This window comes from Novosphingobium sp. GW821-FHT09E05, from assembly GCF_059416165.1.
Window position 1 is genome coordinate 345,660 of record NZ_JBWKOQ010000003.1, and the last position, 52,129, is coordinate 397,788.

General features: G+C 68.9%; 46 protein-coding genes and 1 riboswitch (1 of these 47 running past the window's edge). Of the genes, 15 read left to right on the forward strand and 31 right to left on the reverse strand.

The features are described from left to right. The 4 genes from AC07M9_RS15935 to AC07M9_RS15950 all read right to left on the reverse strand — a co-directional run. A protein-coding gene (locus AC07M9_RS15935; protein ID WP_494884969.1) for an efflux RND transporter permease subunit crosses the window boundary here: on the reverse strand, positions 1-88 show its start. The gene continues 3,098 nt to the left of window position 1, outside the view; only the first 88 of its 3,186 coding nucleotides appear in the window; the start codon lies at positions 86-88; its stop codon lies off the left edge, out of view. 182 nt (positions 89-270) lie between these two features. Next, complete coding sequence (locus tag AC07M9_RS15940; protein ID WP_494884971.1) at positions 271-1,545, reverse strand: efflux RND transporter periplasmic adaptor subunit; 1,275 nt, start codon at positions 1,543-1,545, stop codon at positions 271-273. Further along, positions 1,542-1,946, reverse strand: coding sequence for a hypothetical protein (locus AC07M9_RS15945; RefSeq protein ID WP_494884973.1), 405 nt, complete (start codon positions 1,944-1,946; stop codon positions 1,542-1,544). Before AC07M9_RS15945 ends, AC07M9_RS15940 begins: the two co-directional genes overlap by 4 nt. Positions 1,947-2,380: 434 nt before the next feature. Beyond that, positions 2,381-3,004 (reverse strand): TetR/AcrR family transcriptional regulator, encoded by a 624-nt coding sequence (locus AC07M9_RS15950; protein WP_494884975.1) that lies wholly within the window; start codon positions 3,002-3,004, stop codon positions 2,381-2,383. Positions 3,005-3,172: 168 nt separating this feature from the next. Between AC07M9_RS15950 and AC07M9_RS15955 the strand changes: the two genes are divergently transcribed. The 4 genes from AC07M9_RS15955 (at position 3,173) to AC07M9_RS15970 (ending at position 6,529) form a co-directional block, all read left to right on the forward strand. After that, positions 3,173-3,286 carry a helix-turn-helix domain-containing protein gene (locus AC07M9_RS15955; RefSeq protein WP_494885057.1) on the forward strand — a complete coding sequence of 38 codons (114 nt, stop codon included), beginning with the start codon at positions 3,173-3,175 and terminating at the stop codon, positions 3,284-3,286. Positions 3,287-3,417: 131 nt separating this feature from the next. Continuing rightward, positions 3,418-4,854 carry a 3-isopropylmalate dehydratase large subunit gene (gene leuC / locus AC07M9_RS15960; RefSeq protein ID WP_494884977.1) on the forward strand — a complete coding sequence of 479 codons (1,437 nt, stop codon included), beginning with the start codon at positions 3,418-3,420 and terminating at the stop codon, positions 4,852-4,854. Then, positions 4,851-5,438, forward strand: a complete 588-nt coding sequence (gene leuD / locus AC07M9_RS15965; protein ID WP_494884979.1) for a 3-isopropylmalate dehydratase small subunit — start codon at positions 4,851-4,853, stop codon at positions 5,436-5,438. Before leuC ends, leuD begins: the two co-directional genes overlap by 4 nt. A gap of 92 nt (positions 5,439-5,530) precedes the next feature. Further along, a complete protein-coding gene (locus AC07M9_RS15970) occupies positions 5,531-6,529 on the forward strand; it encodes an alpha-ketoacid dehydrogenase subunit beta (RefSeq protein ID WP_494884980.1) in 999 nt (332 codons plus the stop codon). A gap of 1 nt (position 6,530) precedes the next feature. Here the strand turns inward: AC07M9_RS15970 and AC07M9_RS15975 are convergent, their stop codons facing one another. After that, positions 6,531-7,232 (reverse strand): TetR/AcrR family transcriptional regulator, encoded by a 702-nt coding sequence (locus AC07M9_RS15975; protein WP_494884982.1) that lies wholly within the window; start codon positions 7,230-7,232, stop codon positions 6,531-6,533. A gap of 215 nt (positions 7,233-7,447) precedes the next feature. Here AC07M9_RS15975 and AC07M9_RS15980 point away from each other — a divergent pair, with 215 nt between their 5' ends. The 3 genes from AC07M9_RS15980 (at position 7,448) to AC07M9_RS15990 (ending at position 10,455) form a co-directional block, all read left to right on the forward strand. After that, positions 7,448-8,557 carry a CaiB/BaiF CoA transferase family protein gene (locus tag AC07M9_RS15980; protein WP_494884984.1) on the forward strand — a complete coding sequence of 370 codons (1,110 nt, stop codon included), beginning with the start codon at positions 7,448-7,450 and terminating at the stop codon, positions 8,555-8,557. Next, positions 8,554-9,354 (forward strand): HpcH/HpaI aldolase/citrate lyase family protein, encoded by an 801-nt coding sequence (locus AC07M9_RS15985; protein ID WP_494884986.1) that lies wholly within the window; start codon positions 8,554-8,556, stop codon positions 9,352-9,354. Before AC07M9_RS15980 ends, AC07M9_RS15985 begins: the two co-directional genes overlap by 4 nt. 264 nt (positions 9,355-9,618) lie before the next feature. After that, positions 9,619-10,455, forward strand: a complete 837-nt coding sequence (locus tag AC07M9_RS15990) for an IclR family transcriptional regulator (protein ID WP_494884987.1) — start codon at positions 9,619-9,621, stop codon at positions 10,453-10,455. Positions 10,456-10,656: 201 nt separating this feature from the next. Here AC07M9_RS15990 and AC07M9_RS15995 read toward each other — a convergent pair whose 3' ends face one another. The 8 genes from AC07M9_RS15995 to AC07M9_RS16030 are packed head-to-tail and all read right to left on the reverse strand — an operon-like array spanning position 10,657 to position 18,284. Then, positions 10,657-12,090, reverse strand: coding sequence for an aldehyde dehydrogenase family protein (locus AC07M9_RS15995; protein ID WP_494884989.1), 1,434 nt, complete (start codon positions 12,088-12,090; stop codon positions 10,657-10,659). 16 nt (positions 12,091-12,106) lie between these two features. Next, the gene (locus AC07M9_RS16000; RefSeq protein WP_494884990.1) at positions 12,107-13,309 is read right to left on the reverse strand and encodes an LLM class flavin-dependent oxidoreductase; all 1,203 of its coding nucleotides are present in this window, start codon (positions 13,307-13,309) and stop codon (positions 12,107-12,109) included. Beyond that, positions 13,309-13,977, reverse strand: coding sequence for an LLM class flavin-dependent oxidoreductase (locus tag AC07M9_RS16005; RefSeq protein ID WP_494884991.1), 669 nt, complete (start codon positions 13,975-13,977; stop codon positions 13,309-13,311). The genes AC07M9_RS16000 and AC07M9_RS16005 overlap by 1 nt, the downstream gene beginning before the upstream one ends. 5 nt (positions 13,978-13,982) lie before the next feature. Continuing rightward, entirely contained in the window at positions 13,983-14,831 is an 849-nt protein-coding gene (locus AC07M9_RS16010; protein WP_494884993.1) for a phytanoyl-CoA dioxygenase family protein, read from the reverse strand. After that, a complete protein-coding gene (locus AC07M9_RS16015; protein WP_494884995.1) occupies positions 14,828-16,051 on the reverse strand; it encodes an FAD-dependent oxidoreductase in 1,224 nt (407 codons plus the stop codon). The genes AC07M9_RS16010 and AC07M9_RS16015 overlap by 4 nt, the downstream gene beginning before the upstream one ends. A 1-nt stretch (position 16,052) precedes the next feature. After that, a complete protein-coding gene (locus AC07M9_RS16020) occupies positions 16,053-16,796 on the reverse strand; it encodes a maleate cis-trans isomerase family protein (RefSeq protein WP_494884996.1) in 744 nt (247 codons plus the stop codon). 55 nt (positions 16,797-16,851) lie between these two features. Then, positions 16,852-17,418 (reverse strand): carboxymuconolactone decarboxylase family protein, encoded by a 567-nt coding sequence (locus AC07M9_RS16025; RefSeq protein WP_494884998.1) that lies wholly within the window; start codon positions 17,416-17,418, stop codon positions 16,852-16,854. Continuing rightward, complete coding sequence (locus AC07M9_RS16030; RefSeq protein ID WP_494885000.1) at positions 17,415-18,284, reverse strand: alpha/beta fold hydrolase; 870 nt, start codon at positions 18,282-18,284, stop codon at positions 17,415-17,417. Before AC07M9_RS16030 ends, AC07M9_RS16025 begins: the two co-directional genes overlap by 4 nt. A gap of 241 nt (positions 18,285-18,525) precedes the next feature. Between AC07M9_RS16030 and AC07M9_RS16035 the strand changes: the two genes are divergently transcribed. Then, positions 18,526-21,045 (forward strand): TonB-dependent receptor, encoded by a 2,520-nt coding sequence (locus AC07M9_RS16035; RefSeq protein ID WP_494885002.1) that lies wholly within the window; start codon positions 18,526-18,528, stop codon positions 21,043-21,045. A 201-nt stretch (positions 21,046-21,246) separates the two neighbouring features. Beyond that, a complete protein-coding gene (locus AC07M9_RS16040; RefSeq protein WP_494885003.1) occupies positions 21,247-22,206 on the forward strand; it encodes an alpha/beta hydrolase in 960 nt (319 codons plus the stop codon). A gap of 91 nt (positions 22,207-22,297) precedes the next feature. Here AC07M9_RS16040 and AC07M9_RS16045 read toward each other — a convergent pair whose 3' ends face one another. Beyond that, positions 22,298-24,025, reverse strand: a complete 1,728-nt coding sequence (locus AC07M9_RS16045; protein WP_494885005.1) for a thiamine pyrophosphate-binding protein — start codon at positions 24,023-24,025, stop codon at positions 22,298-22,300. A 35-nt stretch (positions 24,026-24,060) separates the two neighbouring features. Beyond that, positions 24,061-24,918, reverse strand: a complete 858-nt coding sequence (locus AC07M9_RS16050; protein ID WP_494885007.1) for a phytanoyl-CoA dioxygenase family protein — start codon at positions 24,916-24,918, stop codon at positions 24,061-24,063. A gap of 178 nt (positions 24,919-25,096) precedes the next feature. Here AC07M9_RS16050 and AC07M9_RS16055 point away from each other — a divergent pair, with 178 nt between their 5' ends. Then, positions 25,097-26,437 (forward strand): LLM class flavin-dependent oxidoreductase, encoded by a 1,341-nt coding sequence (locus tag AC07M9_RS16055; RefSeq protein ID WP_494885009.1) that lies wholly within the window; start codon positions 25,097-25,099, stop codon positions 26,435-26,437. A gap of 136 nt (positions 26,438-26,573) precedes the next feature. On the opposite strand, the gene AC07M9_RS16060 is transcribed toward AC07M9_RS16055, so the two are convergent. From AC07M9_RS16060 to AC07M9_RS16075, 4 genes are read right to left on the reverse strand one after another with little or no spacing between them, the layout of a single operon-like run. Further along, a complete protein-coding gene (locus AC07M9_RS16060) occupies positions 26,574-27,485 on the reverse strand; it encodes a polysaccharide deacetylase family protein (protein ID WP_494885011.1) in 912 nt (303 codons plus the stop codon). 1 nt (position 27,486) lies between these two features. Continuing rightward, entirely contained in the window at positions 27,487-28,260 is a 774-nt protein-coding gene (locus tag AC07M9_RS16065; RefSeq protein WP_494885013.1) for an SDR family oxidoreductase, read from the reverse strand. Then, on the reverse strand, positions 28,257-29,696 hold the full coding sequence (locus AC07M9_RS16070) for an MmgE/PrpD family protein (protein ID WP_494885015.1): 1,440 nt from the start codon (positions 29,694-29,696) through the stop codon (positions 28,257-28,259). The genes AC07M9_RS16065 and AC07M9_RS16070 overlap by 4 nt, the downstream gene beginning before the upstream one ends. Positions 29,697-29,701: 5 nt before the next feature. After that, entirely contained in the window at positions 29,702-30,340 is a 639-nt protein-coding gene (locus tag AC07M9_RS16075) for a cysteine hydrolase family protein (protein ID WP_494885017.1), read from the reverse strand. A 206-nt stretch (positions 30,341-30,546) separates the two neighbouring features. On the opposite strand from AC07M9_RS16075, the gene AC07M9_RS16080 reads away from it, so the two are divergent. The 4 genes from AC07M9_RS16080 (at position 30,547) to AC07M9_RS16095 (ending at position 35,075) form a co-directional block, all read left to right on the forward strand. Continuing rightward, a complete protein-coding gene (locus tag AC07M9_RS16080) occupies positions 30,547-31,371 on the forward strand; it encodes an alpha/beta fold hydrolase (RefSeq protein WP_494885019.1) in 825 nt (274 codons plus the stop codon). Further along, positions 31,368-32,750: an MFS transporter gene (locus AC07M9_RS16085; RefSeq protein ID WP_494885021.1), complete on the forward strand. Its 1,383-nt coding sequence runs from the start codon at positions 31,368-31,370 to the stop codon at positions 32,748-32,750. Before AC07M9_RS16080 ends, AC07M9_RS16085 begins: the two co-directional genes overlap by 4 nt. Positions 32,751-33,039: 289 nt before the next feature. After that, the gene (locus tag AC07M9_RS16090; protein ID WP_494885022.1) at positions 33,040-34,374 is read left to right on the forward strand and encodes an MFS transporter; all 1,335 of its coding nucleotides are present in this window, start codon (positions 33,040-33,042) and stop codon (positions 34,372-34,374) included. Between the two features lie 20 nt (positions 34,375-34,394). Continuing rightward, positions 34,395-35,075 (forward strand): hypothetical protein, encoded by a 681-nt coding sequence (locus AC07M9_RS16095; protein ID WP_494885023.1) that lies wholly within the window; start codon positions 34,395-34,397, stop codon positions 35,073-35,075. Positions 35,076-35,163: 88 nt separating this feature from the next. On the opposite strand, the gene AC07M9_RS16100 is transcribed toward AC07M9_RS16095, so the two are convergent. Together AC07M9_RS16100 and AC07M9_RS16105 are read right to left on the reverse strand one after the other, a co-directional pair. Further along, positions 35,164-35,967, reverse strand: a complete 804-nt coding sequence (locus tag AC07M9_RS16100; RefSeq protein WP_494885025.1) for an ABC transporter ATP-binding protein — start codon at positions 35,965-35,967, stop codon at positions 35,164-35,166. Further along, positions 35,961-36,929: a FecCD family ABC transporter permease gene (locus tag AC07M9_RS16105; protein ID WP_494885058.1), complete on the reverse strand. Its 969-nt coding sequence runs from the start codon at positions 36,927-36,929 to the stop codon at positions 35,961-35,963. Before AC07M9_RS16105 ends, AC07M9_RS16100 begins: the two co-directional genes overlap by 7 nt. Positions 36,930-37,042: 113 nt before the next feature. On the opposite strand from AC07M9_RS16105, the gene AC07M9_RS16110 reads away from it, so the two are divergent. After that, positions 37,043-37,903, forward strand: a complete 861-nt coding sequence (locus AC07M9_RS16110; protein WP_494885027.1) for an ABC transporter substrate-binding protein — start codon at positions 37,043-37,045, stop codon at positions 37,901-37,903. Here AC07M9_RS16110 and bluB read toward each other — a convergent pair. The 10 genes from bluB to AC07M9_RS16160 all read right to left on the reverse strand — a co-directional run bounded on the left by bluB (position 37,890) and on the right by AC07M9_RS16160 (position 51,829). Further along, entirely contained in the window at positions 37,890-38,639 is a 750-nt protein-coding gene (gene bluB, locus AC07M9_RS16115; protein WP_494885029.1) for a 5,6-dimethylbenzimidazole synthase, read from the reverse strand. The genes AC07M9_RS16110 and bluB overlap by 14 nt on opposite strands. 11 nt (positions 38,640-38,650) lie before the next feature. Then, positions 38,651-39,259 carry a cob(I)yrinic acid a,c-diamide adenosyltransferase gene (cobO, locus tag AC07M9_RS16120; RefSeq protein WP_494885031.1) on the reverse strand — a complete coding sequence of 203 codons (609 nt, stop codon included), beginning with the start codon at positions 39,257-39,259 and terminating at the stop codon, positions 38,651-38,653. A 1-nt stretch (position 39,260) separates the two neighbouring features. Beyond that, a complete protein-coding gene (gene cobN / locus AC07M9_RS16125) occupies positions 39,261-42,989 on the reverse strand; it encodes a cobaltochelatase subunit CobN (RefSeq protein ID WP_494885032.1) in 3,729 nt (1,242 codons plus the stop codon). Positions 42,990-43,233: 244 nt separating this feature from the next. Beyond that, a complete protein-coding gene (cobW, locus tag AC07M9_RS16130) occupies positions 43,234-44,283 on the reverse strand; it encodes a cobalamin biosynthesis protein CobW (protein ID WP_494885033.1) in 1,050 nt (349 codons plus the stop codon). A 189-nt stretch (positions 44,284-44,472) separates the two neighbouring features. After that, positions 44,473-44,711: riboswitch (cobalamin riboswitch) on the reverse strand. A gap of 190 nt (positions 44,712-44,901) precedes the next feature. Next, the gene (locus AC07M9_RS16135; protein ID WP_494885034.1) at positions 44,902-46,722 is read right to left on the reverse strand and encodes an ABCB family ABC transporter ATP-binding protein/permease; all 1,821 of its coding nucleotides are present in this window, start codon (positions 46,720-46,722) and stop codon (positions 44,902-44,904) included. Between the two features lie 80 nt (positions 46,723-46,802). After that, entirely contained in the window at positions 46,803-47,501 is a 699-nt protein-coding gene (locus tag AC07M9_RS16140) for an SDR family NAD(P)-dependent oxidoreductase (protein ID WP_494885035.1), read from the reverse strand. After that, positions 47,498-48,250: a peroxide stress protein YaaA gene (gene yaaA, locus AC07M9_RS16145; RefSeq protein WP_494885036.1), complete on the reverse strand. Its 753-nt coding sequence runs from the start codon at positions 48,248-48,250 to the stop codon at positions 47,498-47,500. Before yaaA ends, AC07M9_RS16140 begins: the two co-directional genes overlap by 4 nt. A 52-nt stretch (positions 48,251-48,302) precedes the next feature. Further along, positions 48,303-49,190 (reverse strand): aspartyl protease family protein, encoded by an 888-nt coding sequence (locus AC07M9_RS16150; protein WP_494885060.1) that lies wholly within the window; start codon positions 49,188-49,190, stop codon positions 48,303-48,305. Between the two features lie 123 nt (positions 49,191-49,313). Further along, a complete protein-coding gene (locus AC07M9_RS16155) occupies positions 49,314-50,813 on the reverse strand; it encodes an oligosaccharide flippase family protein (protein ID WP_494885038.1) in 1,500 nt (499 codons plus the stop codon). A gap of 20 nt (positions 50,814-50,833) precedes the next feature. Next, entirely contained in the window at positions 50,834-51,829 is a 996-nt protein-coding gene (locus AC07M9_RS16160) for a glycosyltransferase (protein ID WP_494885039.1), read from the reverse strand. Positions 51,830-52,129 lie beyond the last annotated feature (300 nt).

Consider the following 52,129-nt stretch of genomic DNA (forward strand, 5'->3'; position numbering starts at 1 on the left):
TGAAGGCCAGCGCGCCGATCACGGTGATGATCACCGCGATGACGCCGGCGAAGATCGGTCGGTCGATGAAGAAGCGGGAAAGTCGCATGGCAGGTGCCTTGTCTGTGCAGACGGTGTCTGGGCGCGCGTCGGGCCTTCGCGCAGAAGGGTCTGCGCGCGGCGGGTTGGGCACGCCGATCGGCGCGATCAAAAATGTAGTACTTGAAACCCAGCCCTCCCGTTCGTGTCGATCGAAGTCGAAACAGGAACGGGAGGGCTGTTTGGCGGCGGTTAGTTCAGCGTTGCCTGGGCAGCGGACTGCTCCGAGGGCGCCGGGGCCGCGCCGACCTTTTCGGGGGCAATCCTGCCCACCTTGGTCTGGACGTGGGCGCCCGCGATCGCGGCCTGGTAGTTCGAGATCACCACTGCGTCGTCGGGCTTGAGGCCGTTGCGGACGACGCGCAGGTTGCCCACGAGCGGGCCGGTCTCGACCGGGCGGCTCGCCACGGTGCCGTCCTTGGCGACGACCATCACGACCTTGCGGGTCTGGTCCGAGCGCACGGCCGCGTCGGGCACCAGCATGGCCTTGACCTTGCCGCCGCTGGCGAGGCGCATGTTGCCGAACATGCCGGGGGTCAGGAACCCGTCGGGATTGTTCAGGCTGGCGCGCACGCGGATGGTGCCGGAGCGCGGGTCGAGGCCGTTGTCGGTGAAGTCGAGCTTGCCCTTCCACCGGTAATCGGTTTCGTCCTGCAGCCGTACTTCGACGGCGGCGGCGCCGGTGTCGTCCGCCCGGTCGCGCTGGGTCTTGAGGAACAGCGATTCCGATGCGTCGAAAGTGAAGTAGATCGGATCGACCGCGTTGATCGTGGTCAGCAGCGTCGCATTGGCGCCGTTGTCGCCCGAGACGAGGTTGCCCGAATCCACGCGGCGGTCGGACACGCGGCCCGAGATCGGCGCGCGCACGGTGGCGAACTCCATGTCGAGCGCGCGGGTGCGCACGCGGGCCTGGGCCGCGGCAAGCGCGGCTTCGGCGGCGCGGACGCGCGAGCGCCGCTGATCGACTTCGCTGGCGGCCATCGCCTCGTCACCGGAAAGTCCGGCGACGCGGCTGTAGTCGGACCGCGCGAGCGACAGTGCGGCGCTGGCCGAGGCGGCGTCGGCTTGGGCCTCTGCCAGCGCGGCGCGGTAGGGGCGCTGGTCGACCACGAACAGGGCCTGTCCGGCCTGCACGTAGTCGCCGTCCTTGAACAGGATCTGCGTGATCGCGCCCGAGACGCGGGGGCGCACCTCGACCGTCTTGCTGGGGGCGAAGCGGCCGACGTAGTCGTCCCACTGGGTGACTTCGCGTAGCAGCGGCTGGGCGGTCGTAATCAGGGCCGGCGGCGGCAGTGCAGAGGCCGCCTCGGGCTGGGCGAGGAACTTCCAGCTCAGGCCAGCCACCGCGATCAGCGCCAGCGCGCCGATGGCGAGGGGCATCCGGCGCCGCGACCCCGAGCGTTCGGTACGGACGTCTGCGTCGCGAGAGTACTCGGACGGGATATGCAGGGATGTTGCGAGATTCATGCGGCAAGCCTTCGGAACGGCGCGCGGCTGCGGCCGATGATGTCGATGACGGCCCCGATCTTGGCCTCGCTGTGGCCGGCTGCGCGGGCCTCCTTCAGCGCCGAGACGGGGAGAGTGTAGCCGTGATGCCAGCCGCGCACCGCAAGGCGGCGCAGCGCCTCGAGCTGCTCGTTGGCAAGCATGGCGGAAGGCGGCGTCGGGCCGAGGATGAGGCGGGCAAGCCAGCCGCGCTTGCGCTGGGGGCGCAGCGTGTCGAGGCCGTCGGCGCGGGCCAGCGCGACAATGCGCTGTTCGAGCGTGGACAGGGCCTCCACAGCTTCGGCGATTACCGATGCCGGCTTGGCGGAAATGGCGGCCGGCAGCGGGTGGTGGGCTGCTTCGGTGAAGTCGATGAAGGCCATGTCTCGTGCTCCTTCCTGGAGTGCCCCGGCGCACGCCCCGGGACGGGGGGAGGGCGCGCACCGGGGCGACTTCCGGCACGGGGCTGCCGGAAGGATTTCGGATGCACTCGTCCGGTGCCGGACACGGGGGTCCGAACGGGCGAGCGCCTGTTGCTATCTGTCAGCCGCCGTCCGTGAGGCATGCGGCACTGGTCGCCGGCCCAGGGGTCGACGGATCGAAAGGAACCACACGATACCGTTATCGGCGGCGAGTCGGTGTGGATGCCTTCTGTACCAAGCGGTATATATTCAGGTGAGGTTTAGGTCAAGCGGCTTTCTGTACCGACCGGTAAATTAGGTCTGGCAGGCGCTTTTCAAGAGCTGAACAGTCGTTGAACGAAAATTTTTTCGCAAGTGCGAAGGGTTTCGTCCGCGCGCTGGCAGAGCGAAGGAATTTACCGGCTGGGCCACATGGACAGGAAGGTATCGACCGTACCCTGCAGTTCGCTGGGGCAGGCGCAGCCCTGCGCCTTGACCGACAGGCCTTGGAGCACCGTGGTCAGGCAGCTGGCAAGGGCCTTGGGATCGACGCCCTCGGGCAGGTCGCCTTCCGCCGTCGCGCGCTCGAAGCGCTCGACAAGCGCGACCTCGGACGAAACGCGGCGGGCGATCACATGTTCACGGATCGAATCCACCTCGTTGGTGCAGGCGACCGAGCTGATGACGCCGAGGCATCCGTGAGGGTCGCTGGCACCGCAGTGAGTCGCCAAGGCGCCGCGCAGCAGCTTTTCAGCGACACTGCGTGCCGTGGGAGCCTTGAGCGCGTGGCCCACGTAGGCCAGCTTGTCGCGCTCGTATAGGTCGAGGGCCTTGCGGAACAGGGCTTCCTTGTTGCCGAAACAGGCGTAGAGGCTGGGCTTGGTGATGCCCATCGCCTCGGTAAGTTCGGCCAGCGAGGCATTCTCGTAGCCACGAGTCCAGAACACCCGCAGCGCGGCCGCGAGGGCCGTCTCAGGATCGAATTCGCGCGGACGGCCACGGGTGATCGTGGTGCCGGCAGAAGATTCCGAACATTTCATACCGAGCGGTATATAGGTAGGGGGTCCGGTTGAGTCCAGTGTGACGAACCTGTCATTTGCGGCAGGTGTGCCAAGAGGCGCGCGGAATTTCTCCTCCATTGAGTTCCGTTTATCGGAGCAGCATCGTGCCCGTATCGATGAACGGCTGGCGCCACGACAGCGCGCGCGATCGACGATTTGGAGGCGCGTTTCGGTGTTCGGCTGTTCCAGCGCTCGACCCCGCGCATCACCCTGACCGGGCTGGACCTATGGCTCACCGTCGGCGCGGCGGCTTCGGCGTGAGCGCTCGTGCGGGCAATGGCCACTGGGTGAACAGGTGACGCAATGCCGTTTCGGCATGCGTGCCCGGCGGCGTAGGGCAAGCGGCGGCTGCCCGGTGGGCAGGGACGCAGCGCAAGGCCGGAGAGGAACCCATGCCACCCCGCACGCTCAGCGAGAAGATCTGGGACGCGCACGTCGTCTCCAGCCGCGATGACGGCAGCAGCCTGATCTACATCGACCGGCACCTCGTCCACGAAGTCAGCAGCGCGCAGGCGTTCGAGGGTTTGCGCGGCGCCGGATTGCCGGTGCGGCGCACCGACCTGACGCTGGCGATGCCCGATCACAACCTGCCGACGACCCCTCGCATCGACGCCAAAGGCAAGCTCATCCCGGTGGTCGATCCGGCCAGCGCCGCCCAGCTTGCCGCGCTTGAGGCGAACGTCGCCGAATTCGGCGTGCCCTTCTTCACCGCGACATCGCCCGAGCAGGGCATCGTCCACGTCGTGGGGCCGGAACAGGGCTTCACGCTGCCCGGCTGCACGCTCGTCTGCGGCGACAGCCACACCGCCGCGCACGGTGCGCTCGGGGCGCTGGCCTTCGGGATCGGCACCACCGAGGTCGAGCATGTGCTCGCCACGCAGACGCTGCGGATGACGCGCCCGAAGTCGATGGAGGTTCGCGTCGACGGCAGGCTCGGCCCCGGCGTCGCGGCCAAGGACGTGATCCTCGCGGTCATCGCCCGCATCGGTGTGGGGGGCGGCATCGGTCACGTCATCGAGTATCGGGGATCCACGTGCGCGGCGATGAGCATCGAGGAACGTCTGACCGTCGCCAACATGTCGATCGAGGCCGGCGCGCGCGCCGGCATCTTCGCGCCCGACGGCACGACCTTCTCCTACCTCAAGGGTCGCCCGATGGCGCCGAAGGGCGAGTGGTGGGACCGCGCTGTCGCGCACTGGCGCGGTCTGCATAGCGATGCGGGGGCGGTGTTCGACAGGTCCGTCACCATCGACGCCGCCGACATCGCGCCCAGCGTGACCTGGGGAACCAGCCCCGAGCAGGTCGTCCCGGTCACCGGCGCCGCGCCGCGCCCCGAGGACTACGCCGACGCAGGCCGCCGCGCCGCCGTTGCCCACGCGCTCGACTACATGGGCATCGCGCCGGGACAGGCGATGACACAGGTCCTTGTCGATCACGTCTTTATCGGCAGCTGCACTAACAGCCGGATCGAGGACCTGCGCGCGGCCGCCCGCGTGCTCAGGGGGCGTCATCTGTCGGACCGGATCCAGTCGGCGATCGTCGTGCCGGGCTCGGGCCTCGTCAAACGCATGGCGGAGGCCGAAGGGCTCGACCGCGTGTTCACCGGCGCCGGTTTCGAATGGCGTGAGCCGGGTTGCTCGGCGTGCCTTGGCATGAACCCGGACGTGATCCCGCCGCAGGGCCGCTGCGCCTCGACCTCGAACCGCAACTTCGTCGGGCGTCAGGGGCCGGGCGCGCGCACCCACCTGATGAGCCCGGCGATGGCGGCAGCGGCGGGCGTCGCCGGCCACCTCGCCGACGTGCGGGACTTCATCGGAGAATCCGCATGACCATGACCGTCGTGGAGGGCCGTGCCTATCCGCTGGGCCTCGCCAATGTCGATACCGACCAGATCATCGGTTCGAAATGGCTCAAGACGATCAGCAAGGCGGGTCTCGGCCAAGGCGCCTTCGCGGCACTGCGGGAGGGCGGGGTCACCGTGTTCGACGATTCGCGCTTCGCCGGTGCTGAAATCCTCGTTGCGGGCGCCAACTTCGGTTGCGGGTCGAGCCGCGAGCATGCCGCCTGGGCCATCGCCGATATCGGCATCCGCGTCGTGATCGCGCCCAGTTTCTCGGACATATTCTCGAGCAACGCCTTCAAGAACGGCTTGCTCACCGCAGTGGTCGATGAGCCCGCGGCCGTGCCGCTCCTGACGGCGGCGCAGGCGGGCACGCTTCGGGTCGATCTTGTCGAACAGGTGATCGAGGCGCCGGGCGGCGGGCGCTGGCCCTTCCGCATCGACCCGTTCCGGCGCGAATGCCTGCTTGAAGGGCTCGACGAAATCGCGCTCACGCGCACCGAGGAGGCGGCGATCGCTGGATATGAGAAGCGCGTCGCCGCTACCGAGCCCTGGTTGGCGGCGGCGGTCTGAACCTGCCGGGGAGCCTGACGACGGCGATGGCAAGGGGATGGGTGGCGCAAGCGCTGGCCGTTCTCTAGAGTGCCTGGCAAGGAGGCGCGATCATGGGTGAGATCACCTATCTTGAGGCCATTTTCCAAGCGCAGTCCGAAGAGATGGAGCGCGACGCCCGCGTCCTCGTGATGGGCGAGGATGTTCGCCGCGACGTCTACGGCACCACCACCGGCTTCGTGACGCGCTTCGGGCCGGAGCGTGTGCGCGACAGCACGCCGTCCGAGCGCGGCTTCATTGGTGTCGCGGGCCGTATCGCCCTGCGCGGCGGCCGGCCGATCGTGGACGCGACGGCCGCCTCGTTCCTGTTCCCCTCGATGGACCAGATCTGCTCGTTCGTCGCCAAGTCGCGCTTCATCTACGGCGGGCAGGCGCTGCTGCCGATGGTGATCCGCTCGTGCCTGTTCTACGGCGAGGGGGACGCGTCGCGCCGCGCCGAGCGGCCCTATCCGATCTTCATGAACATGCCTGGCCTCAAGATCATCGCGCCTTCCAATGCCCGTGACATGAAAGGCCTGCTCAAGGCGGCGATCCGCGACGACGAGCCGGTAATGTCGTTCGAGGATTCGACCTGCTGGATGACCACCGGCGACGTGCCCGAGGATCCGGACTTCCTTGTCCCGCTGGGCAGGGGCGAGATCCGGCGCGAGGGCCGCGACGTGACGGTCGTGGCCATTGCGGGCGCGGTCAACATCGCGCTGGATGCCGCACGCCTGCTGCAGCGAGAAGGTATCTCGCTAGAGGTGGTGGATCCTCGCACGCTGGTTCCGCTCGACCGCGAGATCATCCTGCGCTCGGTCCGCAAGACCGGCCGCGCCATCTGCGTCGACCCGGCGCACGAGACGTGCAGCGCCGCCAGCGAAATCGCCGCCACCATCGCCGAGCAGGCCTTCGCTTCGCTTCGCGCGCCGGTCGTGCGCGTGGCTACGCTGGACTCCCATCTGCCCCCTAGCCCTTATGGCGAGAGGGCGCTCTACCCCTCGGCCGAGCGCATCGTCGAGGCGGCGCGGGGGCTTGTTGGTGCCGGGGTGGTCCGCCCCAGAGCCGCCTAGGTCAGACCATCACCCGCGACAGCATCCGCGCATGGCGCCGCGCTTCGCCGCGCAGTTCCCCGGCAAACGGCGGCTCGGCGTGGGGAAGCAGCACCTGGCAGATCGCCAGCCGAAGGTGGGTTTCAAGGGCATCGTCGGCGATCTCGCGCTTGGCCCACAGGATGATCGTGCCCACCATGCTCATGCACACGAGGCGCGAGAGCAGGGCGATGTCTTCGACGGCGACCAGCCCGGCGCCGCGCAGGGTACGCAAGGCGCCGCCGGCGTAATTCTCGTAGATCTCGGGCAGTCCCAACAGTCCGGCATGGGCGAGAAGGATCGGCGCGAAGGCGCGGGCCAGTTCGGGCGCTTCCAATGTCTTGTCGGCGAGTCTGGCGGGGAGCGCGCGGAAGAACGCCATGCCGTCGCTCTCTTCGCCGTGGGGCTCCGCCTCGGCGTCGCGGTGGGCGGCGGCGATCGTCTCTTCGCTGCGATTGCGGGCGGTGGAGGCGAAGAGGCCATCCTTGGAGCCGTAGATGTTGAACAAGGTGCGCTCGGCCACGCCGGCCGCCTGCGCGATCATCTTCATCGACAGCGCTTCGCCGCCGTGGCGGGCGAGGAGCGTGAAGGTCGCGGCCTCGATCCGCTCGCGCCGGTCGCGCTGACGCGGGGTTAGCGTCCGGGGCGCAAGAAGGGTCTCGCGAAAGGATGGTGACAGGGTCATGGCGGGGGACTTAGAATGAACTTGCCGCCAAGATCAAACGGCACTTCGGGTAAATACATCGGTTCCCGATTCTTCGCATCGCGGCCAGAGCCGAGATCGGTCCCGACCCTCGCCGGCCGGCGCACTACGCTTCCGGCTTTCCCGCCTGCGAGGTGCCCCGTGATGCCGCGTCCATACGCCTTTTTCCGCCGTCCTCTCCACCCGGCAGGCCCGGCATGAGCGCGCGCCTGCCGCTCACCGGCCTCACCGTCGTCGCCGTCGAACAGGCGGTGGCGGCGCCGTTCTGTACCTCCCGTCTCGCAGATGCGGGCGCCACGGTCATCAAGATCGAGCGTCCCGAAGGCGATTTTGCCCGCGGCTACGACGATGTAGTCAAGGGGCAGAGCAGCTACTTCGTATGGCTCAACCGTGGCAAGCAGTCTCGGGTGATCGACATGGCCAGCACTGACGGCAAGGCCGAACTGGCCGCGTTGCTCGAAAATGCCGACGTTCTGGTGCAGAACCTGAAGCCTGGCTCGCTCGCCCGGCTCGGCTTCGATCCCGCGGACCTGTGCCGGGCGAATTCGCGGCTGATCGCCTGCTCTATCAGCGGCTATGGCGACGCGGGTCCGATGGCGGACCGCAAGGCTTACGACCTGCTGGTGCAGGCCGAATCCGGCCTCGCCTCGATCACCGGTGGACCGGAGGAGCCTGCGCGCGTCGGCATATCCGTGGTAGATATCGCCACCGGCGCAACTGCGCATGCCGCCATTCTCGAAGCTTTGATCGGGCGCGGGGTCACCGGGCGAGGCGCCGACATCCGCATTTCGATGTTCGACGTCATGGCCGACTGGCTGACGGTGCCGCTGCTGCATCACGAGGGCGGCAAGCCCCCCCGGCGCCTGGGCCTCGCACATCCCTCGATCGCGCCCTACGGTGTCTTCGCCACCCGAGAGGGGACGCCGCTGTTGGTCTCGATCCAGAGCGACCGCGAGTGGGCGAAGTTCGCTGCCGCGTTCCTCGGCGATGCCGCGCTCGCCGCCGATCCCCGCTTTGCCACCAATGTGGCCCGCGTCGCCAACCGGGCCGAGACCGACGCCGTGGTCGCCGCCGCCTTCGCGGTGATGGACGAGGCCGTGGCGCGTGCACGTCTGGCCGAGGCGGACGCGGCCTTTGCCGGGGTCAACGACATGGCGGCCTTGTCGGCCCATCCGCTGCTCCGGCGGCTGGAGGTAGACACTCCGGCAGGCCCGGTGACGTATCCCGCGCCCGCGCCCGTCATCATGGGGGAAGATCGCCGCTATCGCCCCGTTCCCGCCCTCGGTCAGCCGGAAGCGCTGTCGTGAGCCGGCTGGCTACCCCGGTGGCGCCGCTGTTCGTCCCCGCCGACCGTCCGGAGCGCTTCGCCAAGGCCGCGTCGAGCGGGGCGGACGCCGTGATCCTCGACCTCGAGGACGCCGTCGCGCCCGAACGCAAGGACGCCGCCCGCACCGCGCTGGCCTGCGACTTCACCGACAAGCCCGTCATCGTGCGCGTCAATGCCGTGGGCACGCCCTGGCACGACGATGACATCGCCGCCGCCCTGCGCCTGCCTGTCGCCGCGATTATGCTGCCCAAGGCGGAAGCGGCCGCAGAGGTGGCGGCTCTGGCGGTATCCATTCCCGTCATCGCGTTGATCGAGACCGCGCGCGGCATGGGCGCGGTACGCGAGATCTCGCTGCACGGCGGCGCCGCAGCACTGGCGTTCGGGACCGTCGACTATGTGGCCGACCTCGGCGCCGCTCATACCCGCGAGGCGCTGCTGGCGGCGCGCAGCGAGATCGTGCTGGCATCGCGGCTCGGTGGCTTGGGGGCGCCGCTCGACGGGGTGACGCTGGACGTGCGCGATGCCGGCGCGGCGCGGGATGATGCGCGCCATGCGCGCAGCCTCGGCTTCGGAGGCAAGCTCGCCATCCACCCTGCGCAGATCGCGGCGATCCTCGAAGGCATGGCCCCCGAGGAGGCTGAATGCGAGTGGGCACGCCGGGTGCTCGGCAGCGGCGAGGGTGCGGTCGCGCTCGAGGGGATGATGATCGACGAGCCCGTGCGGGCGCGTGCCCAGGCGGTGCTTAAACGGGCAGCGGCTATCTCGGGACTGGGCTGATCCTCCGATTCGCGCGCGATGGTGCGGTGCAATATCGCGCGCAAAGCTGCCTGATACACACTTGCATGAAGCGCATCACCATGCATTTTTTCTTGGAAAACCTTTGCTGCGGTTGCGAAATCCGAGCTTGCGCGGCGCTTGCTTGAATCGCATTCTGAGCCCGGTTGATCGGCAGGCGAACAAGCCTGTTTCACGGCTGAGGATTGTGACGTCTTGATGAAAACATCCCGTCATTGATCGGGTCAAACAAGCGGGGTACTTGAGGTGGAAGGAGCACACATTCGTTCGATCGGACGGGCTCTGGCGGTGCTGCGCGCGGTGAACCAGCAGGGCGCCATGTCCATGATGCAGATCGCCAACGCCGTCGGCATTCCCTACCCCACAGCCTGCCGTATTGTGCACACGCTGCAGGAAGAAGGCATGCTGGAGCGCGAACCGACGCGCAAATACTACCGCCCCACCGCACTGGTGAACGCGCTCTCGCACGGCTACCAGGACCACTCCGACCTCGTCGGCATCGCCCGGCAGGAGCTGGAGGCGCTGACGGCCAGGCACTTCTGGCCGGTGTCGCTCACCACCCGGGTCGGCCAGCATATCCTCGTGCGCGACTGCACCCATGCGCTCTCGCCGATGGCGCTGACCAACTACCAGCCCGGTGCCAGCTTCCCGCTGGTGGAATGCGCCTCGGGCCATGTCATGCTCGCCTTCAGCGACGAGAATCAGCGGCAGAGCTGGCTCGATGCCTCTGAGAACTTCGACCTCGCGCCCGACCAGCATACGCTGCTGCGCCTGCGCGAACCGGGTTTCGCGGCCCAGGTGCGCGAGCAGGGCTACGTGCTGCGTGGCTACAACCAGTTCACCAATACGCCGGGCCGCACCTCGTCGATCGCGGTGCCCATCTTCAGCGAGGGCGAGGTCTGCGGTGCGCTTACGCTGGTGTTCTTCTCGGTCTCGATGAAGCAGGAGACCGCGGTAGAGCGCTACGTGCCGGATCTGAAAAAGGCGGCGCTGGCGATCACGGCGAAGCTGGCGGGGCAGGACTTGGCGCCGATGCGGGCTTTGGGTTCGCACGGAATGGCGGCGCTGCAAGCGGGAGCCTGACCCTCACGTCGTCCCCGGATCTACCGGGGACCGCCTGGAAGGCTCCACGCCAGGGCAAAGATCAATCGACTCACCCATTTCGTCGCCCCCGCGAAGGCAGGGGCGACGAGGTTTTTGGGCTCAGGTCAGTTGCCGCGCGCCGGTGGGTGCCCGCCCATAGAAGGAGTGAGACCGAAGGATGCTTTCTCGTATACGCTGCGCTCAGATCGTGATGTGCAGGCTGCGCACCTCGGTGTAGCTCAGCAGTTCCTCCAGGCACTCCTCGCCGCCGATGCCCGAGTTCTTCATGCCGCCGAACGGTGCGCCGACGTAGTGCATCTTCGAGCCGTTGATGTGAGTCACGCCGCTCTCGATCGCGCGCGCGGTGCGCAGGGCGGCGGAGATGTCCTGCGTGAAGATGCTGGCGGTGAGGCCATAAGGCGTGTCGTTGGCCATCGCGACCATCGCCGCCTCGTCGCTCCAGCCCTGCACGGTCATGACCGGGCCGAACACCTCCTCGCGCGCGATGGTGGCACCCACGGGTACGTCGGCGAACAGCGTCGGCTCGACGAACCAGCCCTTGTCGAGCCCCGCCGGAACGCCGCCGCCGAAGGCGACGCGCGCCTCCCGCTTGCCGGCTTCGACCATCGTGCGGACGCGGTTGCGATGAGGCGCGGAGTTGAGCGGGCCCATGTTCGATGCCGGGTCGCTGGCGTCGCCGACGCGGATCTCGGCGAGGCGCTCGGCGATGCGGGCGGTGACCTTGTTCTTGAGGCTGTCGTGGACGAGCACGCGCGCGGTCGAGCCGCAGCTCTGCCCGGCCCAGGCGAAGTTCATGCCGGCCACCGCCGCGTCCGCCGCCTTGTCGGCATCGGCGTCGGCGAAGACCACCAGCGGGTTCTTGCCGCCCAGTTCCAACGTGACGTGCTTGACGGTCGCCTCGGCGGCGGCGCGCTGGATGGCGAGGCCGGTGGCGACCGAGCCGGTGAAGCCGATGCGGCGTACCTCGGGATGGCGCGCGATGGCGTCACCGACCGGGAGGCCGTAGCCCGACACGATGTTGACGACGCCGGCGGGTAGCACCTCGGCGCAGATCTCGGCGAAGATCGCGGCGGAGAGCGGGCTGGTCTCGGGCGTCTTGAGCACCACGCAGTTGCCGGCGGCGAGCGGCGCGGCGCAGCTGGCGGTGGCGAACATGAAGGGGTGGTTGAACGGCACGATGCGCCCGACGACACCGTAAGGCACGCGCAGGGTCATGTGCATGTTCGGCGAGAGCGCGGCGTAGGTATCGCCCTTGATCTCGGAGATGAGGCCGGCGAAGTACTCGAACTGGTTGGCCGACTTGAACATGTCGTTGGCGAGGTTGCCGATGGTGTTGCCGCTGTCGGCCGCCTCTACGGCGACCACTTCCTCGGCCCGCGCGCGGACGGCGGCGGCGAGGGCGCGCAGCATGTCGCGGCGCTCCCAGATCGAGGTCTGGCCCCAGGACTTCTGCGCCTCGCGGGCGGCTTCGACGGCCGCCGCGACGTCCTGCGCGGTGCCGGCGGGGACGCGGCCGATCAGCGCCTCGGTGGAGGGATCGAAACACTCGATCCACTCGCCCGACCCGTAAGTGAGCTGGCCGCCGATGAGCATGGGGCGATCGCCGTAGAGCATCTTGTCTGTCCTAGATTCAGGGCCGCGCGAGGCCGAGGTGGCCGCGCAGCGTGGTCTCTTCGTAGTCCTGCCGCACCAGCCCGCGCTTGCGCAGGATCGGCACGACCTCGTCGACAAAGGCGGGGACGCCTTCCGACTGGACCGGGAACATCAGGTTGAAGCCGTCGCAGGCGCCGGCCGCCGACCAGTCGTCCAGCATGTCGGCCAGCTGCTCGGGCGTGCCGACGAACGAATGGTGCGCGCGCACGCGGGCCTGGCGGCGCAGGTATTCGCCGAGCGTGGGGACTTCGCCGTCCTCGCCAATGAGGCGGGCCGGGTCTCGCATGCCGCTCAGCACGCGGGGGGACTGGCGGATGTCGTCCATCGGCAGCGGAGCGTCCATCGCATAGCCCGAGAAGTCCATGCCGAACTGGTCGCCCAGCATGGCGAGCTGGATGCGCGGGTGGAGCAGTTCGAGGTAGCGGGCCTCGTTGGCGCGCGCCTCTTCCTCGGTGCCGCCAAGGATCGGGGCGATACCGGGCATGATCCGCACGCCCGCCGGATCGCGGCCGACCTCGGCGAGCATCGTGCGCAGCTCGTTGCGGAAGACGACGGCCTTGTCGCGGTCGGCCGCGATGGTGAACATGACTTCGGCGATGCGCGCGGCGAAGTCCTTGCCGGCGGGAGACATCCCCGCCTGCACGCGCACCGGCTCGCCCTGCGGCATCGCGGGCATCGCCTGCCACGCCTTGCGCACGGTGTCGACGTAGCCGGTGGCGCGGGTGTAGCGCTCTTCCTTGCCCGGGTGCTCGCGCATCGAGAAGTTGGCGGCGGCACGGTCGGCTCCGGTGGTGACGATGTTCCAGCCGACGCGGCCTTCGCTCAGCCGGTCGATGGTGGCGAGCTTGAGCGCGGTGGCGCGCGGGTCGGTGTAGGTGGTCGAATACGTGCCGACGAAGCCGATCTTCTCGGTCACCGCCGCCAGCGCCGGGATCAGTACGAAGGGATCGAGCGTCGGGAAGGCCAGCGCGCCTTCGTGGCGGCCGTTCAGTTCGTAGGAATAGAGGATCTCGGCGAAGAAGATCATGTCGAGCTTGCCGCGCTCGGCATGGGCGGCAAGCTGGCGGTAGTGGTCGAGCGAGGTCAGGTCGTCGGCCGGTGTCGGCGACGAACGCCAGGAACCGACATTGTGGCCGTGCCCCATGAGGAACAGCCCCAGCGCAATCTGGCGGTCCGGCATCAGTGTTCGCCCAGGACCGACGGGAACGGCGCATCGACCACGATCGCAGCCGGCTGCATCGTGGAGGAAAGCTCGTCGAGCGAGACCTGCCAGCTGGTGCCCTCGTGGAGGATCAGGTCGGCGATTTTCGCGATCGGCCCTTCGTCGGCGAAGGCCACCAGAGGCACGCTGCCTTGCGGCGGCTGCGGGATGTTGAGGGGGCCTTCGACCTGAAAATAGGCGCCCTCGTGTGCGATGGCGCGGACCCGGGCGGGGTCGGAGAGCTGGCCGCCCTCGATGTCGGCGACCAGCGCGTCCGCGTCCCAGCTGGTCAGCAGCGCGCGCACGGTGTCGACCAGTTCGATGCTACGCTCGGGGTCGGAGCCCGGTGCGATGCGCCAGGCGGCGCGGCCCTTGCTCATGAAGTCGAGCGTGGCGAGGCCGCGGGCCAGTGTGAAGGGCTCGACCGCGTCGGCCTCGACCACGGCGCACAGGCCGATGCGCGTCGTGCGCGCGGCGCAGAAGGCCGCCATGGCGAGCCCGTCGAGCGGGTCGGCGCGGTCGCAGTTGCCGACGAGGACGAGCGGCCAGCCCGCGCCGTCGAAGCTCTCGATCGCCTCGATCCAGCGCTGCAGGGTGGCACTCGTGAGATCGGCCGGGACCACCACGGTACGGGTCGGCGAAGTCATGTCGTTCAGTTCTCCCAGCGCGCGGGCGACAGGCCCGGCGCGGCGCGGTCGACCGCCTTGCGCTCGGTGTCGAATTCCCATGCGAAATCGAGGCGGTTGCGGTCGGCGACCATCGGCATCAGCTCTGGCGGCACATGGCGCAGCTGCTCGGGCGTCCAGTTGGGCACCGGGCCGTAGGGGCGCGCCCAGGCGGGGCGGTAGTCGATCTCGATCATGCCGCGTGTCTGCTCGGTGGTGTTGGGCCCGACGCCGTGGAACAGCCGGGTGGCGAAGACGAAGGCGTCGCCGGCCTTGAGCGGCACCGTCACCGCGTCGGGATGGTCCTTGTAGCGGCGATAGGGCTGCGCGTCCGAATGCCAGCAGATGTGCGAGCGCGGGATGATCTTGAGCGGCGAGCGCTCGGTGCCGGTATCGTCGAGGTAGTAGAGCACGCGCAGCCGCAGCGGGCAGCTTTCCAGCCACTGCGAGTAGGTCGACCCGAAGGGCTGGAAGTCGGTGTGGTATTCCAGCTCCGGCGCGCCCGGGTGGCTCAGGATGTAGAAGCTATGCATGAACACCAGGTCCTCGCCCATCAGCGCCTGCGCGAAGAGAAGGACCTGGGGATTGCCGATCAGCCGCGCGGTCTCGGGACCGTGGGTGTGCGGCGGGATCTTGGCGAAGGCGGGCTTGTCGGTGAAGAACGAGGGCCGCATCGGCAGCGTCTCGTACTCCGCCTTGAGCGCGGCGACGTTCGCGCTCGACAGCGCATCGCCGATCACCACGAAGCCCTCGGTCTCCAGCTGCCGGATGCGCTCCGGCCCGGTCATGGCGAGGCAGGCGTCGCGGATCGGCGAGTGCGCGTCGAGTTGGCTCATGGGATCGAGTTCGCCTTGTTGAAACCTTCGATCATCGCCGTCTTGAGCAAATAGGCGCGCGTGGCAACCGGGTCGGCGGCGATGCGGCGGAACTTCTCGCGCTCGGCGGCGGCGGCCTCGCGGTTGGTCTGCTCGAGCGATTCCTTGTTCTCGATCGTCATCGACTGCAGCACGGCCTGCGCCGCGAAGCGGCGTTGGCGGTCGTAGAGGTCGAGCGGGGCCTCGTCGCCGGTCTCCTTCCATGCGGCGAGCGAGCGGGCGAGGTTCTCGGCGTCGTGGATGCCGAAATTCATGCCCATGCCGCCGAGCGGATTGTTGAGGTGCGCCGCGTCGCCGGCCAGCAGGATGCGCCCGTCACGGAACGACGAGGCGACACGCTGGTTGACCGAGTAGAGGTTGGTGTGGACGACGTCGAAGCTGCGGCCGGGACCGATGAAGCGCTCCATGCGCGCGCGGCAGTTGGCGAAAGAGGTGAGCTGCGCATCGTCATCGTCCGGGTCGGTCGGGAACACCGTGCGCCACAGGCCGGGCGGGCCCTCGGCGGGCACCTTGAACACCGCGCACCACTCCTTGGGGTCCGAGACGTAGTTGGAGAAGGCGTAACCCTCCGCCTCGAAGTCGAAGTTGGTGGTGATGACGAGGAAGCGCTCGGCATAGGTGAAGCCCTCGAAGGCGAAGTTGCGCGACTTGCGCACCACCGAGCGGCCGCCATCGGCGCCGACCAACCATTCGGCCTGGTATTCGCCCCGAATGCCATTGGCGTCGGTGGTGACCGTGACGCCGTCGTCATCCTGCGCGATGGCGGTGATCGCCTCGCCCTGGCGCAGTTCGAACAGCGGGTTGCCGGCGAGCTGCTCGCGGACGATGTTGACCAGCTTGTGCTGCTCGCACTGGAGGCGGAACGGGAAGGTGGTGTCGTCCTTCAGCAGGCCGAGGTCGAATTCGGCGACCTTGCCCTCGGTGCGGTCGCGGCGCTGCCATTTGGGCGCGACGATACCGGCCTCCATAAGCTTTGCCGTGACGCCCGAGGGGGCCAGCATTTCCAGCGTCGGCGGGTGGAAGGTCGCGGCGCGCGGGTCGGAGGCGTCGCCCGTGGCGCGTTCGATCACCAGCACCGGGATGCCGTGGCGCTCGACCAGGAAAAGCGCGGCGCACATGCCGGAAGGGCCGGCGCCGGCGATGATGACAGGGCGGCGATTTGCGCCGGAAGGTGTGGTCATGTCAGAATTCTTCGAGAAGGCGGCCATGGCCGAAGATCTTGTCGTCGATGCCCATGCGGCGCAGCGCGTTCCAGTAGGTCAGCGCATTCATCGAGAGGACGGGCTTGCCGAGCCAGCGCTCGGCTTCGGCGGAGACGGCCATGCCGGCAAGATTGGTGCCGACCTGGACGATCGCATCCACGTCGTCGCCGTCGAGTTCGCGGTATGCCTCGCGCACTTCGGCTTCGGTGGTGTGCGCGATCATGCGCGGGGTGGGGCACTTCAGGCCCTTGAGACGTACGACCTCGTAGCCGGCTTCCTCCAGGTAATCGGAAACCACCTTGTCGCCGCGCGGCTGGTGCGGGGTGAGCACCGCGATGCGCTTGGCCTTGAAGCATTCGAGCGCCGCGAGCAGGCTTTCCGAGCCCATCGAGACGCCGACGCCAGCACGCTCTTCCAGCGACCGGCGCAGTTCCTCGGCCTTGGCGACGCCGCCCCAGAAGGCTTCTAGCGCGACGCCCATGATGAGGTGCTGCGGTGCGCAGGTCATGACCTGATCGACCGCCGGGCCGATGCCCGAGCGCATCGCCTCGACGTGCTCGGCGAAGGCATCCTCGGTGGTGATCTTGCGTTCGGGAATCGAAATGCGCGCAATGTGGTTGGTCACGCCGCGCGGCCTGAGGGCCTCACACTCGGGCTGGACCGAAGTGTTCGTTGACGGCATCACGATACCGATGATGCCGCGCCAGCCTAGACAATCTACCATGCTTTCCCCCGTAGCGGATGGCCTTGTGTAATGGCCGTGCGGGGGGAGCCCTGCCTCAGTCGTCTGGATTATGCCCGCTAGCCGAATAGGTCCCGGGCGCACCCGGGAAAGGGGCTTCCTCGCCGATGCCGGCCAGGTTGATGGTCAGGCAGATGGTGGTGAAGAAGCCAGTCAGTCCGACCAGTTCGACGAGCGCGCGTTCGCCCAGAATGTCCAGCGCGGCGGCGTGGTGCGCGTCGTCGATGCCTCCCTGCGCCAGGAGCGTGCGGACAAGAACAAGCGCCGTTTCTTCACGCGCATCGAGTCCCGCCGGCGCCGCGTCGTTCGCGCCGAGCGCCGCCACCAGGGCTTCATCGAGCCCTGCCTTGATCGCCAGTCCCCGGTGGCTGGCAAAGGCCGAAGTGCAGCGCCAGTGCCGCGCTACGGCGAGTATCCCGACCTCGCGCAGCCGGGCGTCGAGTGTCGAGTCGCCGGACAGGTAGATGCGCACGTGCTGCAGCGCTTCCCATAGCCGCGGCGCGCGCAGGAACGCGGGGTAGGGCCCGGTATGCGTGGCGCGCTGGCTCATGCGCTGCTGGTCTGCGTCGAGGTCGGCGTCGGCAATCGGCGGGAAGCGGTTCACGCGAGGGTCTCCAGCAAGGCAAGGACGGGGTCTGCCGCGTCTCGCGGGGCGTCGGCAAGCAGCAGGTGGCCGGTATCGGGAATCACAGAGCAGTCCCGGCAGTCGGGAAGCAGAGCGGCGATCGCCTCGGCCATGGTCGCGGGCAGATAGGTTGATGCCTCTGACCATAGCACGAGCGTGGGCAGCGCGACCCTCGGCAGCATCCGTTGCATCAGCTCGGCATCGAAATCGCGCAGGCGCATCGCACTTTCGCCTTCGCGTCCGGGGAGTTCGCCATAGTCGCGCGCGGCAGCTACGATGGCGCCGAACTCGGCCGGGGAATGGTGGCGCTTGAACAGGCGTTCGAGCCGTTCGGCGTACCAGGCCATCGAACCGGGGCGATGCTCCACCCTGTCGCCCGAAGCTCCGGCGGCAGAGCGATCGCGGGGCATTCCGCTGCTGGTCGCGAGCACGAGGCCCACCATTCCCTGTGGCGGATCGGCGGCGAGCAGGGCGGCGGGGATGCCGCTGTGCGACTGACCGACCACGACATGTGGACCCAGATGCAGATGCTGCACGAAAGCCCGCACCAGACCAGCATAGCGCAGGGCCGAATAGTCCTCGTCGCCGAACGGGCCGCTCAGGCCGTGGCCCGGCAGGTCGAGGCGCACCACGCGCGCCCTTTTAGCGAGAAATCCGGCAAAGGCATCGAAGTGACTGGCGCCCAGCCATTGCGCGCTGAGCAACAAGACGGCCGGCAGCGCGCCGTCGTACCCCTCGTCGATGCAATGCAGGTCGCAACCTTCCACGAGGGCGAAGCGCGAGGCGGGGGTCGTCCGCACGTGGCGCAGGTCCAGCAGTTCCTTGCAAAGCGCAGGACTTTCCATCGCGGCTCCCGGGCGGTGGTTGATCGGAAGCGCCGCGTTATGCCGCTACCTCCGTGCGCGAAGCCGCGCGCGGGCCGTTTGATCGGCCTGCGAACACGATGCGATCGCAAGTGGCCGTTTCCCGGGCAAGTGACAGTTTCGCGGCGACAACAGGCCGGGGCCGCATCGCCGAAGAGCATGCGGAAACACTGGCTGCAGGAGCGATCGGTTCAGGGTTCAGCGGTTCAAGAGGGGTAGCGCCATGCGCAAGTCGGGAATTTTCATTGCACTTCAGACGGGTGTCGCGGTTGCCGCGATGCTCGCTTCGCCGCAGGTCATGGCGCAGTCGGCCGATGAGGCCGCAGCCAATGATTCCGCCGTCGAGAGCGGTGGCGGCGTCATCATGGTCACCGCCCGCAAGCGACAGGAATCGCTGCAGGACGTGCCGATGGCGATCACCGCCTTCTCCGCCGCCAAGATCGAGCGCGCCGGCATCAACAATATCCAGGGCGTCATCAAGCAGACGCCCAGCCTTCAGTTCGACAAGGGCTTCTCGCCGCAGGACAACCGCGTCTCGATCCGCGGCCTGCCGGGCAATTCGGGCCGTCCCTCGGTCGCCATCCTGATCGATGGCATCGACTACACCACCGAATCCATCGCCACCGCTGGCGGTGGCAACCTGATGGACCTGCGCCTGTTCGACTTCGAGCGCATCGAAGTGGTCAAGGGCCCGCAGTCCGCGCTTTATGGCCGCTCGGCCTTCGGCGGCGCGATCAATTACGTGCCCAAGGAGCCGGGCGACGAGTTCGGCGGATCGTTCGGCGGCGAACTGGGCCTCTACGGCCGCGCCGAAGTGAAGGGCGCGCTCGACCTGCCGGTCGACGAGACGCTCTCGCTGCGCGTCAACGGTGTCTATACCCGCGACGGCGGCTACTACCGCAACTCCGTGACGGGCAACAAGCTGGGCGGCTACGAAGCCTTCGGCGGCTCGGTCTCGGCGAAGTGGGAGCCCAACGACGCCGGCAAGATCGTGGCCCGCGTCACGTATGCCGACGACCACGAGGAACAGCGCGCCGCCAAGTACTACGGCCTTGCCAACGGCGTCTCGACGCAGCTTGCCTCGCCGGCGGGCGTCGTCGGCCAGAAGATCGGCAGCGGAACCATCCCGGCCTTTGTCTACGGCTACGCCAAGGGCTACATTTACAACGAGGACGTGCCCGTCGCGATCAGCGCCGATCCCAAGGACCCGACCGGCCAGACCGACTATCCCGGCGCGCATACGAAGAACATCTTTGCCACCATCCACGGCGAATACCACCTCGGCTTCGCCGATCTCTCGTCGTGGACCGGCTGGGCGCGTTCGAAGGGCACGACCGTCTCCGACGTCGACTACCACGGGCAGGTCCTGAGCCAGACCGCGCTGCCCGCGCCTGGCGGCCTCGGCGAATATTCGTCGAACGGCTACAACGGCTTCTGGCAGTTCGACATCAGCACCAAGACCACCCAGATGAACCAGGAGTTCCGCCTTTCCAACATGGACGGCGGCCCGTTCCGCTGGGCCGTCGGCGGGCTGTACTGGTGGGAGAAGGTCGAGCAGCTCGACCGCCGCCTGCTGAGCTACGGGCTGGGCACCGGAGCCTCGGCCTGGCTCAACGTCTCGCAGCTCGGCGGCCGCTCGCCGATCGCGGGCAAGGTCGGCCGCACGTCCGAGCATATCTCGGGCTACGGCATGGCCGAATACGACATCCTCCCCACCCTGACCGCCAGCGTCGAGGCCCGCTATGCCAAGGAAAGCTATGACTATCTGTTCGGCCAGACCGTGGCGATCGCCGGGGCCGGCAGCCTGGCGGCGGGTCCGCGCCCGATCGTCTACGTCGGTTCCATCGGCAAGGCCTCGGCCTCGACAACCTACTTCGCCCCGCGCGGCATCCTGAGCTGGAAGCCCAATACCGACATGATGTTCTACGCCTCGGCGGCGCGCGGTGTTAAGCCGGGCGGTCTGACGCAGGTCGGCACGGTCGACAAGGACCTGGGCACCTACAAGCCCGAGCGCGTGTCGAACTACGAACTGGGCGCCAAGTTCACCTTCATGAACGGCAGGGGCTACCTCAACCTCGCCGGCTTCCACATGGACTATACCGACAAGCAGGCCTCGACGCTGGTGCCGGTGGACCTGTCGATCAGCTCGCAGGGCGCGCTCAGCGTCACCACCAACGCGGGCAAGGCGACGATCGACGGGCTTGAGGTCGAGTTCGGCGTCGAGCCAGTGCACGGCCTGACGGTCTCGGGCGGCTACACCTACCTCGACGCCAAGTATAAGGACTTCGTCTATAACTCGACGTCGACCTTCGACCCGGCGCGTACCGGCAGCTGCACGATCAAGACCGTGGGCACCACGCAGGTCTGCGAGACCAGCCTTTCGGGCAACGGGATCGAGGGCGCGTCCAAGCACAGCGGCAGTGCGACGGCCAACTACACCGCGGCACTCACTGGCGAGCTTGACGGCTTCCTGGAAGTGAGCGGCACCTACCGCGGCCCGCGCTGGTCGGACCCGTACAACGCGTGGAAGCTGCGGCCGATCACGCTGGTGGACGTCAAGGTCGGCATCACCTCCGACAAGTACAACCTGACGTTTTACGTCGACAACGTGTTCGACAACCGACGCATCCAGTCGGCCACCTCGCTGCTCGACGTGGCGGCGGGCAGCTTCGGTCCGCTGAACATGGTCGCCTATCTTCCCGACCCGCGCCGCGCGGGCGTGCGGTTCAACTACAACTTCTGACGCGCTTCCACCTTTCCTCGTCGTTTCCGCGAAGGCGGGATGACGAGGGTGGGGGGACGGATCGCCGCCGCTCCATCAGGGAATACCGCGATGCTGGACTGCCGTTTTTTCCGTTCGCATATCGCCTTGGGAGGGGGCCTGACGCTTTGTCTGGCGATCCCGTCGCACGCGGCGGAAGCTCCGCCGCCCGGCAGCGTAGCGGTGGCCGCCGGGACCATCCCCTTCTCCAGCCAGGCATCGCCCGAGGCACGCGCTGCATTCGCCCGCCGCCTCGCCGATCCGGGCATCAATGCGGCCAGGGAACCCATCGCCAAGGTCCGAGCCTTTCACGAGGCGCGCGACCGCACCGAACTCGCGAAGATGGCGCCGCTCTATCCCGTCGAAATCCGCCAGGCGCGGATGGGCGGGGTCGAAGTCCAGGTCGTCACGCCGAAGGCCGGCGTCGCACCGGCCAACCGCAACCGCGTGCTGATCAACGTCCACGGCGGCTCGTTCCTGTTCGGCTGGCCGAGCGGGGCGCTGGTCGAATCCGTGCCGATCGCGGCGGTGGGCGGCTTCACCGTCGTCACCGTCAACTACCGCATGGCGCCGGAGCACAAATTCCCCGCCGGCGGCGAGGACGTGACGGCGGTCTACCGTGAACTGCTCAAGACCTATCCCGCCAAAAGCATCGGCATCTACGGCTGCTCGGCCGGCGCGGTGCTGACCGGCGAGGCGGTGGCGTGGATCAACCACGTCGGCCTGCCGATGCCGGGCGCGATCGGCACGTTCTGCGGCTCGATCGAGGGCACCGGCGGCGACAGCCAGTACACCGGCTCGCTGCTCAACAATTTTCCGCTGCCGACCACGGTCCGCCCGCTGACACAGTCGGGCAACGGCTATCTCGACGGGCGGGCGGACACCGACCCGATGGTGATCCCGGCGCGCTCGCCCGAACTGCTTAAGCGCTTCCCGCCGTCGCTGCTGATCACCAGCACGCGCGACTTCGCCATGAGCAACACCATCACCGCGCACCGCGATCTCGTGAAGGCGGGCGTCGATGCCGACCTGCATGTGTGGGACGGGCTGTGGCACGCCTTCTTCACCGACCCGGATCTGCCGGAATCGCGCGAGGCCTACGGCGTCATCGCACGGTTCTTCGCGAACCACCTCGCACCTTGAATACCCTGACCTTGGGGTATGCGCTGACGGCCCGGACTTTCGAGTCCGAGCCGTTCGTTTTTCTGCCGTAGGACACCAACGCTCTTTCCCGTCAGCGCAGGTCCATCACGTGGTGTGCGTCGAGGCTGGAGCGCAGATCCTCGAAGGTCACCATCTGCAGGCGCGGGTCCTTCTTGCGGACTTCGCCGGCGTCGGGATCGGTGATGACGTTGATCACCGTCGCCTTGCCGCTGGCAAGCGCCCCTGCAATCGCGGGCGCGAGGTCGGCCACCGCCTCGACCTTGACGCCATCCGCGCCGAAGCCCTGCGCGACGAGGTGGTAGTCGCACTGGCCGAGCACACAGTTCACCGTGGTGCCCAGGCGCGTGAGCAGGGCGTTGCGCTCCGTGCCCCAATTGCCGTCGTTGGAGATGATGCAGGTCAGCGGCAGGCCATCGACCACGGCGGCGTTGAACTCGCTGGGGTAGAAGCCGAACGAGCCGTCGCCGGTCACCAGCACCACCGGGCGGGCCGGGGTGCCGGTATCCTCGGCCAGTTGCCGCGCGCCCGCCGCCGCGCCGACCGCGAGCGGGGTGCCGATGCCCATCGAGCCGAGCGGGTAGTGGTCGAGATAGCAGCGCTCCGAGCGCATGCGCATCACCGCCGACATCCAGTTGTAGACGTCCGCGCCGTCAGCCACGAAGATCGCTTCGGGGGGCAGCTGCTCCATCAAGGCGCGGCCTATGGCAAGGGGGTGGATCGAGCCTTCGGCTTCGCGGCCGAGTTCATCCACCCGGGCCAGACGGACGGCCAGCGCCTCGCCGACCCATGCGCGGTCGAACGCCGCCTGTCCCCGTGCGCGCAGCGCCTCGACCAGCATCTCGACGCCGAGGCGCGCATCGCCCTGGATCGGGATCTCGACGGTGCGGGTGCGGCCGATCTCGCCGCCGTCGATGTCGATCTGGGCGAAGACGGCGGCCTCGGAGAAGCGCGGCGCCATGCCGTAGCCGATGCGTTGTTGCAGGCGGATGCCCACGGCGATGACGAGGTCGGCGTGCTTGGCGGCGACCTGGGTCAGCGCCCAGGGATAGCCGTGGTCCATGTCCTCGGCGACCAGCCCGCGGCCCAGCGCGTGGCCGAAGACCGGCAGGCCGAACTCCTGCGTCAGCGTGCGCAGCGCCGCGCCCGCGCCCGAGAGCGCCGCACCGGCGCCGGCGAGCACCAGCGGCCGCTTGGCGTTGCCGATCGCTTCGACCAGTGCAGCGATCGCCTCATCGGCGGGCTGCGGCGGGATCGGCGCAAGCTTGCGGCTGCGCACTGCGGCACCGGCCTTCAGCGCCTCGCCCTCGATGTGCGTCGGGATGCCGAGCACCGCGACGCCCGGGCGGCCCGAGGTCGCCTGATGGAACGCGGCGTTGAGGTATTCCTCCAGCCGGTTCACGTCAGTGACGGTGCGCGCCCACTTCACGAAGGGCTTCACCATGTCGAGCCCGTCGTTGGTCTCCTCCGACATCGATTCGCTGCTGCCCTCGTTCACCGAGGCGAGCAGCACCACGGGCGAGCAGGCGAGCTGCGCGGTGCGGATGCCGCCCAGCGCGTTGGGCAGGCCCTGGTGCCCGGCGATCATGGCGACGCCGGGCAGGCCGGTGACACGCGCGAAACCGTCGGCGGCGGCCACGGTCGAGTTCTCGTGGCGGCTGGGGACGATGTGGAAGTCGGTGCCCTCGAGGTCGCGCAGCAGCGGCGCGTGGGCGGCGCCGGCCAGGCAGAACACGGTGCGCAGGCCCTGCTGGCGGAACACCTCGATCATGGCTTCGCCACCGGTGCGGGGAGTGGTCATGCTGGTCATCTTCCTGTTTATCGAATTTCTTTGGATCAGGCGGCGCCGACGCCGGGCATCAGGCCGGCATAGTCGCCCTCGCGCGCGTCGAAGGTCTTGCCGAGCATGTCCTCGGCCTTGCCGGCATTGCGGGGGCGCAGGAAGGGCAGGGCGCTTTCCGGCGCCCTGGCGAGGTCCGCCGCGTCCCATTCCTTCACCTCGCCGGCGCAGCGCGCCCAGAGCGGGCGGTAGGCGAATTCGAGCATGCCCCGGCCCAGTTCGCCCAGGTGCGGGTGGGTGCCGTGGAACGCCTTGACGTTGAACACGATGGCATCGCCCGCGTTGAGCGTGATCGTGCGCATCTCGGCGTGATGGTCGTAGCGGACGTAGGGATTGGCGACCTCGTGGATCGACAGGTGCGAGCGCGGGACGATCGTGAAGGGCGCCTTGTCGAGCGTCAGGTCGTCGAGATAGATCAGCACGCGCAGCGTCGCGGGTGAACTTTCCTCCCAGCCCTTCTGCGGCGAGCCGTAGGGCTGGTAGTCCGAATGGAGCGCCAGGCCCGGCACGCCCGGCCCGCTGGTGATGTAGTGGCCGAGCATGAACACCACGTCGGGGCCCAGCGCCTTCTCCAGCAAGGGCACCAGGCGCGGGTTGCCGATCATCTCGGCGAAGGCGGGACTGTGCCACTGCGGCGGCGCCTTGGCGAACTTCTGGTGCTCGGAATAGGGCGCGGTGTTCATCGGCAGGTCGGCCAGCTCGGAACGCACGGTGTCGATCTCGCCTTGCGTGATGAGGCCGGGCACGATCACGAAGCCTTCGACCGCGAGGTGCTCGTCCTGCTGCGCGAGGTCCAGCACGCTCCAGTCGGTTTCGACGAGGCGGACGGGCCCGCGGGTTGTATAGGTGGTCATGGTCGACTCCCTGAGGGCGTTGTGGTCCTCGTCAGACCGCAAACCGGGACGCGCCGGTATTCCCTTGCCCCGGCTTATTCGGCAAGCGAGCACGAAGGCGCAAGGCCCCTGCGCATGCGGGCGGCTTGCGGCGAAGACGCGTGCAGACAAGCCCATTCCCCGCCCGCAGGAGTCCCCGATGCCCGCCCGCAGCCTCCGCCTTGCCGCGATCCTCTCCGCGACCGGCAGCCACATCGCCGGCTGGCGCCATCCCGACTGCCCCGCCGACGGGTCGTCCAACATCGCCCGCTACGTCGAGGAAGCGCAGATCGCCGAGACCGCCAAGTTCGACCTCGTCTTCCTGGCCGACAACTACGCGCTCAAGCAGGCGAGCAACGAGGAGCTGAGCCGCACCTCGAACTCGATCGCGATGCTCGAGCCGATCACCGCGTTGTCGGCGATGGCGATGGTTACGAAGAACATCGGCCTCGTCGCCACGATGTCGACCACCTACTGCGAGCCATTCCACGTCGCGCGGCAGTTCGCCTCGCTTGACCACATCAGCGGCGGGCGCGCGGGCTGGAACCTCGTGACCTCGGCCAACCCGGCCGAGGCGCTCAACTTCAACCGCGACGTGCAGGCCGACCATGACGCCCGCTATGCCCGGGGCGACGAGTTCGTCGACGTGGTGCGGGGGCTGTGGGACAGCTGGGACGACGGCGCGCTGATCGCCGACAAGGCGAGCGGGCGCTACTTCCGCCCAGAGGCGCTGTCGCCGGTCAACCATAAGGGCGAGCATTTCTCGGTGCGCGGGCCCCTCAACGCGCTGCGGCCGCCGCAGGGGCATCCGGTGATCTTCCAGGCGGGGTCCTCGCCCGCCGGCATCGCGCTCGCCGCGCGTTCGGCGGACTGCGTGTTCACCCAGCAGCGCTCGGTCCCCACGGCGCGGGAGTTTTATCTCAAGGTCAAGCACGCTGTCGCCGCCGCAGGGCGCGATCCCGATACGGTGCGGGTGTTGCCGGGCCTCGTGCCGTTCGTCGGCGAGACGCGGGCGGAGGCGCAGGCCAAGTTCGACGCCTTGCAGAACCTCGTCGATCCTTCGGTCGGCATCCAGATCCTGACCGCCGTGCTGGGGGGCAAGGTCGACCTTTCGCGCTTCGCCATCGATGGGCCGGTGCCGGAGATCCCGCCCAGCGACGGCATGAGCACGTTCCAGGCCAACCTCCTCGCCGAAGCGCGCGAGGAGGGGCTGTCCCTGCGCGAGCTGTACCTGCGCTATGCCGCCGGGTTCGGGCACTGGCGGGTGATCGGTTCGGTCAAGGAGGTCGCCGACCTCATCGAGGAGGCCTTCCATGCCGAGGCGGCCGACGGCTTCGCGATCTCCTCGCCGATGCTGCCGGGCTCGCTGCGCGATTTCGCGACCTTGGTGGTGCCGGAATTGCAGCGTCGCGGGCTGTTCCGCACGGAGTACGAAGGCGAGACGCTGCGCGATCGGCTCGGGTTGCCGAGGCCGGTGCGGGTCGATCCAGCGAGAGGCTGAGGCAAAAATCCTCCCTGTCCCGAAGGGATGGGGAGGTGGCAGCCCTTAGGGCTGACGGAGGGGTTCTTACCTCTCCACCACCGACTAAGTCGGCGGTCCCCCTCCCCATTCCTTCGGAACAGGGAGGATTTGCGGGTTACCCCACCGGCTTATAACCCGCCGCTGCTTCGCGCTCCGCCGAATCGCTCGCGTCCTCGAACCAGTCCGTGATCTCGCTCCCCGTCATGAACACCGTATCGTCGCGCGCCTGCAGCAGGTCGAGCATGCGTTCGAACCATGCGAAGCGGTGCGGTACCGCGATCAGGTGCGGGTGCAGGCCAAGCGTGACGATGCGCGGGCCGTTCTCCAGTTCAGGCGCGTAAGTCTCGAGCGTCTGCACCAGTCGGTCGTGCATCTCGGACGACGAATGCTTCTCCACCGCGTAGATCACGCTGTCGTTGATTTCGAGCGAATAGGGCACGCCTACCATCGCGCCGCCTGCCGTCTTCATCCACACCGGCAGGTCGTCGAGCACCCAGTCGCAGCAGTAGCGGATGCCCTTCGCGGCGAGGTGGTCGAGGGTGTCGGCGGTCTGGCGCAGGCCGGGGCCGAGCCAGCCGGCGACCGGCTTGCCCGAGAACGCGGCGATCTTGTCGATCGCGGCGCCGAGCAGGTCGGCCTCGCTGTCCTCGGCGGTCAGGGCGCGCTGGTGCATGCCGTGGCCCATGAATTCCCAGCCGGCGTCGACCACCGCCTGCGCGAGCGCCGGGTAGTTGTCGATGACGCTGGCGTTGAACGCGCAGGTCACCGGCAGGCTGCGGCGGCCGAGTGTCTCGAACAGGCGCGACATGCCGCAGCGCATGCCGTATTCGGCCCAGGAGAAGTTGGGGATGTCGGGCACGGCCTCGGCACCGTGCGGCGCGGGCAGGAGCTTGCGCGGCATCGCGTGGTCGAAGCGCCAGTTCTCGATGTTGACGACGATGTGGACGATCAGGCGCCCGCCTGCGGGCGGCGCGATCGGCTGGCGGTCGCTGGCGAGCTGGAAGGGTATGCGCGGGTTGGTCGACACGTCAGATCCTCCTGGTGGCGCCGCCGTCGGCGGTGAGCGAGGTGCCGACCAGCATGTCGGCGGCATCGGAGAGCATCATCGCCGCGAGGCGGCCCATCTCGTCGGCGGCGGCGATGCGGCCGAGCGGCAGGGCGGCGAGCAGGTCGGCTTCGACTTCGGCGGGCGCGCGGCCCTGGCCCTGCGACAGGCGCTCGACGAGTCCGTCCCAGCGGTCGGTGCGGGTCGGGCCGGGGTTGAGCGCATTGATCCGGATGCCGTCGGCGGCGACGTCCTCGGCCAGGCCCCGGATTACCGCAAGGCAGGCGGCGTTGGCGGCCGAGCCCGGCAGCATCGCCTTGTTGGCCTGGACGCCGTTGTTGCCGACGATGACGAGGATGCGGCCAGATCCGGCCTTGCGCATCGGGGGGACCAGCGCGCGCAGCGCCCGGATCATGCCCATGAACTTGAGTTCCAGCGCGCTCGCCCAGACGTTGTCGCCGAGGTCGGTGAAGGCGCCGCCCTGCGCCGCGCCGGCGCTGATGACCGCGAGGTCGATGCGGCCGTAGCGCTCCAGCGTCGCCGCGACCGCCGCCTCGGCATCGCCGGGGCTGGTCAGGTCGACCGCCAGCGGCAGGGCGCCGGGCATCGCGGCGAGGCTGCCCTCCAGCGCCTCGCGGCTGCGGGCGGTGAGCGCCAGCAGCGCGCCCTCGCCGTGGAGCGCGCGGGCCGAGGCGGCGCCGATGCCCCGGCTCGCGCCGAAGACGAGGCCGGTGCGGCCTTCGAGCCCGAGGTTCATGCGCCTACACCGTCGAGCGCGCCCCAGCTGGTCAGCTCGACCAGCGCGCCGGCGTCGGGCGCGGTTTCCAGCGACCAGACGAGGTCGAACACCTGCTGCTGCTGCTCGGCGGTGAGCAGGCCGGCGGCGTTGTCGGCGAACTTGCCCTGCAGTTCCTCGTCGGACAGCGGGTTGTGCGGGCTGCCGCGATAGGCCTCGTTGGCCCAGCGCGAGACGGTGCGACCGTCCCTGGTGACGATCTCGACGCGCGAGCGGATGCGGTCCCAGCCCATCGCCTCGATCTCTTCGCTGAAGTGCGTCTCGATGCGGTGCTGCATCGCCTGGCAGGCGTCGGAGGAGACGAATTCGTCGGTGAACTCGTCCTTGCCGCAGCGGCTGCGCAGGGCGATCGCGGCGAGCAGGAAGGCGAAGGAGAACTTGCCCTCCAGCTCGGTCTTCGCGATGCGGTAGCGGATCGGGCCGAGCACGTTGGAGCCGGCGTAGAGGCCGACGCTCTCGATGTCGTCGGCGGCGATGCCTTCCTCGGCCATGAGCAGCAGCATGGCGTCCATGCTCGGGTGGGTGAGCACGCCCGAGGGGTAGGGCTTGATGCTGACGCCGGGCGAAACCATCGTGAACGGCGCGCCGAACTTCTCGACCACCAACGCGGGGTCGCCGCCGGGACCGGCGATGGTGAGGTAGCCCCACTTGCCGTCGAGCGCCTCGGTGTTGGCGGAAAAGCCCTGGCGCGCGAGCAGGGCGGCGGTGACGCCGTTCTCGGCGGCGCGGCCGACGTGGAAGGGCTTGGTCATCGTGCCGAAGTTGGCGCGGATCCCGGCCGAGCACGAGGCGGCGATGCCGATCGCGCGCGCGGTGGTCTCCTCGTCGAGGTCGAGCATCCGGCACGCCGTCGCGGTCGCGGCGAAGGCGCCGATCGTGCCGCTGGTGTGGAAGCCGCGCATGTAGTGGTCGGGGTTGATGGCCTCGGCGATCTTGCAGCCGACCTCGAAGCCGGTGGCGAAGGCGGTGAGGAACTGCGCGCCGGTGACGGGCTTGCCGGTCTCGCGCGCGACCATGTCGGCCAGCGCCATGGCGGCGGCGAGCGGCGGCATCGTCGGGTGCATCAGCAGGCCGTAGGGGCGGCCCGGACCTTCGGCGAGCTGGGTGTCGTCCCAGTCCATCGCGTGGCCGGCGGTGCCGGTCCACAGCGCGGCGAGGTGGGCGGGGAGGCGGTGCTCCGCCGCGCCCATCGGCCGGGCGTCCGCCACGCCGCCGAGGGAGAGGATATAGCGGCCGAGCGGGGCCATGCCGGGCTGTTGGCTGCCGCCGAGCGCGACGGCGAGGCCGTCGAGCACGCAGCGGCGTGCGAGGCGCAGGTGTTCGCCGGTCAGGGCTTCGGGGGTCATGCCGCAGGTGAATTTGACCGCGGCTGCCGTCAGCGTGAGGGTTTCGCTCATCGTCTTTATCGTTCCCAGATTGTCAGAATGTCTTGAAGCGGGGGCGTCACGCCGAAGCGGTGGCGGACGTTGGCCAATGCCGCGTCGTGGAGGTCCTGATCCCACGAGGCGCAGGTCTCGGGCGGTACGACGACTGCGTAGCCCAGCTCGAAGCCGGCGCGAAAAGTGGTCTCGACGCAGACGTTGGTGGAGACTCCGGTGACGATGATCGTACGTACGTCGCGCGCGCGCAGCAGCAGGTCGAGGTTGGTGGCGGTGAAGGCGCTGTAGCGGTGCTTGTGGATTTCCAGCTCGCCGGGAAGGGGGGCGAGTTCGGCGATGAACTCGGCGCCCTCGGTGCCGGCGATGCACAGCGTCGGTGAGGAGACGGTCGCGCCCTTGCGCTTCCACAGCCAGGTGTCGGAATCGCTGCCGTTGCCGGGCAGCGTCCAGAAGCCGACGTGGGCGACGGTTGCGCCTGCTTTCCGGGCCGCGTCGAGGAGGCGGCGGATTTCGGGGGTGGCGCGGGTTGCCGGGCCCATGTCGCGTCCGGCCTGCTCGGCGCCGAAGCCGGGGGTGCAGAAGTCCTTCTGCATGTCGACGATCAGCACGGCGGTGTGCTCGGGCGCGATCTGCCTGGCGAGGGTGTCCATCGTCGGGCGCATCAGGCGGCCTTCTCGGCCAGTTTCATTTCGGCGGTCATGGGCTTGGGATCTCCAGCGGTCGGGGGCAGACAAAGCCGCAAAGCGCAAGCGCCGGGAGGGACCGCGGCAGGAGTGACCGGAGAGCGAACAGCGGCGGCCTGACCATCAGGCGATCACAGCGCAGGCTTGAAATCCGGGGGCGCATCGCGTGATGTAGCGTGGCCCGAATGAACGCGTTTCTCGCCCACCACGTCCCGCATGACGGGCTCCTGTTCCCGGTCATCGAGGCCGGTAGCGGCGAGCCGCTGGTGCTGCTTCACGGCGGCGGATCGCGCGCGGCGCATTTCATGCCGCTGATGTCACACCTCTCGGCGCAGTACCGGGTTATCGCCTACGACCAGCGCGGGTTCGCCGCGAACCGCGTGCCGCCGGGCGTCGCCATCGATCATCCCCTGTGGGCCAGCGATCTCGTCGGCGTGCTGGACGGGCTGGGGATCGAGCGCGCGCCGGTGCTGGGCTGGTCGCTCGGCTGCTCGGTGGCGATCAATGCCGCCGCGCGCTGGCCCGAGCGGATCGCCGCGCTGGTGCTCGTCGGTGCGCCCGACCCGGCGCGCGGGGTCGACGTCGCCGCGCTGCGCCGCCGCCAGGCCGAGTACGGGGCGCTGGAGGCCGAGGAACTGGAGCGCCGTGCCCGCGTCGACCTTTCCGTGCAGCTGGCGCCGGATTTTGCCGACGACACGGCGATCCTCGACGCGCTTGTCGCCGACCGCATGGCCTCGAGCGCCGCGATGCAGGCGCGCGTGATCGACGCCTACGCCGCCCGGCCCGACCTGCTGGCCGCTGCCGGGCGGGTGCGCGTGCCGGCGCGGCTGATTACCGGCGAACACGACCGCATCAGCCCGCCGGCATCCGGCGGCGCCATGGCGCGCGCCCTTCGCGCGCCCGGTCCCGAGATCGTCCCCGGCGCCGGCCATTACCTCGCCGCCGAAAAGCCTGAAACGCTCGCCCGCCTCGTCGCAAAGCTCCTGCCTTCCATGAAAGCCCGCCCATGACCGAGACCGCCACGCTTGCCCGCCCGCCACGGACGCGCACGGCCTATCCGCCGCTGGGTCTGTGCCTGGGCTTCGGGGTCGGCACTTCGGGCATTTCGATCCTGCTCAACACGGTCTCGGTCTATTTTCCGGCGCTGATGGCGACGGTGCTCGGCGTGAACCCGGCGGTCGCCGGTACGCTGGTGATGCTTTCCAAGGTCTACGACGCCTTCGCCGACGTCGCGATCGGGGCGTGGAGCGACAAGGTGCGGGTGCGCCGCGGGCGCCGGCCGTTCCTGCTGGCGGGCGCGCTGGTTTCGTTCGCCTCGCTGCTGATGATCTTCCTCGCCCCGCCGCTGGGCGAGACCGCGCTGATCGCCTGGATGGCCGTGGGGCTGGTGATCTACTCGACCGGCTATTCGCTGTTCAACGTGCCCTATCTCGCCATGCCGTCCGAGATCACCTCGAACAATGCCGAGCGCCTGAAGCTGATCTCGTTCCGCACCGCGTTCATCGGTGTCGGCCAGCTGACCGCGCTGGCGCTCTCGGCCTGGCTGATCCAGGCGGGCGGGGGCGGGCGCAGCGGCTATGTCATCATGGGCTGCGTCATGGCGGTGCTGGCGCTGGCGACCATGCTCGGCTCCTGGTGGGGCACGCGCGGCGCGCGCACCGATGCACCGGCAGGCACGCCGCACCGGCTTTCGCGCGCGGACTTCGGCACGCTGATGGAGAACCGGCCGCTGTTCATCCTGCTCGGCGCCAAGCTGTGCCAGTACGTCGCCTTCGGAGTCCTGATGCCGATCACGCTGCTGTTCCTGCTCAACGTGATGAGCGTGGGCTATACCGGCATGATCCACCAGTCGGTGGTGCAGAACGGCGCGGTCTTCGCCTCGATGCCGGTGTGGATGCGGATCGGCCGCCTGATCGGCAAGCGCAACGCCTACCTTCTGGCGCAGGCGATCATGATCCCCGCCGTGCTGACCTGGTACTGGGCCGACGCCTCGACCGGCTACCCCGGCATCTGGTGGCGCTCGGCGCTGTTCGGCTTCGCCTCGGGCGGGGCGCTGCTGATGAGCACGTCGATGCTGCCCGACGTCATCGAGTTCGACCGGCTCAAGAACGGCGTCGAGCGCGGCGGCATCTTCGCCAGCCTCTATTCGGTGAACGAGAAGATCGGCTTCGCCATCGGCGCGCTGGTGCTGGGGCTGGGCCTCTCGATCGCGGGCTACGTGGCGACCAGGAACGGCGCGCTGGTCGAGCAGTCGGCGCGGACGATCTCGGCGCTCTACGGGATCAAGACGCTGGTTCCGGCCGGGATGCTGGCGGTGGGGGCGCTGCTGCTGCTGTTCTACGACCTCGACGAGCCTAAGCTGGAAGCGCTGCGCAAGGCGAAGGCATGACCGTGATCCCTGCATAAGCGGGGGCCGCGCTCAACCCGCGTCAGGGTGAACTACAACTTCCCCATACTGTCATCCCCGCGAAGGCGGGGACCCATCTGACGAGCGTGCCATGGGCGCCGTCATCAGCTGGGTTCCCGCCTGCTCGGGAATGACGGAGAGCGGTTTGGGCAGGAGCGTGCTTCAGGACGTGGTGCCTACCTGATCGGCAGCCGAACACCGCCGCACCAGGACCTGCCCCCGAGCGCCCCATCCGCCATCATGCCCGTCGCCCAAGCCCCGAGGACCCCGCATGACCGAGAGCCCCGCCGAGACCCCAACCGATCCCGACGCCGGCTATCCCAGCGCGCTCTACGCCTGGTGCGCAGTGGCACTGCTGACGCTGGCCTATGCGCTGTCGCTCCTCGACCGCTGGGTGCTGACGCTGCTCGTCGGGCCGATCAAGGCGGCGCTGGGCATCTCGGACACCGCCGTCGGGCTGCTGATGGGACCGATCTTCGCGGCGGTCTACGTGCTGTCGGGCCTGCCGTTCGGGTGGGCGGTGGACCGGCTCAACCGCCGCAACCTGGTGAGCGGGGCGATCGGCTTCTGGTCGATCATGACCGTCGCCTCGGGCTTCACGCGCAACTTCTTCCAGCTTGCCGTCTGCCGCTTCGGCATCGGCTTCGGCGAGGCGGCGCTGAGCCCGGCGGCGACGTCGCTGATCGCGGACATGTTCCCGCGCCGCAAGGTCAACTCGGCTGTCGGCGTGTTCAACCTCGGCATCTACACCGGCATGGGCCTGTCGTATCTGATCGGCGGCGGGCTGCTCGCCTGGGCGACCGTCAACCATGCGACGTTCCTCGGCGGCGGCCTCGCGCCGTGGCAGATCGTCTTCGTGCTCGTCGGCGTGCCCGGCTTCCTGGTGTCGCTGGCGCTGCTCGCGGTCATCCGCGAGCCCGCGCGGCGCGATACGGGCAAGAGGACGGGCGGCTCGATGAAGGAATGCTTCGCGCATGTCGGCCGCCACCGCTCGGCGCTGGTGCCGCTGGCGGTGGGCATGGGGACGGTGGCGCTGTTCGGCTACGCCTTCACCTGGCTGCCGACGCTGTTCACCCGCGTCTGGGCCTGGCCGCCCGAGCGCTTCTCGATGTACTACGGCGTGATCCTGCTGACGCTCGGGCCGCTCGGCACCGTCGTCGGCGGCCTCATCGCCAGCCGGCTCTACGACCGCGGCCACAAGGACGCACCGTTCCGGGTGCTGGCCGTCAGCCTGCCGGCGCTGGTGATCTTCGGCGGCACCGCGGCGCTCTGGCCCAATCCCTACATGGCGATCGGCGCGCTGGCTATCTCGGCGTTCTTCAGCTCGATGTCGACCTCGACCGGCGTCGCCTCGGTGGTCTTCGCCACGCCTTCGCAGTATCGCGGGCGGGTGCTGGCGCTCTACACCATGACCAATTCGATGATCGGCACGCTGATCGGCCCGACCGGCGTCGGCCTGCTCAACGACACCGTGTTCGGCGACGGCGCGGGCATCCGCTGGTCGCTCGCCAGCATCCTGCTCGTCGTCGGCGGCGCCCTGACGCTGTTCCTGCTGACCGGCCGCAAGGGCTATGCCCGCGCGGTGATCGAACTCGAAGCCGCCTGAATTCCACAAGGAGCCATCCCATGTCCCGCGACTACTCCGGCCTGATCCGCTACGCCTCCGACACCGAGGGCGACATTGGCCGGGAGATCTTCTCGGTCAGCGTCCACGAGGACGGCAGCCGTACCCTGCGCTGCCAGTGCTGGATGGACCAGCTCGATCTGGTGCGCGATGTGACCTACACCGTCAACGCCCACTTCGAGGCGGTCGACGCCTTCGTGCGCGTGGTCGCCAAGGGCAGCTTCGTGGGCAGCGGCTTCTTCCGCTTCACCGACACCTTCGCCGAGGGCGAGGTGATCTCCGCCGCCGAGGGCCGCGTCAGCCAGCGTATCGAGACGCCGGGCCGGGTGCGGCTGTTCGGCTCGCACCCGATCAGCATCGACATCTGGAAGTGCGCGCACACGCCCGCCGAGCGCCCCGGCGAGAAGCAGCCGCTGACCAACTGCTTCTCCAGTTCGCTCGCCCCCGGCGGCGCCTCGGGCCCGATGCTCACCACCAAGAGCTACGACATCGAGTTCGAGGGCCGCGAGGCCGCGCAGGTCCCCGCCGGCAGCTTCGACGCGCTGCGCTACAACTGGGACACCTACACCGGCCGCACGCTCGTCATGCACACCGCCGGCGAGGACTGGCTGCCGCTCAGCGTGCGCGTGCCCGAAGTGGGGCGGTACTACGAACTGGTCGAGCTGAACGGCGACTGGAAGTAACCCGCCCCGGAGCCGCCAATCTCAGACGCCAATCCTCCCCATCGCTTCGCGACAGGGAGGATTTGACCGCGCGGCCAGCGGTCCCCGGTCAAGCCGGGGACGACCGGTCCTCCCGCTCCCGGCAGCGACCCAGCGGCACCACCATCGGCGTCGCCCCGGCCATGTCGATGTGTCCGGTGACCCCGTAGACCGTGCGCAGCCGCTCGGGGCTCAGCACTTCGCGCGGGGTGCCTTCGGCGACCAGCACGCCGCGATCGATCAGGAGCAGGCGGTCGCAGTAACGCGCGGCCATGGTCAGGTCATGCAGGACGGTGACCACCAGCGCCCCGGCCTTCGCCTCGCGCGCCAGCAGTTCCATCACGTCGATCTGGTGGCCGGGGTCGAGCGAGGCGAGCGGCTCGTCGGCGACGATGCCCTGTGCGCCGACGGCCAGCGCCCGCGCCAGCATGACCCGCGCGCGCTCGCCGCCCGAGAGTTCGGTGACGATCCGGCCTGAGAGATGCGCGACGTCCGCCCGCGCCATCGCCTCTCGCACCGCCTCGCGGTCCGCAGCTCCGATCCGCGACAGAGGCGCGAGGTGCGGTAGCCGGCCCAGCGCCACCAGCCGCTCGACGCTGAGCGGCCAGTGCAGTGTCTGGCCCTGAGGGAGGTAGGCGACCATGCGGGCGAGTTCGCGCGGGGCGAGCGTGCTCACATCGCGCCCGTCGATGCTGACCGAGCCCTGCAGCTTGGGCACAAGGCCGAGCATCGCGCGCACCAACGTCGATTTTCCGGCGCCGTTCGGGCCGATCACGCCGGTCAGCGTGCCGGGGCGCAGCGTGGCGCTCACCCCGGTGAGCACGGCGCGGCGGCCGAGGTCGGCGGACAGGCTGCGGATGGCGATGGTCACCACGAGCGGCGCTCCCGCAGCAGGTGGACAAGGAAGACGGGGACGCCCAGGAACGCGGTCACCACGCCAAGCTTCAGTTCGCTGGCGGTCGGGATCAGCCGCACGAGGATGTCCGCGCCCGCCAGCAGGATCGCCCCGCCCAGCAGCGAGGGCAGCAGCACAGCCGAAGGGCTGCGGTCGGTCAGCGGGCGTACCAGATGCGGCACGATCAGCCCGATGAAGCCGATCGACCCGGATACGGCGACCGCGCCGCCGACCCCCACCGCGACCCCCAGCAGCAGGCGGCGCCGGGTGCGGCGCAGGTCGACGCCCAGCGAGCGGGCGCCGTCCTCGCCCAGCGACAGCGCATCGAGCGCGCGGGGGTTGTAGAGCAGCAGGCCGATGCCGAGCAGCGCGCAGGGGACGGCGATCCAGACGTGCTCCATCGTCCGGTTCTCGATCGAGCCGAGCAGCCAGGCCATGATCTCCATCGCCGCAAACGGGTTGGCCGACAGGTTCAGCGCCAGGCTGATCCCCGCCCCCGCCAGCGTCGAGACGGCGATGCCGGCGAGGATCAGCGTCAGCGGGCTTTCCGCGCGTCCCGCCAGCGCGAACAGAAGGCCCAGCGCGACGAGGCCCGAGGCGATCGAGAGCAGCGGCAGCATGACGGGGCTCCAGTCGGCGATCCCGAAATAGATCGCCGCCACCGCCCCCAGCGCCGCCGAGTTCGAGGCGCCAAGCACCGAAGGCTCGGCCAGCGGGTTGCGCAGGTAGCCCTGCAGCACCGCGCCGGCGAGTCCGAGCATGGACCCCACCAGCAGCGCGACGAGCGTGCGCGGCAGGCGCAGCTCGAACAGGATCGCCCGCGCGATCGGGTCGCCGTGCCCGGTGAGCGCGGAAAGGATGCGGGTCTCGGACAGATGGACCGGGCCAAGGCTCATGGACGCCAGGCCCATTACCACCACGCCGGCGACGAGAAGCGGCATCAGCGCCGGGTGGCGCGCCGCGGGAAATGCATCGTTGAGCACGAATACCTCGAATTGGATCGGTTCCCCGTCACGCTTGTGTCCCGGGGTCGTGTTGCTATGGGAACGCTGGTATGGCGCTTACGGCTTATCTTCGTTCTGGCAAGCTCGCGCTGTGCGCGGCGGTGGCCTCCTTCGCATGTGCGGCGGCATGGAGCGTGCCCGCGCCCGCAGGGGCGGCCCCGAAGAGGGCGCCGCAGCGGATCGTCTCGCTCAACCTCTGCGCCGACCAGCTGGTCATGGCGCTGGCGGACCGGAGCCAGATCGCCGGGCTTACCCGCTACGCCGCCGACCCGGCGATGTCGGCCGCCGCTGCGTCCGCGAAGGGCCTGCCGATCCTGCGCGGCTCGGCGGAGGAGATCATGGCGATCGGCCCGGACCTCGTCATCGGCATGCCCGCGCGGCGCAGCCCGGCCATTGCCGTGCTCAAGGCGAAGAAGTACCCCGCGCTCGATATCAAGTCGCCCGACAGCTACGCCGCGATCCTGCGTTCGATCCGCGAGGTGGCGAGCGCCGTCGGCCATCCGGAGCGGGGCGAGGCGCTGGTCGCGCGGATGGACCGAGAGCTTGCGGGCCTGCCTCACCGGCAGACCGGCAAGGTCGCCGCCTATTACCAGCGGCGCGGCTACATGACCGGGACCGGCACCCTGATCGACGACCTGATGACGCGGGTGGGGATCATCAACCTCGCGGCCAAGCTGGGCAAGCCCTCGCTCTCGCAGATGAGCCTCGAGGAGATGGCCGCGGCCCGGCCCGACTTCCTGATCGTCGATACCGCGACGGACAAGGTCGTCGACCAAGGCACCGCGATGATGCACCACCCGGTGCTCGCCGGCATTCCGCGCATCGGCATCCCGCAGGCCTGGACGGTCTGCGGCGGCCCGGCCTACGTGAAGGCGGCGCGGGCGATGGCGGCGGGCGTCAACGCTCGCTGACATGGCCGCTCCCGTCGAGGCGGGCCTGCCAGCCGCGCCGTTCGAGTTCGGGCACCACGTCGCACGCCTCGGGTTCGCCCAGGCACAGCAGGGCGATGAAGCGCCAGCCCGGCGGCACGCCGAGCAGTGCGGTGACAGTGGCGGGCTCCACGATCGACACCCAGCCCAGGCCCAGCCCGCGCGCCCTGGCGGCGAGCCACAGGGTATGGATCGCCAGCACCACCGACCACTCGCGCGTCTGCGGCATCGTCGCCGCGCCGAGGCCGGCCCCGATTGCGGTCGTATCGTCGCAGAACACGGCGATGACTTCCGGCGCCTCGCGCAGGCCGTGGAGCTTCAGCGCGGCATAGGCCTCGCGGCGGTCGGCCATGGCTTCGCCGGCGCGCTCGGCCTCGCCATCGACGTGGCGGGCGAGGTCTTCGCGCAGATCGGCCGAGCGCACGCGCACGAAACGCCAGGGCTGCGAATTGCCCACCGACGGCGCGAGCTGGGCGGTTGCCAGCAGGTCGGAGATGACCTCCTCGGCGAGGGGGGCGCGCCGGAAGTGCCGCACGTCCCGGCGCCACGCCAGCAGGGACGCGAGGTCGTCCCGAAAGCCGGCGTCGAACAGGGGGGGGCAGGTCAGGTCGTTGCTGTTCGGCAGCGCCGAGCTATCGCCCGTAAACGCCGTCGTCCCCGCCTGCGTGGGGACGACGGCGGAGGTTGGGCTGATGTCGGTTTCGGTCTCAAAGGCCATCGGGGCGGAGCCTAGAACTCGATCCCCGGCTGCGCCTTGACGGCCTGCTCGCGGAAGGGGTGCTTGACCAGCGTCATCTCGGTGACGAGATCGGCCTGCTCGATCAGCGCCTCGGGCGCATTGCGCCCCGTCACGATGACGTGCTTCATCTCCGCCTTGGCAGCCAGCACCTCCAGCACTTCGGCCAGCGGCAGGTAGTCGTAGCGCAGGACGATGTTCAGCTCGTCGGCCAGCACCATGTCGTAGGCCGGGTCCTCGATCATCCGCCTGACCTCCTCCCACGCTTCGCGGGCGAGGGCGATGTCGCGGGGGCGGTCCTGGGTGTTCCAGGTGAAGCCCTCGCCCATCGGCTTGAACTCGACGTTGGCGGGGAAGGCGTCGAAGACGACCTTCTCGCCGGTGGTCATCGCACCCTTGACGAACTGCACGACGCCGACCTTCTTGCCGTGCCCGATGGCGCGCACCACCATGCCGAGCGCGGCGGTGGTCTTGCCTTTGCCCTTGCCGGTGTGGACGATCAGCAGGCCCTTCTCGACGGTCTTGGCCGCCATGATCTTGTCGTGGGCGGCCTGCTTCTTCTTCATCTTCTCGGCGTGGCGTTCGTCGGTGCGTTCGGCCATTCTACTCTCCTGCAAGCTGGGCGAGCAGGACGCCCGCACTGTTCGATTTCGGTTTCCACAAGCCCCGTTCCAGCGCCTCGGCAAGCCGGGCGGCGGTTTCGCGCAGCGCCGCCGGGTTGGCGTCCTGCATGAAGGCGCGGACCGCCTCGTCCTCGATGAAGGCGGCGTGGACGGCGTCGAAATGGTGGTCCTTCACCGCATGCGTCGTGGCGGCGAAGGCGAAGAGGTAGTCGACCGACGCGGCGATCTCGAACGCGCCCTTGTAGCCGTGGCGCATGACGCCCGCGATCCACTTGGGATTGGTGACGCGGGCGCGCACGACGCGGCCGATCTCGTCCTCCAGCGTGCGGATTACCGGGCGTTCGGGGCGCGAGTGGTCGTTGTGATAGGACACGACCTTGCGGCCCTTCAGATGCTCGACCGCCGCGGCGATGCCGCCTTCGAACTGGTAGTAGTCGTCGCTGTCGAGCAGGTCGTGCTCGCGGTTGTCCTGGTTCTGGACCACCGCGTCGGCCTGCGTCAGACGGGCGGCGAACAGCTCGCGCTCGGCCTCGCCCTCGACGCCCGCGCCGTAGGCGTAGCTGCCCCAGTCGAGGTAGATCTCGGCGAGGTCGGCGCGGTCGTGCCACAGCTTCTCGTCGATCATCGCCTGGAGCCCGGCACCGTAGGCCCCCGGCTTCGAGCCGAAGACGCGGGCCCCGGCCCGGCGCGCGGCCAGTTCGGGGCTCTGGCCCTGCGCTTCGAGCCCTGCGACCTCCTCGCGGTGGCGTTCGGCGGCGGGGTTGTCGCCCTCGGGTTCGCCCAGCGCCATGACGGCGCGGGCGGCGCTGTCGATCAGGTCCATCTGTTCGGGGAAGGCATCGCGGAAGAAGCCCGAGACGCGCAGGGTCACGTCCACGCGCGGGCGGCGCAGTTCGGCGACGGTCATGATCTCGAAGCCGGTCACGCGGCCCGAGGTCCACTCCCAGCGCGGCCGCACGCCCATCAGCGCGAGGGCCTGCGCGATGTCGTCGCCGCCGGTGCGCATGTTGGCGGTGCCCCAGGCCGAGAGCGCCATGGCGCGCGGGTATTCGCCCTCGCGTTGGAGGTAGTCCTCGACCAGCAGCTGCGCCGACTTGAAGCCGAGGTCCCAGGCGACGGCCGTGGGCACCGCGCGGGTGTCCACCGAGTAGAAGTTGCGGCCGGTGGGCAGCACTTCGGGGCGGCCCCGGGTGGGGGCGCCGGAGGGGCCGGGCATCACGAAGCGGCCGTCGAGCCCGGCGAGCAGGGCGGCGGTTTCGGCTTGGCCGCAGGCGTCGACGCGCGGGGCGAGGTTGTCGACGATCTCGGCGAGGACGGCTGCAGTTCGGCTGCCGGCCGGCTGATAGGGTGAAAGCGAATCCGCCCACTCCGCCGCCAGCAGTTCCAGCCGCTCCACCGTATCGCCCAGCGTCCGCCACGGATCGTCGGACACCGCCGCCAGCATCGCCGGTCGCGCGCCGTCCCATGGATCGCCCATCCGGCAGTCGAGCGGATCGAACGCCAGAGCGAAATCCTCCGCCATCGCCCGCAGCAGCGAGGCCTGCCCGGGCCGGTCATACCCGCGCGGCGTCCGCGCCAAAGCCACCAGCAGGTCGCGCCGCAGCCGGCCCTCGGGCGAGTGGCCGAAAACGTGCAGCCCGTCGCGGATCTGCATTTCCTTCAGATCGCACAGGTAGTTGTCGATTGCGGAGAGGGCATCGTCGCCGTCCCCCGTCGCCCCGGCGTCCTGGTCCAGTCCGTTGCCGCGCGCGAGGTCGAGGATGTCGCGCCGCAGCCTCTCCAGTCGGCGCGGGTCCATGCCGGCGGCGAGGTAGTATTCGTCGACCAGCGCCTCAAGCTGCTTGAGCGGCCCGTAGCTTTCGGCGCGGGTGAGGGGCGGCGTCAGGTGGTCGATCACCACCGCGCCGATGCGGCGCTTGGCCTGCGTGCCCTCGCCGGGGTCGTTGACGATGAAAGGGTAGAGCTGCGGCACCGGCCCGGCGCAGATCTCCGGGAAGCAGTCGGCGGAGAGCGATATCGCCTTGCCCGGCAGCCATTCGAGATTGCCGTGCTTGCCGACATGCATCAGCGCCTGCGCGCCGAACTGCCTGTCCAGCCAGACGTGGAAAGCGAGATAGGCGTGGGGAGGGGGCAGCGCCGGGTCGTGGTAGCTGGCCTTGGGGTCGATGTTGTACCCGCGCGCCGGCTGCACCGCGAGCGCGACGTTGCCGAAGCGGTGGACGGCGAGGCGGAACGCGCCCTCGCGCACGAAGGGGTCGGCCTCGGGCTCGCCCCAGCGTTCGAGCATGGCGGCGCGGGCGGCCTCGGGGACCTGTGCGAAGGCGGCGCGGTAGTCGGCGAGGGGGAGGGCGATCTCTCCGGGCCGGTCCAGCGAGGTGAGGTCGTTGGTCACGCCGCCGGTCATCAGCGCCATGAGCGCCGCGCCGTCCTGCGGAGCGTTGCCGACGTCGTAGCCCGCCGCCCGCAAGGATGCGAGGATCGAGGCGGCGCTGGCGGGGGTGTCGAGGCCGACGCCGTTGCCGATCCGCCCGTCGCGGTTGGGATAGTTGGCGAGCACCAGCGCGACCTTCCGCTCGGGCGCGGGGGTGCGGCGCAGGCGGGCCCAGTTGGCGGCGAGGTCGGCGGCGAAGGCCACGCGGTCCGGCGCGACCTTGGGGACGACGATGCCGCACTGGGTCACTTCGTCGAAGCGCTCGGCGGCCTTGAAGGCGACGGCGCGGGTGAAGATGCGGCCATCCACCTCGGGCAGCGCCACGTTCATGGCGAGGTCGCGGGGGCCAAGGCCGCGCGCGGCGGCGCGCCAGTCGGCCTCCTCGACGCCCGCGAAGGCGACCTGGAGGATCGGGCAGTCGGCGCGCTCCAGTATGCCGGGGGTGCGCGGCTCGCCCGAGGAGGAGGAGGCGAAGCTGGTGGCGTTGATGACCACGTCGGGGGCGATCCCGGCCATCAGCCCGCCGAGCCAGTCGATCGCGAAAGGCTCGCGCAGCGCCCGGACGTGGACGGCGGCGACGTTGAGGCCGCGCGCTTCCAGCGCGGCGACCATGGCGTCCACCGCGTCGAGCGTACCGGCGATCATCAGCGCGCGGTAGAACACCAGCAGCGCGACCGGGGCATCCGGCTTCCAGCGCGCGTGAAGATCGGCGAGGCCGGGGCGATCCACGCCGGGGATGTAGAGCCCGGCATCGGCGACGGGCACCGGGTCGTCGGGCTGGCCGCAGTCGTCGCCGATGATCCGCGCTGCGGTGCGCAGGAACGAGAGGGCGTTGGCGGTGCCGCCCTGGCGCAGGTAGTCGCGCAAGTGCTCGACCTGGGCGGCGGGCAGCGTGCAGGCGCGGTCGAGCGCGGGGTCGTCCTCCCGCCCGTCGGCGATGGCGGCGAAGGCGATGCCGCGTTCGCGCGCCACGGCGGCGATCTCGTCGATGCCGTAGGGCCAGTAGCTCTTGCCGCCGAGGAGGACGACGCAGACGAACCTGGCGTGGGCGATCACCTTCTCGACGTAGAGGTCGATCGAGTAGGGGTGCTTGAGCTGCAACAGGTTCGCTAACCGCACGCTAATGCCACCTTGCGGCAACTGCGCGGCGGCCTTGGCGAAGCAGGCGAGCTCGCTGTCCGCCACCGTCAGGATGACGATGTCGCCCGGCGGCTGGTCGAGGTCGATGGCCTCCTCGCCGTTGGTGATGGTGCCGGGGGTGGCGGAGAGCAGGTGCATCAGGCGGGGTTTCGCATGGCGGCAGTGTCCCGGTTTGTGCGCGCCACGCGCACGGTACGGGCGGCCCACCTCCCGCTACCCGAGAGAAGGATGCTCGCACCCCACACCCCGTCGCCCCCGTGAAGGCGGGGGCCCCGCTTCCCTTCCGCCCCGCTCGAAGGAACAAGCGGGGTCCCCGCCTGCGCGGGGACGACGGGGTTTTGTGGGATGGGGTGGGGCGGGATGGGCATCGGCATCGGCTCGTTCAGACCGTCACCGCACCGAGAACGTCGGCCAATCCTGCCTCGATGGCGGCGCGGTCGAGGCCCTTCTGGCCGATCACCACCAGCTGCGTGCGGCGCGGTTCGCCGGGCTTCCAGGCGCGGTCGTAGAAGTGCTGGATACGCGGGCCGACGGCCTGCACGATGAGGCGGCTGGGCTTGCCCGCGACCGCGACCATGCCCTTGATGCGCAGCACGTCGTGCGCGGCGATCAGCGTGGCCATCTGCGCAACCAGCGCGTCGAGGTCGGCCACGTCACCGCCCGAGGCGACGAAGCTGTCGAAGTCGTCGTGGTCGTGGCCTTCGTCGAGGCCGTCGATATGCGACTTGCGGCTGTCGAGGTCGTCCTCGGCCGCCGCGGTGATGCCGAGCAGGGCGGCGATGTCGACCGCGCCGTGGTCGGCGTGGATGATCTTGACGCCGGGACGGGTCTCGGCCCCGACCAGCCCTTCGACATGGGCCAGCGCCTCGGCATCGACGAGGTCGGTCTTGTTGAGCACGACCATGTCAGCGCATCCGAGCTGCTCTTCGAACAGCTCTTCGAGCGGGCTGTCGTGGTCGAGGTTGGGGTCGGCGGCCCGGGCGGCGGCCAGCGCGACCTCGTCGGTGGCGAAGCGGCCGGCCGCCACGGCATCGGCGTCGATCAGCGCGATGACGCCGTCGACGGTCGCGCGGGTGCGGATGTCGGGCCACTGGAAGGCCTTCACCAGCGGCTTGGGCAGGGCGAGGCCGGAGGTCTCGATGATGATGTGCTCGGGCGGGTTGGGCCGGTCGAGCAGCTTCATCATGGTGGGCAGGAAATCGTCGGCGACGGTGCAGCAGATGCAGCCGTTGGCCAGTTCGACGATGTCGTCCTCGGGGCAGGCCTCGTCGTTGCAGCCCTTCACCAGTTCGCTGTCGACGCCGACGTCGCCGAACTCGTTGATGATGAGAGCGATGCGGCGGCCGCCCGCGTTCTGCAGCAGGTGGCGCACGAGCGTGGTCTTGCCCGCTCCCAGGAAGCCGGTGATGACGGTGGTGGGCACTTTGCTCAATGGTCTTCTCCCCGCGCCGGGCGACTTCTGCACGGCGGGGCGTCCCATCGATCGGGCGATCGACGACCCGGCACGCGCGTCGGGCAGGCGCGAGGACGCCCGGCGCGTTGTGCCGATGCGGCCCCGGCCGCATGACGAACGTCGCTCAGACGGAAGTACCGTGCCGTGACCATCCCCTGGACCAAGGCAAGAGCGACCAGAACGCCGGCAGGTCTCCTGGCTCGCGGGTCAGGGCTTGATGCACGCCTTCCCAGGCCCCGCATGACTTAGCGTCCGGCCCAGTGGCTGCTTCCCCGGCTGGGGGAAACGATGTGCATCGCGCTCGCCGCTTACAGTTGCAGGGACAGCTGCGGAGTTGGGTGGTGAACCACCCGCACCGCCTTCCCGTTTTAAGCCTCTTTCGAGGCACCGGCGCGATCTTCGAAACCGGCGCGTTAACGCCGGTCCGAGGGCGGCAATAGGGGGATTTTTGCGGTGTGCCAATCGGAAGATTGCGGGCGACGTGGTCAGCGTCGGGCCGATCGGGGGGGCGGCCATCTGCTCGCCAGATATGAGGGAGCGGCGGGGAGTGATGCGTCGGGACCGCCTGTCGTGAAGTGCGATTCCCGTGGGCGGCGCCTATTCCGCCGCCTCGATCATCGCCTCGGCCTCGGCGGCCTGGCGCGACCACATCTCGGTGTAGAGGCCTTCGCGGCGCAGGAGCTGCGCATGGCTGCCGCTCTCCACCAGCCGGCCTTCGTTCAGCACCAGGATCTTGTCCGCATCGGCGATGGTGGACAGCCGGTGTGCGATGGACAGCGAGGTACGGTGTTCGGCGACGCGGTGGAGGGTGGCGAGGATGTCCTGCTCGGTCCGCGTGTCGAGCGCGCTGGTGGCCTCGTCGAGCACGAGGATCGGCGGGTTCTTGACGAGGGTGCGGGCGATGGCGACGCGCTGCTTCTCGCCGCCCGAGAGCTTGAGGCCGCGCTCGCCCACTTCGGTGGCGAAGCCCTTGGGCAGGCGGGCGATCAGGCTGGTCAGCGCGGCGCCCTGCGCGGCGGCCTCGATCTCCTCGAGGCTGGCGCCGTCGCGGCCGTAGCCGATGTTGTAGCCGATGGTGTCGTTGAACAGCACCGAATCCTGCGGCACGATGCCGATCGCGGCCCGCAGGCTTGACTGCGTGACCTCGCGGATGTCCTGCCCGTCGATCAGGATCCGGCCCGAAAGCGGGTCGTAGAAGCGGAACAGCAGCCGCGCGAGCGTGGACTTGCCCGCGCCCGAGGGGCCGACCACCGCGAAGGCCTGTCCGGCGGGCACCTCGAACGACAGCCCGTGCAGGATCGTGCGGTCGGGATCGTAGCCGAACACCACCTCGTCGAACACGATCGAGGGCTGGCGGATCACCAGCGCCGGCGCGCCGGGCGCGTCGGGCACTTCGACCTGGGTGTCGAGCAGGCGGAACATCTCCGCCATGTCGATCAGGCCCTGCCGGATGGTGCGGTAGACCATGCCCAGCATGTCGAGCGGGCGGAACAGCTGCGTCAGGTAGGTCTGCACGAAGACCAATTGGCCCGCCGTGTACTGGCCGCGGTACCAGCCCCAGACCGTCCACGCGAGCGCACCCGCCATCAGCAGCGTGACCACGACGCCCTGGACGATGTTGAGCAGCCCGAGCGAGTTCTCACTCTTCACCGCCGCCACCGCATAGGCGCGGGTGGCCTGCGCGTAGCGAGCCTCCTCACGCGCCTCGGCGGAGAAGTACTTCACCGTCTCGTAGTTCAGCAGCGAATCCACCGCGCGCGACAGCGCCTGCCCATCTAGCCGGTTCATCTGCTCGCGCAGCTTGGTCCGCCACTCGGTGATCGTGCGCGTGACCCAGATATAGGCCGCGACGGCCAAGGCGGTGGCGAGTACGAGCCCGATGCCAAAGTTGATGTAGAAGATCACCGCGACGACCAGCAGCTGCAGGATGGTCGGGGCGATGTTGAACAGCATGAAATAGAGCATCGTGTCGATGCTCTTGGTCCCGCGCTCGATGGTCTTGGTGACCTCGCCGGTGCGCCGCGCGAGGTGGAAGCGCAGGCTCAGGCGGTGGAGCTGGCCGAACACGTTCTCCGCCAGCGCCCGCGTCGCGTCCTGGCCGACCCGCTCGAACACGATGTTGCGCAGGTTGTCGAAAACCGTCTGCAGGAGCCGCCCGGCCGAGTAGGCCAGCACCGTCAGCATCGCCAGCTGGACCATCTTGGGCCCAGTGGCGCCCATCAGGTCGACCGCCCACTTCATCAGATACGGCAGCACCAACTGCGTGCCCGTCGAGAGCAGGATGAACACGCAGGCCCACACGATCCGCCACCGCAGTCCGGCGTCGTCGCGCGGCCAGAGGTACGGCATGAAGCGCAGAAGCGTGCGCCAGCCGTCGTGGCGGGCGTTGGAATCGGGTACGGCTGTATCGGGAGGCATCGTTGCTATTTAGGGATCGGCGCGGTTTAAGGAAGTGTCCGCTGCAACAATCCGGCAACGGCGCCAAAGACCCGCCATGATCAGAACGGGATTTCGGTGCCTTCGTAGTCGAACAGCTTGCCGCTGTCGGGCACTTTGAATTCCTCGATCACGTCAAGCAGCTGCAGGGCGGCGCGCTCGGCGTCGAACAGGCGGCCCGGCTGGACGGCGCCCTGGAACGGGCGCGACAGGTCGGTATCGACCGTGCCGGGATGCAGGGTGACGACGATCGAGCGGTCGTTGCGGCGGCGCTCCTCGATCGCGAGGCCCCGCACCAGCATGTTGAGCGCGGCCTTCGACGCGCGGTAGCCGTGCCATCCGCCGAGCCGGTTGTCGCTGATCGAGCCGACACGCGCGGACAGGGCGGCGAACACCGTTCGGCCGGTGCGGGGCATGATGGGGAGGAAATGCTTCGCCACCAGCGCCGGGCCGATCGCGTTGACGGCGTAGACCCGCGCCAGCCACTCCGGGTCGAGATCGCGCAATGCCTTTTCGGGGCCATGCTCGCCCGCATGGAGCAGGCCTGTCGCGACGATCACCAGCGTCGGTGCGGGCCCCTTGGCGACATGCGCGGCGGCGGCGGCGATGCTCGCTTCATCGAGCAGGTCGAGGTGCTGCGTGCCACTGCGCGAACGGGCGAAGCCGTGGACAATGTCGAAAGCGCCTTCCTCGACCAGCGCTGCCTCGAACGCACCGCCGATCCCGCCGGACGCGCCGATGACCACTGCTGCTGCGCTCATGTGCGGGTGAAACGCCAGCGATCGGGCTCGCTCTCGGCCGCGTCGAAGCGGTAGCCGTCGCTGTCGAAGCCGCGCATGGCGTCGACGTCGGTGATGTGATGCTCGCACAGCCAGCGCGCCATCATGCCGCGCGCGCGCTTCGCATTGAAGCTGATGAACCGCGGACCGTCGGGTCCGGGCTCGCGGAACTCGACCTCGATCACACGCAAACCTTGGAGCCTGCCCTTCACGGCCGCGAAGTATTCCTGGCTGGCGAGATTGAGGATGACGCCCGAACCCTCCTCGGCAACCTGCTCTCGCAGAACGGCTGCGATACGGTCGCCCCACCAGTCGGTCAGGCTCTTGTGGCGCGGTGCCCAGCGGGTGCCCATTTCCAGACGGTAGGGCCGGATCCCGTCGAGCGGCCGGAGCAACCCGTAGAGACCCGATAGCATCCGCACATGGTCCTGGGCGAAGGCGACGCCCGCATCGTTCAGCGTATGCGCCTCGAAGCCCGTGTATACATCACCGGCGAAGGCGAACAGGGCCTGCCGCTCGGGCAGCTCGGCGAAATCGCGGAAGCGGTCGGCGTTGAGCTTGGCGAGACGCGGCGAGATGTGCATCAGCTCGGACAAGCGTTTCTGCGAAAGGTTGGCGGCCGACTTGGCAAGGCCGCGCGCCTCCTCGGCAAAATGCGGGGGCGTCACGTCAAGTGGCGGCAGGACGCGCTCGAAGTCGAGTGTCTTGGCGGGTGAGAGCAGGGCGATCATGGCGCGGCGGTAGCGACGGGCGCCGCCGGCGTCAAACGGCCGCCGCTGCGTTTCAGTCCACCTTGCCGATGTCGAGCAGGACCTTGCGCGACGAGAAGTCGATGGCGACGCGCTTGAACGCGCGCAGTTCGCGCATGCCGAGGAATATCGCGGGCCGCTTGTTCAGCTTGAGTTCGCCGAAGGCAGGCGCATCAGCATAGGCGATGAGTACGTTGGTGACCGCTATCCCCGCAAGGTCCAGTTTGTTCGCGACCCCAAGCTCTACGGGAAGGTCATGGCCGGTGACGCTCGACAGCGTGCCCCGCAGCATGTCCCTGGGCCGTGCCTTGTGAGCCAGCGCGCGTTGCAGCGCGAGGTTGCCGACGCTGCCGCTGGCGCCCGTGTCGATCACCACGTCCACGCGCACGCCGTCGATGGTCGCGTTGGTCAGGATCAGCCTGCCGGACTTATGCCTGGCCTGCACGACGATCTCGAAACCCTGCCGGCCGCCCAGCTCGCGAGGCGTGCCGATCCGGATGGTGTTGCGGGCGAAATCGAGCAGCACACGCTCGTGCTGCAGGCTGTCGGTCCCCAGGATGCCATCGGCGCCCATGTTTCCCCCTTCCAGCAGCGGCACCGTAAGGTCGTAATAGGAGCGCGGGCCGATATCGATCGAGTCGACCTGCGCCGTGGCGACGTGGTGTATGCCGGCGATGCCCATGACCCGCACCTGTGGCCCCTGTACCAACCCCAGCGTCCCGGCCAGCGTGGTGGATACGACAGTGCGCTGGGATCCGGTATCGATGAGGAAGCGGTACGGCCCGATGCCGTGTATGGCCACATCGATCGTCATGCGCGCGTGGGCATCGGCCGCCCCCTGCACGGTGTCGGCCGGGGCCCCGTCTGTCGACGGCGATGGAACCGGCGTCGCGCCCAGGATCACGGGATTGGCGATCAGCATCGCCAATGCCAGGCTTATTCCCGCCACAGCATCCTCCTCGCGAATTCAAGCTCGCGTATGTCTTTTCGAGGGGCTATATTAACATGATCTTGCGCAGACAGCTACCGTGGCGCGCAATTTATTTCACGCGGCTCGCGACTTGAGGCGTGCCTTCAACGGGGCCAGAATATGCGCTGCCATATCCGCCATATCCGCCAGATCGTCGCGGGCAGGGTGGCGCGAGATGTAGATCGCGGCCAGCCAGGCCAGGCCGCAGGCGACCCCTGAGGCAACGAGGCCGAAGAAGCCCAAAGTGGAGGGACTGCGCCAGAGTGTGATCGCAAGCACCGCCGGGAAGACGGTTATCAGCGTGACTATCGCGCTACCCGCATAGATGCGCAGCGCCACGCCCCAGCGAAATCCGATCAGGCGTTGCAGCCACAATGCATAAAGGCAGAACCATCCCAGCCCATATACGAGCCGGGAAGCGGCGGCTGCCTCCACTCCGATCGCGGCACCGGCCGCAAGCGTGCCGACTGAAAGTGCGGTGTCGATCAGGTTGAACCACAGCAACTGCCGCAGGCGCCCCAGCAGGATCGGCAGGTCCACGTGCAGCGGCAGCGCGACGAAGAAGCACTCTGCCGCCGCCACAAAGGCCAGCAGCGGCGCTGCCTTGGCCCAGCCCGGTCCGTACAGCAAAAGGATCACCGGCTCGCTCAGCACCGCGAGCAGCGCCATCGCCGGCCAGACGATGGCTCCGTGCGCAGCGACAACACGCTCGTAGTAAGGTCCAAGGTCCTTGCCTTCGTCGCGCAGGCGGGCGAAGGCGGGGTAGTAGATCGCGCTGACAGCGCCGACGACGAGCGTGTGCAACTGCGCCGCCAGCGCTGCGCCCCGGCTGAACAGGCCGGCAGCGGCCATGCCCTGGAAACCGCCTACGATCATGTCGGGGCTGCGCACACCGATGCCGCCGGAGAGATAGATCGGGGTCGTCCCCGCGCTGAACTTCAGGATCGCGCGCAGTTCGGTCCAGCTTGCGCCCCGGCCCGGGAACGCCGGCTGCGCGATCTGCGCGATCACTGCCCTCACCGCCGCCTGCGCGATCATGCCCCAGGCGAGCGCGAACGAGGACCAGCCCAGCCACGCCAGCGTGAGGGCGACCCCGCTGTTCGTCATGGCGCCTCCCAGGTTGACAGCGAACGTGCGGCTGAAGTCGAGCCGCCGCGCCAACAGCGCCATCGGCACGATGCTCCAGGGCACGAATATGTAGGAGACGGCGATCAGTTGGAGGATCGGCTCGATGCGCGGCTCGCCGTAGAACCGGGATAGCGGTGCCGCGATCGCGTAGATGACGGCGGCCAGAACCAGGGCGAAAGTCATCGCGATCGCGGTTGCCGACCGCACCATGGTCCGGTCGCCGGTCGGATGTCGGCCGATATAGCGCTGCAGCCCGAAGTCCTGGATGATCGACAGCACCATGGCGGCGGCCAGTGCGACGGAGAACAGGCCGATCTCTTCGGGCTTCAGAAAGAAGCGCGAAATGACGACCGAGGTGACGAATTGCAGCGCGAACAGCGAATACTGGCTGGAAGCGGCCCACAGCGCGGCAGACTTCACGCTCTTGGTGCCGCGCCCGCCGGCCATGGCTTCCGCTGCCACGACGGTCAGGCCGGCCCGGCGAGGATCGCGGCCAGCCGCAATGCGCGAACCGGCTCGCGGAAACGGATGAGTCTGGCGACCACCCGCCACATGCCTCGGCGGTCGCCGCCTTCGCGCAAGTAGCGGCACAGCAGATCAAAGCCCTCGTCCCGCAGTCCGATGCGAGAATAGAGAAGGGCCGGTGCGACGCGGGCCCGGACACCGCGGCCCACCCCCTCGCGCCCGAACACACTGTCGAGATCGTCGATGGCCGGAAGGCGATCGAGCGTTTCGGTCGGATCGGGGCGCCCCTCTGCTCGCTCGTGATAGGCGAGGTAGGAGATGGCGGCTCCTATCTGCTGCTCGGTCGCATGACGGCTGGAGACCTGGGTGTCGTAATGACGGTAGCGAAGCAGTCGCTCGGGAATGCTCGCAAGCCGGGTCACGCCGGCCAGCCTCAGCCAGAGATCGTAGTCCTCGCAGTGCCGGAACGCCGCGTGATACCCGCCCACCGCGAGCACCACGTCGCGGCGGAACATCGCTGCCGGATGACAGAGCAGGGGCCAGCCGTTCTCGATCGCCGTGAGAAAGGCCTCGTGCGTTTCGGGATGTTCTTTGCCAGCCAGGTGATAGGGCTGGTCGTCGGCGTCGATATCCTCGGTCCAACTGCCGACGACGCCATAGTCCGGATGGTCGGCCAGGAACCTGATCTGCCTGGAGAAACGGTCGGGCCGGCAGATGTCGTCGGCATCCATCCGCGCGATGACGGGCGCGCGGGCCTGCGCGATCAGCTCGTTGAGGCTGGCGACGAGACCCCGGTTCTCCCGCAGGGTAGGCCGGATGCGCGAATCCTTTTCCGCATAGCGGCGTATGATGGCGCCCGATCCGTCGGTCGAGCCGTCGTCGAGGATGAGGAACTCGAAGTCGGTGAAATCCTGCGCCAGCACGCTCTCGATCGCGGGCGCGAGGAAGCCCTCGCCATTGTAGACGCTCATCGCAACGCTGATCGCCGGTGTCGGCATGCAACTTCCCATATGGCCGCGCGCAGGCGGCGCAGTTCGGTGTATAAGGCTCCGCTTAGGCGAGGCTGGTAAAGAAACCGTTTGGAGCGTCCATGCAAATCCCGTCGGCGGGAGACTGCCCGGACCATCCGGTTGAATTTCGCGCGTCCCGATATCATATCCTGTCGGCGAGGCTCGAAAATGGCTGAAAATCGTCGTTTTCTTCGTTTTGGTCAGTTTTTTGAAAAACCGTGTTGACCGAATCGCGGGTGGGACTTAGAGGGCGTTTCACCGCAGCGGACCACACGGTTTGCTTTTAGC

Bases quoted from the DNA above. Each gene is read 5' to 3' on its own strand.
- AC07M9_RS15945 (WP_494884973.1), bottom strand. From the start codon at position 1,946: ATGGCCTTCATCGACTTCACCGAAGCAGCCCACCACCCGCTGCCGGCC.
- AC07M9_RS15950 (WP_494884975.1), bottom strand. From the start codon at position 3,004: ATGAAATGTTCGGAATCTTCTGCCGGCACCACGATCACCCGTGGCCGT.
- AC07M9_RS16155 (WP_494885038.1), bottom strand. From the start codon at position 50,813: ATGGCCGGCGGGCGCGGCACCAAGAGCGTGAAGTCTGCCGCGCTGTGG.
- AC07M9_RS16015 (WP_494884995.1), bottom strand. From the start codon at position 16,051: ATGACCACACCTTCCGGCGCAAATCGCCGCCCTGTCATCATCGCCGGC.
- cobO (WP_494885031.1), bottom strand. From the start codon at position 39,259: ATGGCCGAACGCACCGACGAACGCCACGCCGAGAAGATGAAGAAGAAG.
- AC07M9_RS15940 (WP_494884971.1), bottom strand. From the start codon at position 1,545: ATGAATCTCGCAACATCCCTGCATATCCCGTCCGAGTACTCTCGCGAC.
- AC07M9_RS16070 (WP_494885015.1), bottom strand. From the start codon at position 29,696: ATGAGCGAAACCCTCACGCTGACGGCAGCCGCGGTCAAATTCACCTGC.
- AC07M9_RS16135 (WP_494885034.1), bottom strand. From the start codon at position 46,722: ATGCCTCCCGATACAGCCGTACCCGATTCCAACGCCCGCCACGACGGC.
- bluB (WP_494885029.1), bottom strand. From the start codon at position 38,639: ATGGCCTTTGAGACCGAAACCGACATCAGCCCAACCTCCGCCGTCGTC.
- AC07M9_RS16085 (WP_494885021.1), top strand. From the start codon at position 31,368: ATGACCGAGACCGCCACGCTTGCCCGCCCGCCACGGACGCGCACGGCC.
- AC07M9_RS16095 (WP_494885023.1), top strand. From the start codon at position 34,395: ATGTCCCGCGACTACTCCGGCCTGATCCGCTACGCCTCCGACACCGAG.
- AC07M9_RS16075 (WP_494885017.1), bottom strand. From the start codon at position 30,340: ATGCGCCCGACGATGGACACCCTCGCCAGGCAGATCGCGCCCGAGCAC.
- cobN (WP_494885032.1), bottom strand. From the start codon at position 42,989: ATGCACCTGCTCTCCGCCACCCCCGGCACCATCACCAACGGCGAGGAG.
- AC07M9_RS16150 (WP_494885060.1), bottom strand. From the start codon at position 49,190: ATGCTGATCGCCAATCCCGTGATCCTGGGCGCGACGCCGGTTCCATCG.
- AC07M9_RS16160 (WP_494885039.1), bottom strand. From the start codon at position 51,829: ATGCCGACACCGGCGATCAGCGTTGCGATGAGCGTCTACAATGGCGAG.
- yaaA (WP_494885036.1), bottom strand. From the start codon at position 48,250: ATGATCGCCCTGCTCTCACCCGCCAAGACACTCGACTTCGAGCGCGTC.
- AC07M9_RS15980 (WP_494884984.1), top strand. From the start codon at position 7,448: ATGAGCGCGCGCCTGCCGCTCACCGGCCTCACCGTCGTCGCCGTCGAA.
- AC07M9_RS16090 (WP_494885022.1), top strand. From the start codon at position 33,040: ATGACCGAGAGCCCCGCCGAGACCCCAACCGATCCCGACGCCGGCTAT.
- AC07M9_RS16055 (WP_494885009.1), top strand. From the start codon at position 25,097: ATGCCCGCCCGCAGCCTCCGCCTTGCCGCGATCCTCTCCGCGACCGGC.
- AC07M9_RS16030 (WP_494885000.1), bottom strand. From the start codon at position 18,284: ATGGAAAGTCCTGCGCTTTGCAAGGAACTGCTGGACCTGCGCCACGTG.
- AC07M9_RS16105 (WP_494885058.1), bottom strand. From the start codon at position 36,929: ATGCCGCTTCTCGTCGCCGGCGTGGTGGTAATGGGCCTGGCGTCCATG.
- AC07M9_RS16140 (WP_494885035.1), bottom strand. From the start codon at position 47,501: ATGAGCGCAGCAGCAGTGGTCATCGGCGCGTCCGGCGGGATCGGCGGT.
- AC07M9_RS16010 (WP_494884993.1), bottom strand. From the start codon at position 14,831: ATGAGCCAACTCGACGCGCACTCGCCGATCCGCGACGCCTGCCTCGCC.
- AC07M9_RS16080 (WP_494885019.1), top strand. From the start codon at position 30,547: ATGAACGCGTTTCTCGCCCACCACGTCCCGCATGACGGGCTCCTGTTC.
- AC07M9_RS16045 (WP_494885005.1), bottom strand. From the start codon at position 24,025: ATGACCACTCCCCGCACCGGTGGCGAAGCCATGATCGAGGTGTTCCGC.
- AC07M9_RS16110 (WP_494885027.1), top strand. From the start codon at position 37,043: ATGGCGCTTACGGCTTATCTTCGTTCTGGCAAGCTCGCGCTGTGCGCG.
- AC07M9_RS16035 (WP_494885002.1), top strand. From the start codon at position 18,526: ATGCGCAAGTCGGGAATTTTCATTGCACTTCAGACGGGTGTCGCGGTT.
- AC07M9_RS15995 (WP_494884989.1), bottom strand. From the start codon at position 12,090: ATGCTCTACGGCGATCGCCCCATGCTCATCGGCGGCCAGCTCACTTAC.
- AC07M9_RS16050 (WP_494885007.1), bottom strand. From the start codon at position 24,918: ATGACCACCTATACAACCCGCGGGCCCGTCCGCCTCGTCGAAACCGAC.
- AC07M9_RS15970 (WP_494884980.1), top strand. From the start codon at position 5,531: ATGGGTGAGATCACCTATCTTGAGGCCATTTTCCAAGCGCAGTCCGAA.
- AC07M9_RS15975 (WP_494884982.1), bottom strand. From the start codon at position 7,232: ATGACCCTGTCACCATCCTTTCGCGAGACCCTTCTTGCGCCCCGGACG.
- AC07M9_RS16065 (WP_494885013.1), bottom strand. From the start codon at position 28,260: ATGAACCTCGGGCTCGAAGGCCGCACCGGCCTCGTCTTCGGCGCGAGC.
- leuD (WP_494884979.1), top strand. From the start codon at position 4,851: ATGACCATGACCGTCGTGGAGGGCCGTGCCTATCCGCTGGGCCTCGCC.
- AC07M9_RS16000 (WP_494884990.1), bottom strand. From the start codon at position 13,309: ATGCCGGACCGCCAGATTGCGCTGGGGCTGTTCCTCATGGGGCACGGC.
- AC07M9_RS16005 (WP_494884991.1), bottom strand. From the start codon at position 13,977: ATGACTTCGCCGACCCGTACCGTGGTGGTCCCGGCCGATCTCACGAGT.
- leuC (WP_494884977.1), top strand. From the start codon at position 3,418: ATGCCACCCCGCACGCTCAGCGAGAAGATCTGGGACGCGCACGTCGTC.
- AC07M9_RS16020 (WP_494884996.1), bottom strand. From the start codon at position 16,796: ATGGTAGATTGTCTAGGCTGGCGCGGCATCATCGGTATCGTGATGCCG.